This is a genomic window from Arthrobacter sp. 'calajunan' (assembly GCF_046940185.1).
GTDB classification, from domain to species: domain Bacteria; phylum Actinomycetota; class Actinomycetes; order Actinomycetales; family Micrococcaceae; genus Glutamicibacter; species Glutamicibacter soli.
In genome coordinates, this window is record NZ_JBKZDY010000005.1 from 227321 (window position 1) to 283877 (window position 56557).

The 56557-nt window shown below is 64.2% G+C and carries 55 protein-coding genes and 5 tRNA genes (1 of these 60 only partly in view); 29 read left to right on the forward strand and 31 right to left on the reverse strand.

The window, feature by feature from the left end; all coding sequences use genetic code 11:
• From nusG to RF641_RS10225, 3 genes are all read right to left on the reverse strand, one after another.
• On the reverse strand, positions 1-725 hold the 5' portion of the coding sequence (gene nusG / locus RF641_RS10215) for a transcription termination/antitermination protein NusG (RefSeq protein WP_424573107.1). It extends 112 nt beyond the left edge of the window; 725 of the gene's 837 nt are visible here — the first part of the coding sequence; it begins with the start codon at positions 723-725; its stop codon lies off the left edge, out of view.
• A 73-nt stretch (positions 726-798) separates the two neighbouring features.
• Positions 799-1047, reverse strand: coding sequence for a preprotein translocase subunit SecE (secE, locus tag RF641_RS10220; protein WP_047119693.1), 249 nt, complete (start codon positions 1045-1047; stop codon positions 799-801).
• 115 nt (positions 1048-1162) lie between these two features.
• A tRNA-Trp gene (locus tag RF641_RS10225) sits at positions 1163-1235 on the reverse strand.
• 264 nt (positions 1236-1499) lie between these two features.
• Here RF641_RS10225 and RF641_RS10230 point away from each other — a divergent pair.
• Positions 1500-2699 carry a pyridoxal phosphate-dependent aminotransferase gene (locus RF641_RS10230; protein WP_424573108.1) on the forward strand — a complete coding sequence of 400 codons (1200 nt, stop codon included), beginning with the start codon at positions 1500-1502 and terminating at the stop codon, positions 2697-2699.
• Positions 2700-2771: 72 nt separating this feature from the next.
• On the opposite strand, the gene RF641_RS10235 is transcribed toward RF641_RS10230, so the two are convergent.
• On the reverse strand, positions 2772-3437 hold the full coding sequence (locus tag RF641_RS10235; protein ID WP_113607441.1) for a LuxR C-terminal-related transcriptional regulator: 666 nt from the start codon (positions 3435-3437) through the stop codon (positions 2772-2774).
• Positions 3434-4705 (reverse strand): PspC domain-containing protein, encoded by a 1272-nt coding sequence (locus RF641_RS10240; RefSeq protein ID WP_424573109.1) that lies wholly within the window; start codon positions 4703-4705, stop codon positions 3434-3436. Before RF641_RS10240 ends, RF641_RS10235 begins: the two co-directional genes overlap by 4 nt.
• A gap of 126 nt (positions 4706-4831) precedes the next feature.
• Here RF641_RS10240 and RF641_RS10245 point away from each other — a divergent pair, with 126 nt between their 5' ends.
• The 4 genes from RF641_RS10245 to RF641_RS10260 all read left to right on the forward strand — a co-directional run bounded on the left by RF641_RS10245 (position 4832) and on the right by RF641_RS10260 (position 8055).
• The gene (locus tag RF641_RS10245) at positions 4832-6253 is read left to right on the forward strand and encodes a PspC domain-containing protein (protein ID WP_053798536.1); all 1422 of its coding nucleotides are present in this window, start codon (positions 4832-4834) and stop codon (positions 6251-6253) included.
• A gap of 11 nt (positions 6254-6264) precedes the next feature.
• The gene (locus tag RF641_RS10250; protein WP_047119698.1) at positions 6265-6513 is read left to right on the forward strand and encodes a hypothetical protein; all 249 of its coding nucleotides are present in this window, start codon (positions 6265-6267) and stop codon (positions 6511-6513) included.
• A gap of 30 nt (positions 6514-6543) precedes the next feature.
• Positions 6544-6786, forward strand: coding sequence for a PspC domain-containing protein (locus RF641_RS10255; RefSeq protein ID WP_047119699.1), 243 nt, complete (start codon positions 6544-6546; stop codon positions 6784-6786).
• A gap of 240 nt (positions 6787-7026) precedes the next feature.
• Positions 7027-8055 (forward strand): 6-phosphofructokinase, encoded by a 1029-nt coding sequence (locus RF641_RS10260; protein WP_053798537.1) that lies wholly within the window; start codon positions 7027-7029, stop codon positions 8053-8055.
• Between the two features lie 84 nt (positions 8056-8139).
• On the opposite strand, the gene ygfZ is transcribed toward RF641_RS10260, so the two are convergent.
• The 3 genes from ygfZ to RF641_RS10275 all read right to left on the reverse strand — a co-directional run bounded on the left by ygfZ (position 8140) and on the right by RF641_RS10275 (position 10849).
• On the reverse strand, positions 8140-9222 hold the full coding sequence (gene ygfZ, locus RF641_RS10265; RefSeq protein WP_183043079.1) for a CAF17-like 4Fe-4S cluster assembly/insertion protein YgfZ: 1083 nt from the start codon (positions 9220-9222) through the stop codon (positions 8140-8142).
• A 2-nt stretch (positions 9223-9224) separates the two neighbouring features.
• Positions 9225-9839: an FABP family protein gene (locus tag RF641_RS10270; RefSeq protein ID WP_047119701.1), complete on the reverse strand. Its 615-nt coding sequence runs from the start codon at positions 9837-9839 to the stop codon at positions 9225-9227.
• Positions 9840-10108: 269 nt separating this feature from the next.
• Complete coding sequence (locus RF641_RS10275; RefSeq protein WP_147407166.1) at positions 10109-10849, reverse strand: hypothetical protein; 741 nt, start codon at positions 10847-10849, stop codon at positions 10109-10111.
• Between the two features lie 127 nt (positions 10850-10976).
• Between RF641_RS10275 and RF641_RS10280 the strand changes: the two genes are divergently transcribed.
• From RF641_RS10280 to asd, 9 genes are all read left to right on the forward strand, one after another.
• A complete protein-coding gene (locus tag RF641_RS10280) occupies positions 10977-11645 on the forward strand; it encodes a response regulator transcription factor (RefSeq protein ID WP_053798539.1) in 669 nt (222 codons plus the stop codon).
• Positions 11646-11695: 50 nt separating this feature from the next.
• Positions 11696-12652: a mycothiol synthase gene (mshD, locus tag RF641_RS10285; protein ID WP_424573110.1), complete on the forward strand. Its 957-nt coding sequence runs from the start codon at positions 11696-11698 to the stop codon at positions 12650-12652.
• An 85-nt stretch (positions 12653-12737) separates the two neighbouring features.
• Positions 12738-14954, forward strand: a complete 2217-nt coding sequence (locus RF641_RS10290) for an RNA degradosome polyphosphate kinase (protein WP_047119705.1) — start codon at positions 12738-12740, stop codon at positions 14952-14954.
• Positions 14954-15961 carry an NUDIX hydrolase gene (locus RF641_RS10295; protein WP_286163405.1) on the forward strand — a complete coding sequence of 336 codons (1008 nt, stop codon included), beginning with the start codon at positions 14954-14956 and terminating at the stop codon, positions 15959-15961. Before RF641_RS10290 ends, RF641_RS10295 begins: the two co-directional genes overlap by 1 nt.
• Positions 15962-16117: 156 nt before the next feature.
• The gene (locus tag RF641_RS10300) at positions 16118-16447 is read left to right on the forward strand and encodes a GNAT family N-acetyltransferase (protein WP_047119706.1); all 330 of its coding nucleotides are present in this window, start codon (positions 16118-16120) and stop codon (positions 16445-16447) included.
• 76 nt (positions 16448-16523) lie between these two features.
• Positions 16524-17327, forward strand: a complete 804-nt coding sequence (locus tag RF641_RS10305; RefSeq protein ID WP_424573111.1) for a thymidylate synthase — start codon at positions 16524-16526, stop codon at positions 17325-17327.
• The gene (locus tag RF641_RS10310) at positions 17324-17899 is read left to right on the forward strand and encodes a dihydrofolate reductase (RefSeq protein ID WP_424573112.1); all 576 of its coding nucleotides are present in this window, start codon (positions 17324-17326) and stop codon (positions 17897-17899) included. The genes RF641_RS10305 and RF641_RS10310 overlap by 4 nt, the downstream gene beginning before the upstream one ends.
• A gap of 10 nt (positions 17900-17909) precedes the next feature.
• Positions 17910-18137, forward strand: coding sequence for an NF038396 family protein (locus RF641_RS10315; RefSeq protein WP_047119709.1), 228 nt, complete (start codon positions 17910-17912; stop codon positions 18135-18137).
• Positions 18138-18249: 112 nt separating this feature from the next.
• Positions 18250-19368 carry an aspartate-semialdehyde dehydrogenase gene (asd, locus tag RF641_RS10320; protein WP_161449304.1) on the forward strand — a complete coding sequence of 373 codons (1119 nt, stop codon included), beginning with the start codon at positions 18250-18252 and terminating at the stop codon, positions 19366-19368.
• An 85-nt stretch (positions 19369-19453) separates the two neighbouring features.
• Here asd and RF641_RS10325 read toward each other — a convergent pair whose 3' ends face one another.
• The 6 genes from RF641_RS10325 to RF641_RS10350 all read right to left on the reverse strand — a co-directional run bounded on the left by RF641_RS10325 (position 19454) and on the right by RF641_RS10350 (position 23471).
• Entirely contained in the window at positions 19454-20548 is a 1095-nt protein-coding gene (locus tag RF641_RS10325) for a UDP-N-acetylmuramate dehydrogenase (protein ID WP_424573141.1), read from the reverse strand.
• Positions 20549-20566: 18 nt separating this feature from the next.
• Positions 20567-21799, reverse strand: coding sequence for an MFS transporter (locus RF641_RS10330; protein WP_424573113.1), 1233 nt, complete (start codon positions 21797-21799; stop codon positions 20567-20569).
• Positions 21775-22215: a MaoC family dehydratase gene (locus RF641_RS10335; protein WP_047119712.1), complete on the reverse strand. Its 441-nt coding sequence runs from the start codon at positions 22213-22215 to the stop codon at positions 21775-21777. Before RF641_RS10335 ends, RF641_RS10330 begins: the two co-directional genes overlap by 25 nt.
• A 2-nt stretch (positions 22216-22217) precedes the next feature.
• Complete coding sequence (locus tag RF641_RS10340) at positions 22218-22664, reverse strand: FAS1-like dehydratase domain-containing protein (RefSeq protein WP_047119713.1); 447 nt, start codon at positions 22662-22664, stop codon at positions 22218-22220.
• 102 nt (positions 22665-22766) lie between these two features.
• Entirely contained in the window at positions 22767-23042 is a 276-nt protein-coding gene (locus tag RF641_RS10345) for a hypothetical protein (RefSeq protein WP_053798548.1), read from the reverse strand.
• Between the two features lie 144 nt (positions 23043-23186).
• Complete coding sequence (locus RF641_RS10350) at positions 23187-23471, reverse strand: DUF4190 domain-containing protein (RefSeq protein ID WP_424573114.1); 285 nt, start codon at positions 23469-23471, stop codon at positions 23187-23189.
• Positions 23472-23716: 245 nt separating this feature from the next.
• Here RF641_RS10350 and RF641_RS10355 point away from each other — a divergent pair, with 245 nt between their 5' ends.
• Complete coding sequence (locus tag RF641_RS10355; RefSeq protein WP_424573115.1) at positions 23717-24247, forward strand: hypothetical protein; 531 nt, start codon at positions 23717-23719, stop codon at positions 24245-24247.
• Positions 24248-24257: 10 nt separating this feature from the next.
• On the opposite strand, the gene RF641_RS10360 is transcribed toward RF641_RS10355, so the two are convergent.
• Positions 24258-25064, reverse strand: a complete 807-nt coding sequence (locus RF641_RS10360; RefSeq protein ID WP_424573116.1) for a DUF2797 domain-containing protein — start codon at positions 25062-25064, stop codon at positions 24258-24260.
• Positions 25065-25533: 469 nt separating this feature from the next.
• Between RF641_RS10360 and RF641_RS10365 the strand changes: the two genes are divergently transcribed.
• A complete protein-coding gene (locus RF641_RS10365) occupies positions 25534-26292 on the forward strand; it encodes a GTP pyrophosphokinase (RefSeq protein WP_047119717.1) in 759 nt (252 codons plus the stop codon).
• Between the two features lie 196 nt (positions 26293-26488).
• Here RF641_RS10365 and RF641_RS10370 read toward each other — a convergent pair.
• Positions 26489-26562 (reverse strand) — tRNA-Met (locus tag RF641_RS10370).
• Positions 26563-26609: 47 nt separating this feature from the next.
• A tRNA-Thr gene (locus tag RF641_RS10375) sits at positions 26610-26681 on the reverse strand.
• A 518-nt stretch (positions 26682-27199) separates the two neighbouring features.
• On the opposite strand from RF641_RS10375, the gene RF641_RS10380 reads away from it, so the two are divergent.
• Positions 27200-27271, forward strand: a tRNA-Thr gene (locus tag RF641_RS10380).
• 602 nt (positions 27272-27873) lie between these two features.
• Here RF641_RS10380 and RF641_RS10385 read toward each other — a convergent pair.
• The gene (locus RF641_RS10385; protein ID WP_113607452.1) at positions 27874-29763 is read right to left on the reverse strand and encodes a DEAD/DEAH box helicase; all 1890 of its coding nucleotides are present in this window, start codon (positions 29761-29763) and stop codon (positions 27874-27876) included.
• A 305-nt stretch (positions 29764-30068) separates the two neighbouring features.
• Here RF641_RS10385 and RF641_RS10390 point away from each other — a divergent pair, with 305 nt between their 5' ends.
• On the forward strand, positions 30069-30497 hold the full coding sequence (locus tag RF641_RS10390; RefSeq protein ID WP_047119762.1) for a hypothetical protein: 429 nt from the start codon (positions 30069-30071) through the stop codon (positions 30495-30497).
• A gap of 142 nt (positions 30498-30639) precedes the next feature.
• Here the strand turns inward: RF641_RS10390 and RF641_RS10395 are convergent, their stop codons facing one another.
• Positions 30640-31797 (reverse strand): cystathionine gamma-synthase, encoded by a 1158-nt coding sequence (locus tag RF641_RS10395; RefSeq protein WP_053798553.1) that lies wholly within the window; start codon positions 31795-31797, stop codon positions 30640-30642.
• Between the two features lie 25 nt (positions 31798-31822).
• Positions 31823-33187, reverse strand: coding sequence for a cystathionine beta-synthase (locus RF641_RS10400; protein WP_113607453.1), 1365 nt, complete (start codon positions 33185-33187; stop codon positions 31823-31825).
• 139 nt (positions 33188-33326) lie between these two features.
• Here RF641_RS10400 and RF641_RS10405 point away from each other — a divergent pair, with 139 nt between their 5' ends.
• Positions 33327-34298: a DNA-3-methyladenine glycosylase family protein gene (locus RF641_RS10405; RefSeq protein ID WP_053798555.1), complete on the forward strand. Its 972-nt coding sequence runs from the start codon at positions 33327-33329 to the stop codon at positions 34296-34298.
• Positions 34299-34316: 18 nt separating this feature from the next.
• Here the strand turns inward: RF641_RS10405 and trxA are convergent, their stop codons facing one another.
• Together trxA and RF641_RS10415 are read right to left on the reverse strand one after the other, a co-directional pair.
• On the reverse strand, positions 34317-34691 hold the full coding sequence (gene trxA, locus RF641_RS10410) for a thioredoxin (RefSeq protein WP_047119766.1): 375 nt from the start codon (positions 34689-34691) through the stop codon (positions 34317-34319).
• 127 nt (positions 34692-34818) lie between these two features.
• Positions 34819-34900: transfer RNA gene (locus RF641_RS10415), tRNA-Tyr, on the reverse strand.
• A gap of 181 nt (positions 34901-35081) precedes the next feature.
• Between RF641_RS10415 and RF641_RS10420 the strand changes: the two genes are divergently transcribed.
• Positions 35082-35570 (forward strand): YajQ family cyclic di-GMP-binding protein, encoded by a 489-nt coding sequence (locus RF641_RS10420; protein WP_047119767.1) that lies wholly within the window; start codon positions 35082-35084, stop codon positions 35568-35570.
• An 86-nt stretch (positions 35571-35656) separates the two neighbouring features.
• On the opposite strand, the gene htpX is transcribed toward RF641_RS10420, so the two are convergent.
• Entirely contained in the window at positions 35657-36535 is an 879-nt protein-coding gene (gene htpX, locus RF641_RS10425) for a zinc metalloprotease HtpX (RefSeq protein WP_424573117.1), read from the reverse strand.
• Positions 36536-36791: 256 nt separating this feature from the next.
• On the opposite strand from htpX, the gene rarD reads away from it, so the two are divergent.
• Positions 36792-37730, forward strand: a complete 939-nt coding sequence (gene rarD / locus RF641_RS10430; RefSeq protein ID WP_113607454.1) for an EamA family transporter RarD — start codon at positions 36792-36794, stop codon at positions 37728-37730.
• Between the two features lie 300 nt (positions 37731-38030).
• Here the strand turns inward: rarD and gabT are convergent, their stop codons facing one another.
• The 3 genes from gabT to RF641_RS10445 all read right to left on the reverse strand — a co-directional run bounded on the left by gabT (position 38031) and on the right by RF641_RS10445 (position 41319).
• Entirely contained in the window at positions 38031-39374 is a 1344-nt protein-coding gene (gene gabT, locus RF641_RS10435; protein WP_053798557.1) for a 4-aminobutyrate--2-oxoglutarate transaminase, read from the reverse strand.
• Positions 39375-39571: 197 nt separating this feature from the next.
• Positions 39572-39709, reverse strand: a complete 138-nt coding sequence (locus tag RF641_RS10440) for a methionine/alanine import family NSS transporter small subunit (RefSeq protein ID WP_113607455.1) — start codon at positions 39707-39709, stop codon at positions 39572-39574.
• A gap of 2 nt (positions 39710-39711) precedes the next feature.
• Complete coding sequence (locus RF641_RS10445; RefSeq protein ID WP_047119771.1) at positions 39712-41319, reverse strand: sodium-dependent transporter; 1608 nt, start codon at positions 41317-41319, stop codon at positions 39712-39714.
• Between the two features lie 116 nt (positions 41320-41435).
• Here RF641_RS10445 and RF641_RS10450 point away from each other — a divergent pair, with 116 nt between their 5' ends.
• Genes RF641_RS10450 through RF641_RS10460 form a run of 3 tightly spaced genes read left to right on the forward strand, consistent with a single transcriptional unit; the run spans position 41436 to position 43805 of the window.
• A complete protein-coding gene (locus RF641_RS10450; RefSeq protein ID WP_047119772.1) occupies positions 41436-42839 on the forward strand; it encodes a PucR family transcriptional regulator in 1404 nt (467 codons plus the stop codon).
• A 19-nt stretch (positions 42840-42858) separates the two neighbouring features.
• Positions 42859-43293, forward strand: a complete 435-nt coding sequence (locus tag RF641_RS10455; RefSeq protein ID WP_053798558.1) for a hypothetical protein — start codon at positions 42859-42861, stop codon at positions 43291-43293.
• Positions 43293-43805: an HIT family protein gene (locus RF641_RS10460; RefSeq protein WP_047119774.1), complete on the forward strand. Its 513-nt coding sequence runs from the start codon at positions 43293-43295 to the stop codon at positions 43803-43805. The genes RF641_RS10455 and RF641_RS10460 overlap by 1 nt, the downstream gene beginning before the upstream one ends.
• An 81-nt stretch (positions 43806-43886) precedes the next feature.
• Here the strand turns inward: RF641_RS10460 and RF641_RS10465 are convergent, their stop codons facing one another.
• The gene (locus RF641_RS10465) at positions 43887-44984 is read right to left on the reverse strand and encodes a polyprenyl synthetase family protein (protein ID WP_053798560.1); all 1098 of its coding nucleotides are present in this window, start codon (positions 44982-44984) and stop codon (positions 43887-43889) included.
• 305 nt (positions 44985-45289) lie between these two features.
• Between RF641_RS10465 and RF641_RS10470 the strand changes: the two genes are divergently transcribed.
• From RF641_RS10470 to RF641_RS10485, 4 genes are all read left to right on the forward strand, one after another.
• A complete protein-coding gene (locus RF641_RS10470; RefSeq protein ID WP_424573118.1) occupies positions 45290-46627 on the forward strand; it encodes an isochorismate synthase in 1338 nt (445 codons plus the stop codon).
• Between the two features lie 171 nt (positions 46628-46798).
• The gene (locus RF641_RS10475) at positions 46799-47596 is read left to right on the forward strand and encodes an ABC transporter substrate-binding protein (protein WP_120989118.1); all 798 of its coding nucleotides are present in this window, start codon (positions 46799-46801) and stop codon (positions 47594-47596) included.
• Between the two features lie 96 nt (positions 47597-47692).
• Positions 47693-48484: an amino acid ABC transporter permease gene (locus RF641_RS10480; RefSeq protein WP_047119777.1), complete on the forward strand. Its 792-nt coding sequence runs from the start codon at positions 47693-47695 to the stop codon at positions 48482-48484.
• A 12-nt stretch (positions 48485-48496) separates the two neighbouring features.
• Positions 48497-49279 carry an amino acid ABC transporter ATP-binding protein gene (locus RF641_RS10485; RefSeq protein WP_053798563.1) on the forward strand — a complete coding sequence of 261 codons (783 nt, stop codon included), beginning with the start codon at positions 48497-48499 and terminating at the stop codon, positions 49277-49279.
• A 105-nt stretch (positions 49280-49384) separates the two neighbouring features.
• On the opposite strand, the gene menD is transcribed toward RF641_RS10485, so the two are convergent.
• The 3 genes from menD to RF641_RS10500 form a co-directional block, all read right to left on the reverse strand.
• Positions 49385-51085, reverse strand: a complete 1701-nt coding sequence (menD, locus tag RF641_RS10490) for a 2-succinyl-5-enolpyruvyl-6-hydroxy-3-cyclohexene-1-carboxylic-acid synthase (protein WP_424573119.1) — start codon at positions 51083-51085, stop codon at positions 49385-49387.
• Positions 51086-51235: 150 nt separating this feature from the next.
• Positions 51236-53359, reverse strand: a complete 2124-nt coding sequence (locus RF641_RS10495; protein ID WP_424573120.1) for a PhoX family protein — start codon at positions 53357-53359, stop codon at positions 51236-51238.
• 123 nt (positions 53360-53482) lie between these two features.
• Entirely contained in the window at positions 53483-54478 is a 996-nt protein-coding gene (locus tag RF641_RS10500) for an o-succinylbenzoate synthase (RefSeq protein WP_424573121.1), read from the reverse strand.
• Positions 54479-54558: 80 nt separating this feature from the next.
• Between RF641_RS10500 and RF641_RS10505 the strand changes: the two genes are divergently transcribed.
• Complete coding sequence (locus tag RF641_RS10505; RefSeq protein ID WP_424573122.1) at positions 54559-55413, forward strand: phosphatase PAP2 family protein; 855 nt, start codon at positions 54559-54561, stop codon at positions 55411-55413.
• Between the two features lie 16 nt (positions 55414-55429).
• Here the strand turns inward: RF641_RS10505 and RF641_RS10510 are convergent, their stop codons facing one another.
• Positions 55430-56551, reverse strand: a complete 1122-nt coding sequence (locus RF641_RS10510; protein ID WP_424573123.1) for a DUF3093 family protein — start codon at positions 56549-56551, stop codon at positions 55430-55432.
• Between the last annotated feature and the right edge of the window lie 6 nt (positions 56552-56557).

Here is a 56557-nt window from a genome sequence, read left to right on the forward strand (position 1 = left end):
GCCGGCATGGTCTCGAACGGACCATCGTTGACGATGACCGATTCGCCGACCTCGAAGTCCACGGTGACCTCGGTAATCGGGGCGCGGCCTGGCTTCGCGGCGTTTGGCTGCTCGGCCGGGTCGAGCACGGTGTGCTCCAGCATGGAGAACACTTCATCGAGGTTCAGCGGGTTCGGATCGTGGGCGTTGCCCACGAAGCCGGTGACGCCTGGGGTGTGTCGAACAACACCCCACGAAGCGTCGGTCAGTTCCATGCGCACCAGGACGTAGCCCGGAATGCGCACACGGCGCACGATCTTGCGCTGGGTGTTCTTGACCTCGACGACCTCTTCCATCGGAACCTGGATTTCGTAGATGAAATCTTCCATGTCCTGAGTCTGGATACGGGTTTCGAGGTTGACCTTCACGCGGTTTTCGTAACCTGCGTAGGTGTGGATTACGAACCAGTCGCCCGGAAGACGGCGCAGCTTCGTGCGGAATTCTTCCTTGAGCTTGGCTACCTTGTCGGCAGCGTCCTCTTCTGCTGGAGCTTCTTCCTCGGCGTCCGCGTCATCGGCATCCACGTCCGCAACGAGGGCCTCGAAGGATTCGTCAACCGCTGCGGTTGCCTCTTCGGTTTCGTCGATTGCAGCTTCTTCAGCTGCCTCCACCTGATCGCCGGTGGCTTCAACGAACTCGTTTTCGACCTCGTCATTAATCTGCGGTTCGAGTTCCTTGTCGGACACTGCGGATCCTGCTTTCTTTGACTGGATGACACTAAAATTGCCTCGGAGCGATTATACCGCCGAGGCAATCAAATTACTGTTCTACTTGCCGGGTGAACAGGAGGATCGATCCCTGCCCGAAGACGAAGTCTAACGCTGTGACGATCGCGATGACCACCACGACGAAGCCAAGAACAACGAAGAAGTAGTTCACGAGTTCGCTGCGCGTTGGTGTGACGACTTTTTTCAGTTCGCCGATTACCTGGCGGAAGAACAGCATGATGCGGGCGAAGATGCCCTTTTTCTGCTTGCCTTTGCCCGAGTTCACTACAGCCTCTGTCACGTTGTTCCTCGTTTCAATTTTTTGGCCAGTTGAAACAATCACGGTGTGCCGCAGCCGTTCTGACCACAACACACCGTGACGTGAGATTCTCGCTGAGCGATAGATCGCTACTGCGCAGGGCAGACAGGACTCGAACCTGCAACCTGCGGTTTTGGAGACCGCTGCGCTACCAATTGCGCCACTACCCTTTAGAGCTGAATGCTCCGTTGCATAATCTTGTCGGATTCAGCGTTATGCCTTGTCCGTTGCGATGTCTTTGCAACGAGAAATAACTTTACGCAACGAAATCCAAAATGTCGAACTGGACAGATGCAGTGTGGCGCATAACGCATTTTCGTCACCACTGGACTGGTCGTGAGAGGTCATTTTTCCAGTTCGGCGCGGGAAGCGCGCCCGCGGGATCTAGACTAGAAGCATCACCAACCATCGTTGACTTCAGGACGAAATCTTCCATGTCTAGAATCTCTCGCCGCATCGGCGCAATTTCCGAATCCGCAACCCTCGCCGTTGACGCCAAGGCCAAGGCCCTGAAGGCCGCAGGACGCCCGGTCATCGGATTCGGCGCTGGTGAGCCTGACTTCCCAACCCCGGATTACATCGTCGAGGCAGCCGTGCAGGCAGCCCGCGATCCGAAGAACCACCGCTACTCTCCTGCCGGCGGACTTCCCGAGCTACGTGAAGCCGTAGCAGCGAAGACCCTGCGAGATTCTGGCTACGAGGTCGCCCCTTCCCAGGTCCTGATCACCAACGGCGGCAAGCAGGCCGTGTACAACACCTTCGCCGCGCTACTGGATCCCGAAGACGAGGTCATCGTCCCGGCTCCGTACTGGACCACCTACCCTGAAGCCATCCAGCTGGCCGGCGGCAAGCCGGTGGAGATCTTTGCCGGCCCGGAGCAGGGCTACAAGGTCACCGTGGAGCAGCTGGAATCCGTGCGCACCGAGCGCACCAAGATCCTGCTCTTCGTTTCCCCGTCCAACCCGACCGGCGCCGTCTACACCCCGGAGCAGGTCCGGGAGATCGGCCTGTGGGCCGCGGAGCACGGCCTGTGGGTTGTCACCGATGAGATCTACGAGCACCTGACCTACGGCGATGCGCAGTTCAGCTCCATCACCACCCTGGTGCCGGAGCTCGAAGACCGCGTGGTCGTGCTCAATGGCGTAGCCAAGACCTATGCGATGACCGGGTGGCGCGTGGGATGGATGATCGGCCCGAACGACGTCATCAAGGCCGCCACCAACCTGCAGTCGCACGCGACCTCGAATGTCGCCAACGTGTCGCAGCGCGCCGCGCTGGCCGCCGTGGCAGGTCCGCTGGATGCCGTGAACGAGATGAAGACCGCCTTTAACCGCCGCCGCTTGGCCATCGTCGAGGGCCTGAACACCATCGACGGCCTGCACTGCCCGACCCCGGACGGCGCCTTCTACGCCTACTCGGATGTCCGCGGCCTGCTGGGCCGCGAGATCCGCGGCGTCGTGAACAACACCAGCGCCGAGCTGGCCGCCTTCATCCTGGAGCAGGCCGAGGTCGCCGTGGTTCCGGGCGAGGCATTCGGCCCGTCGGGCTACATCCGGATGTCGTATGCACTGGGCGACGCTGATCTGGCCGAAGGTGTCGACCGCATGATCAAGCTGCTGGGCGAAGCCAAGTAGGTTTCCAACACCACACAAGCCGAGGCGCCAACCTGGAAAGGTTGGCGCCTCGGCTTGTCTGGTTTCCGGCATCTAGAGGATCTTGCGCTCCACGGCCCAGCGGGTCAGCTCGTGGCGGTTGGACAGCTGCAGCTTGCGCAGCACGTTGGAGACGTGCGATTCGACGGTCTTGATCGAAATGAACAGCTCCTTGGCCACTTCCTTATAGCTGTAGCCCCGGGCGATCAGCCGCATGACCTGCAGCTCGCGGTCCGTGAGCAGGTCCAGCTGCTCGTCGATCTGCCCCGACGCCACCGAGGAGCCGAAGGCGTCGAGCACGAAGCCTGCAAGGCGCGGGGAGAACACCGCGTCTCCCCCGGCCACCCGGCGTACCGCATCCGAGATCTCCTGGCCCGAAACGCTTTTGGTGACGTACCCGCGCGCACCGGAGCGGATTACCAGCACCACGTCCTGCGCCGAGTCCGAAACGCTCAGCGCCAGGAACTTGGTCTGGGAGAAAAGGTGCGCGCAGGAGGCAAGCACCTCCGCGCCCCCGCCGCCCCGGCCGCCAGGCAGGTGGACATCCAGCAGCACCACGTCCGGGCGCTCGCGCTCGATCACCTCGATGGCCTGCTCCACGCTGCCGGCTTCGCCCACGATCTGCAGGTCCGCGGCAAGATCCGCGCGCAGCCCGGAACGGAAGATGGCGTGGTCGTCAACCAGCACCACCCGGTAGGTCTGTTCGGTGGTTTCACTCATGATGCCCTCTGTTCTTCCTGCTCAGTGCCACGCGGCATGCTCAACTGTACTTCGGTGCCGTCCTGGCCGCTGCGGATGCGCGCGGCCCCGCCGGCGCGTTCCATGCGCCCGAGGATGGATTCGCGCACCCCGTGCCGGTCCTCGGGGATCGAGCCGAGGTCGAACCCGGCGCCGCGGTCGCGGATGAACACCTCGACCTGCGCCGGCGAGCATTCGACATATACCGAGATCTTGCCCTCGGCGTGCTTCGCGGCGTTCATCATGGCTTCCCGGCTGGCGGCCACCAGCGCCTGCTGCCCGGCGAACCCCTGCCCGTTGCCCACGGCCACCACGTCGATGTCGCGCAGCATCAGCTGCTCGATGCTCTCCGCCTCGTTCTGGATCTCGACCACCACGTCTTCGGCGTCCAGGTGCTGTTCGCCGTAGAGCCACTGGCGCAGCTCGCGCTCCTGCACCCTGGCCAGGGTCCGCACCGCGGCCGGCTCCTCGCTGCGCTTCTGGATCACCGCGAGGGTCTGCAGCACCGAGTCGTGCAGGTGCGCGGCGAATTCCGCGCGCTGCGCGGTGGCCTGCCGGTTGCTGCGCTCGGCCAGGTAGTCGCGCCAAAGCTTCGCGCCCCAGGGCAGCAGCACCACCACGGCGCCGGCGATGATCGCCAGGGCCGCCCAGAACCCGCCCAGCAGGTCAGCCACCGCCACGGTGCCGCTGAGGATGGCCAGCAGCCCGCCGACCACCAGCACCAGGCCCAGGGCCAGCCGGATGACCAGGGTGGCGTTGATCTTGCGGTCCGGCTGCACCGCGCTGCGGTCGATCTGCATCCAGGCCAGCAGGATGCCGCCGAGGATGCCGATCACCGGCCAGATCAGGTCCCAGCGGAAGTCCCAGCCTGCCCATTGGCCCAGGGCGAGGACCGCCAGCGCGAGCAGGCCCGCACCGATCAGCGCGTCCCGCCAACGGCTCAGCGACACCGCGTTCTCCCGGCCGTTGAACAGGCCCTGTTGCACGCGGGCCATCTCCTCGGCCAGGGTGCGGTTCTTGGCGCCCCAGGAACGCAGCTCGTCGGCCTGGGTTTCGTCCGCGCTGGGGGTGAAGACCCAGAGCCACCCGTACAGCAGCAAGCCCACGCCGCCCAGGGCGCTGAGCGCCAGGAATGCCAGGCGCACATAGCTGACCGGTATGTTCAGATGCTCGGCCAGTCCCCCGCAGACGCCGGCAATGAACCGGTTCTCGCTGCGCACGATGAATTTTCGCTGTTCAGGGGTTGCCATGCTTCTAAGTCAAGCATGGAATCGCCGGGTTCAGCCGCGTTCTGAGCACAACCGGGGGCACCCCTAGGGACAAATCAGGGTAGCCCCTCATAGCGGGTACGGCTCCCTCTGCACCAGAATTGAAGCATGAGGAACCAGAGCCCGGGCCATGAAGACAAATTCTTCGCCCAGATGCGCAAGCTGAAGATCGTCCGCCAGGAATCCAAATGGATCGGTGGCGTCGCCGCGGGCATCGCCGAGCGCTTCGGCATCGACGTGGTGCTGGTGCGCGGCGTGCTGGTGGCCCTGAGCATCCTCGGCGGCCTGGGACTGGTGCTCTACGGCATCGCTTGGGCGCTGTTGCCGGACACCGAGGACCGCATCCATCTGGAACGCGCCATCAACAAGGAATGGACCAGCGGCATGACCGGCGCGCTCATCACCGTGGTGCTCGGCATCTTCCCCGCTCCCTGGTTCCTGGACTCGCTGGCCCCGATCCTGTGGCCCATCGCCATCGTCGCGGCCATCGTCTTCCTGATCTTCAAGCGCCGCAACACCAAATACGACGGCTCGCGGCCCGGCGCTACCTACCGGCCGGCCCCGGAGGATTCATCACCTGCCGGGACCACGCAGCACACGGCCCAGGGCTCAGGGGAAACCCTGACCGGCACCGTGGTTGAAAAAACCTGGCGTTCGGAAAACACGTCTTTCAGCGCGCAGGCAAGTGTTCCGGGGCATGAACCTGCCGGCGCCGATCAATTCGACTTCACGCAGACATCCACTTCGGCTTCTGAGGAGCACACCATGGAATCTGAGAAACCGGGTCCCTCCGGACCGCAGGAGGGCTCGGCCTCCACCTCGCGGCCGGACGCGGACTACACCACCCCGTTCGAGCACCAGGCCTACCCGCCGCGGCCCAACCCGTCGAAGCAGGCCAAGGAAGCCCGCCGGGCGCGGCTGGCCCCTCCGGTACCGGGTTGGATCGCCACCACCATCGTGGGCCTGACTGTCCTGGTGATCGCCGCGGTGCTCAGCATCGACTACCTGAACGTCGTGGAGCTGCCCGGCAACGGCTGGTCCGTCGCCCTGGCCTGCGGGCTGCTTCTGGTGGGTCTGAGCCTGATCCTCATCTCCGCCACCAAGCGCACCAGCGGGGGCCTGCTGGGGCTGGCCATTCCGCTGCTGGTGCTGACCGTCATCTTCGGCGGAAGCAACCTCGCGTCGGGCCACCAGTCGATGGTGCACACCGATGGTTCGGACCATTCGTACAGCGCCGTCTTCAGCAACTCAACCCTGGACCTGACCGACAAGCAGGACATCACCTCGGATACCACCGTTGACGTCTCCTCGGTCTTCTCCAAGCTGGAACTGAAACTCCCTGACAATGTTCCGGTCAAGATCAAGAGCGACGGGGTCTTCATCTCGGACCTCGAGGGCCAGCTGCCCCAGGACTTGCGCCAGCTGCCGGCCGACGCACCGACCCTCACCGTGGACATCGACGGAGTGTTCTCCAGCTTCGAGTCAACGGTATCCACCGGCCCCGGCAACGCCACCAATCCGCAGTTCTAAGGAATGGACACATGAATTCCAAACCAACCCGGGAGACCAAGTTCCCCACCGGAACCCTGGTCTTCGGACTCATTCTCGTTGTGGTCGCCGTGGTCTCGCTGAGCAACACGATCTTCGACTGGACGCTGGACACCCCGCTGTTCTTCATCTCGCTGATCGCCCTGGCAGGTATCGTGATGATCGTTTCCGGCATCGCTTCAGCCATGAAGCGCGGCAACCGCGATGACGAGCTTCCACCCCCTGCCAACCCCAACTACTAGTCTTCCAACCCGAAAACCAGGAGCCCGAACATGGACAAGTTCTTCAACTCGATCCGATCAATCCCGCTGCGCCGCGGCCCGGCCCGCATGGCCGGCGGCGTAGCCGGCGGACTGGCCGACAAGTTCGGCTGGGATGTCACCATCGTGCGCATCATCATGCTGGTCTCGTTCCTGCTGCCGGTGCTCGGCATCGGCGCCTACATCGTGGCCTGGCTGCTCATCCCGGCCCAGGACGACAGCATCATCCTGCAGAAATGGCTCAGGAAGTTCTAGCCGGCACCGCCTGAGGCGGCGCAGCAACCCGGGGCGGGTTTGCGGATCTCCCATGGTCCGCAAACTCGCCCTTGTGGGCTTAAGCACGTAGACTATTTTTCAAACTCGATGCTCAATGGCGCGCGGATATCGAATGACATCCAGATGGATTGCCTGCAGCGCTGCCCCACGGGGCAAGCGATTTTCCCGTCCCCCACGCACCGCCGCAGGTTCGGTCCCATCATGACCAAGTGAGGGTAAATGCGCATTGGAATCATGACCTCGGGCGGCGACTGCCCGGGCCTGAACGCAGTGATCCGCGGTGCTGTGCTCAACGGCATCAAGAGCTACGACCATGAATTCGTCGGCTTCCGCGACGGCTGGCGCGGAGTGAAGGAAGGCGACTTCTTCGAGCTGCCGCGCACCGCGGTGCGCGGCATCTCCAAGCAGGGCGGCACCATCCTGGGCACTTCCCGCACCAACGCCTTCGAAGGCGAAAACGGCGGACCGCAGAACATCGCCGCGGTGCTCAAGGACAACGGCGTGGACGCGCTGATCGCCATCGGCGGCGAGGGCACCCTCGCCGGCGCGCAGCGATTGTGCGAGGCCGGGCTGCCGATCGTGGGCGTGCCCAAGACCATCGACAATGACTTGGACGCCACCGACTACACCTTCGGCTTCGACACCGCGAACCAGATCGCCGTGGAGGCCATCGACCGGCTGCGCACCACCGGCGACTCGCATCACCGCTGCATGGTCGCCGAGGTGATGGGCCGGCACGTGGGCTGGATCGCGCTGCATGCGGGCATGGCCTCCGGCGCCCACGCCATCCTGATCCCCGAGGTCTCCACCACCATGGAGCAGATCTGCCAGTGGGTCAACGAGGCCCACGACCGCGGCCGCGCGCCGCTGATCGTCGTCGCCGAGGGCTTCGTGCCCGAAGGCATGGAAGAGGCCTTCTCCGTGCGCGGCCTTGATACCTTCGGCCGCGCCAGGCTGGGCGGCATCGGCGAGATGCTCGCCCCGCTGATCGAGGAGCGCACCGGCATCGAGACCCGCGCCACCGTGCTGGGCCACATCCAGCGCGGCGGGGTGCCCACCGCCTTCGACCGGGTGCTGGCCACCCGGCTGGGCATGGCCTCGGTGGATTCGGTCGTCGACGGGGCGTGGGGCACCATGGTGGCGCTGCACGGAACCAAGATCAACCGCGTGCCGATGCGCGCGGCCCTGAACAACCTCAAGCGGGTGCCGATGGAGCGCTACAACGAGGCGAAGATCCTCTTCGGCTGACCCGTCGCGCCTGCAACGTCTTAAACGACGCACGAGCCGTGGAGTCCCTGAAGACTTCACGGCTCGTGCTGTTTCGCCGGCCTCCTATTTGGCGGGCGGCGTGCGCAGGAATCCGGTGAACCGCCCGGCCACCTGTCCGGCGTCCGGGGTCACGATGACTTCTTGGCTGGCGGGGTAGACGCTGTCTCCATCCACCACGCTGAGCACTTCGCCGGGGTCCACGTTGCGCTTGATGACGCCCAGCGCAATCGGCCCTGCTTCGTAGTGCAGCGCCGCGGAGGTCACCTTGCCGACAACCCGGTCGCCGAGCTTGATCTCGGCCCCCGAAGCCGGCAGCGTGTGCATGGAGCCGTCCAGATCCAGGAACACGATGCGGCGCGGCGGGTGCCCGATGTTGTGCACGCGGGCTACTGTTTCCTGGCCCTTGTAGCAGCCCTTGTTCAGGTGCACCGAGGTGCGCAGCCAGTCCAGCTCATGCGGGATCGTCTTGTCGTCGATCTCCGCCCCGAAGCGCGGCTCCCAGGCGGCGATGCGCAGGGCCTCCACCGACATCATGCCGGCCAGCTGCTCCTCGCCCACCGCCTCGCCGAGCTTCTCCAGCTCGATGACGTGCAGCAGCCACGGGCGCTCGGCGCCCGGGTGCTCGTCCCGCGAGTAGGCCCAGCCGCCCTCGGCGACTCCAGGCCACGGATCGGTCCAGACCAGCTCGCCTGCGGTGGGAATGCGGCGGGTGGCCGCAAGCACCCCGTGGGTGGCGGACAGGTCGTTGACCTCGACGCGGAGCATGAAGCGCATGGAGTTCAAGAACTCCGCCAGCGCCGGTCCACTGCCGGGCTCGACGATCAGCAGCAGGCGCTCCTGGTCGACCAGCACCTTCATCTCATGCTCGATGCGTCCCTGGATGGAGAGCAGCAGCGCCTGGCTGCTGTCTCCCGGCTTGAGCGCGGTGGTCTGCTGGGTGCTCAGGGTGTTCAGCCAGCTCTGACGATCGACTCCGGTGATTTCCAAGACGTCGAAATGCGACAGGTCGGCGATGGCTTCGCCCTCGAACAATCGTCGGGCTTCGCGGGTCGGCGCGCCGTAGTGCGCGGCAACCCCTGCGTCCACTCCCCCGGCTTCCACGGCGCCATCGCGCTGTAGCAGCTGGGAACGATAAGTTTCAGTCATGGCTACTTCGTTGATTCGTCCGCGGCAACACGCTTCAGCGCGGCTGACGCATGGGCTTTGAGTTCCAGATTCCCCATGGACACGTCCCAGCGCCAGAACAGTTCGCCGTTGACCAGCCCGTAGATGCGGGTTGAAGAGGCGTACTGCTTGGCGTTCTTGCTGCGCAACAGCCCTTCGGTGGCCAGCTGGACGCGCGGACCGTCGATCAGGCCGTAGTACAGTTCCGAGATGCCGCCGGGCTGCACGATATGCGCCTGGATCTTGAATCCGTCCTTGGTGTGCAGTTGCTGCACGTCATCCGCCGAACGCAGCACCGGGAACACGTCGCCTGGAATCATGCCGGGACCGGCATCGGCTTCGAGCTGCTCACGATCCAGGGACCAGAAACCGGTCTCCACGGTAAGCAGACGCAATTTGTTGCCCTCGGCGTCGGTGAGCCAGGATTCGCTGCGGTATTCGAGGTAGGGGCCGCCGACGTCGCTGAAGGTGGCCTGCTGCCAGAAATATTCGTCCTCGGCTTCGCCTTCTCCAAGGCGCCCCATGCCTTCCCAGGTTCCAATGAGCCAGGCGAAAGGCACGAGTTCCGGGGTGAGGTCAGTCGGTAGGGCAAATGCCATGGACCACTCGCTCCTTAGTCGTTGGTGAAACAAAAACAGCGCACACGCTATTGTGTGCGCTGTTTGCTACTTCTGGCCCTGGAAAAGACGCTTGACGACCAGTCCGGCGAAGCCCGCCATTCCCAGTCCGGCGATGACCACGAGAGCCTGGAAGAAAATTTCGAGTGCAAGGAAGTTATCATTCATGGCTTCATCTTAGCGCGAGCTTTGCATGAACCGCGACCTGCGTGACGCAGCCCGGGCTTCGGTGCTGCAAGCGGTGCGATCCGCTAGCTGAAAACCATCAAATCCAGGGCGTACCAGCTGGCGGCACCGCTGAGCAGGACGATCCCGCTGGACAGGCCCAGCACGCCGGTCAGGTTCCGCACGCTGCGCGTGGACAGCGCCAGGGCGCGCAGGGCGCTGACCAGGATTCCCACCAGCAGGCCCAGCACCACGCCTTCAACAATGTGCATCCCCAGCGGCAGCGCGGTGGCGATGGCGCCGAGCACCAGCGATACCAGCGGCGCCAGGAACATGGTGATGCGGTTGGGCAACCGCGTCATCGCTACGAGGCCGGCCCCGGCCAGCCCGATGACGGTGACCAGGGTCAGCGCGAACCCGAAGTTCACGGTTCCGGCGGCGGCCCAGGCCGAACCGAGAACCGCCATGACCACGCCGGTGATGCCGCTGACCGTGCCGGCCATGCGGCCCTCGGCTTCGGCCCCGCGCAGCACCTGGCTGATGAACACCAGCAGCACGCCCACCGCAATGACTTCGACGCCATGGGACATCGGCGACACGCCCGGCATGAACAGCACCGCCGCGGTCGAGGCGAGCGAGCACACGGCCAGGATGACCGTCAGCGGCCATGGCGCTTCAGCGCGGATTAGCCGGGGCCAGGTGTAGGCGAACGCGAGCTGCAATATGACCGCGACAGCGCCCATCGCCCATTCGACGGAGTGAAGGCTGGCCGCTCCCAGGAGCAGGGCCGAAGCCAGCAGACCGCTTATTAATACCTTGATCCTCAAACCAGAATTCCTGACGGTAATTTATGCGCACTTGTGACTTCACATGCGAGCTTAGACTCTTCCATTCTCTATACTTTGACACGTAAAAACGATTTTCTCGCATCTATCTGGCAGGAGGAAGACCGCTGTGGCGAACCTGCTGCTCCTGACGAACAACGGACAGTCCGAAGCTGAAGTGCTTCCGGCGCTCGAACTACTACTGCATCAGATCCAGTGCCTCCCGGCGCAAACGCAGTCCCTGAGCCAGGTTTCCGAATGCGACGCGGTCATCCTCGATGCCCGCACCGAACTGGTGGCGGCCCGCTCGCTGGCGCAGGTCATCCATGCAACGCTGAAGCTTCCGCTGCTGCTGGTGGCCAGCGAGGGCGCGCTGAGCATCCTGAACTCCGAATGGCATGCCGCGGACTTCATCCTGCCCACGGCGGTCCCCGCCGAGCTGGAGGCCCGCATCCGGTTGCTCCTCTCCGCCGTGCCGGAGCCCGCCGCCCCGGCGGAAGCGCCGCAGAACCGCTCCGGGCTGCGCATCGACGAGCTGAGCTACACCGCGAAGATCGACCAGCGGATCTTGGACCTCACCTATAAGGAATTCGAGCTGCTCAAGTACCTCTCGCAGTTCCCGGGCCGGGTATTCACCCGCGAGCAGCTGCTGCACGAGGTATGGGGATACGACTACTACGGGGGCACCCGCACCGTGGACGTGCACGTGCGGCGGCTGCGCGCGAAACTGGGCACCGACCACGAACAATTGATCGGCACCGTGCGAAATGTCGGCTACCGGTTCCACAACGAGGCCTAACATGACAGGGCCTCTGGCGGGTCAGGTCATCCAGCGGATAACCTGAGAGCATGAACGAGCTGCCCCAGAAAACTGTGTCCATTCAGAAGGTCCTCGGCGAGCTGGAACAGAGTTCGCTGGCCGAGGTCCGAGACCTGGCCGCCGCCGCGCTGCAGGAGGACGGCAATCCGCCCTTGAGCGACCAGACGCTGGTCGCACTGGGCTCGGAAACCTCCGGCAAGAACGTCATCACGCTGCTGGCCTCGTCGGGCGAGGGAACCGAAGCCCAGCTCAGCGGCGTCATCGTCGCGATCGACGACCCGATATCCCGGCGCTGGATCGTCGAACTGGTGGTCCACCCCCAGTTCCGCAACCACGGCATCGGCCGCCAGCTGCTGCAGAGGCTGGGCGAACAACTGGATCTGAGCCAGATCCTGACCTGGGCGCACGGCGACCACGCAGCGGCCCGCAAGCTGGCCGATTCGATCGGCCTGTCGCGCAACCGCGAGCTGTACCGGATGCGCCGCGAAGGCACCGACTCTCTGGAAGAGACGCCGCTGCAGCGCGGGCTGACGCTGCGCAGCTTCCGCGTCGGCGAGGACGAGTCGGCCTGGCTTGAAGCCAATGCCAAGTCCTTCGCGCACCATCCGGAACAGGGTTCGCTGACCCTGTCCGATCTCGATGCGCGCATGAACGAGAGCTGGTTCGACCCGCAGGGCTTCTTCCTGGCCTTCGACCCGGAAGACCAGCTCATCGCCTACCACTGGACCAAGATCCATCCGGCGGGCGCCGACGACATCCGCCCGATGGGCGAGGTCTACGTGGTCGGCGTGGTTCCCGAGGCGCAGGGCCTGGGCTTGGGCCGCGCGCTGACTACTGTGGGCATCAACTACCTTCTGGAGCAGGGGGTCGGGTCGGTGCTGCTGTACGTGGACGCCGAGAACGAGGCGGCAGTCAAGCTCTACCGGTCGCTCGGCTTCACGCTATGGTCCGCAGACATCATGTACGGCCCCGAACAGATAGACTGATAGCGCATGGCAGTCCGGGATTTTCCCGGACTGCCAGCCGACGGTGAAGATGGCCTCCACCTGCAGGAAGAAGTGAGTTCAGCAGATGACAACCACCCCCAAGCAGCCCCCGGCACAACTGAGGGATGTCCCTTCATCCAAGGTCAATGAAGACCGGATCGAACCGGCAGGACTCCTGCCCGACCTCCATCCGGACGGGGGTTTCGAGAACGAGCGGTTCCTCGACCGGGAACTGAGCTGGCTGCATTTCAACGCGCGGGTGCTGGAACTGGCCGAGGACGTCGACCTGCCGCTGCTTGAACGCGTCAATTTCCTCTCGATCTTCGCCTCCAACCTGGACGAGTTCTTCATGGTGCGCGTCGCCGGCCTGAAGCGCCGCATCGTGACCGGCCTGGCCGTCCCGGCGGCCAACGGGATGAACCCGGTGGACCAGCTCGAATTGCTGCTGAACTCGGCGCACGAGCTGCAGACCCGCCATGCAAGGGTCTACTCGGAGTCGGTCTCCCCCGACCTCGCCACGCACGGCATCCGCATCACCGGCTGGGACGAGCTCTCGGCCTCCGAGCAGAGCTTGCTCTCCGAGTGGTTCATGGCCCAGGTCTTCCCGATCCTCACCCCGCTGGCGGTGGATCCGGCCCACCCCTTCCCTTATATCTCCGGCCTGTCGCTGAACCTGGCCGTGGTGGTGCGCAACCCGCTGACCGGCAAGGAGCTGTTCGCCCGCCTGAAGGTGCCTGACACCATCGACCGCCTGGTCAGCATAGACGGCCCGCGCGCCGCCCACTCCTCGCACCGCGCCGCACGCTTCATCGCGCTGGAGGACCTGATCGCCGTGCACCTGGAGCAGCTGTTCCCGGGCATGGAAATCGTGGAGCACCACTTCTTCCGCGTCACCCGCAACGAGGACCTGGAAGTCGAGGAAGACGACGCCGAGAACCTGCTGCAGGCCCTGGAAAAGGAGCTGCTACGCCGCCGCTTCGGCCCTCCGGTGCGCCTGGAGGTGGTTGACGACATCAACCCGCAGATCATGGACCTGCTCTCCCGGGAGCTGGGTATCGACGAGGACGAGGTCTTCAAGCTGCCCGCCCCGCTGGACCTGCGCGGCCTGGGCGTCATCGCCTCGCTGGACCGCACCGAGCTGCACTACCCCAAGCACATGGGGCACACCTCACGGTTCCTGAACGAGTCGGAAACCGCCAAGGCAGCCAACGTGTTCGGCGCCGTACGCCGCCGCGACATCCTGCTGCACCACCCCTACGATTCCTTCTCCACCTCGGTCCAGGCCTTCCTGGAGCAGGCCGCGGCGGATCCGAAGGTTATGGCCATCAAGCAGACCCTGTACCGCACCTCCGGCGACTCGCCGATCGTCGATGCGCTGATCGACGCGGCCGAGGCAGGCAAGCAGGTGCTGGCGCTGGTGGAGATCAAGGCCCGCTTCGACGAGCAGGCGAACATCTCCTGGGCGCGCAAGCTGGAACAGGCGGGCGTGCACGTGGTGTACGGCATCGTGGGCCTGAAGACCCACTCCAAGCTCTCCCTGGTGGTGCGCCGCGAAGGCGACAAGCTGCGCCGCTACTGCCACATCGGTACCGGAAACTACCACCCGCGCACCGCGCGCTACTACGAGGACTTCGGGCTGCTGACCTGCGACGAGGAGGTCGGCGAGGACGTCTCGAAGCTGTTCAACCAGCTCTCGGGCTACGCCCCGCGCTCCACCTACAAGCGTCTGCTGGTCGCCCCGCGTTCGGTGCGCACCGGGCTGCTGGCGCACATCGAGCAGGAAGTGCGCAACGCCCAGGCCGGGGTCGACGCCAAGGTGGTCATCAAGGTCAATTCGATTGTCGACGAGGCGATCATCGACGCGCTGTACCGCGCCAGCCAGGCCGGGGTGAAGGTCGACGTGATCGTGCGCGGCATCTGCGCCCTGCGCCCGGGCGTCCCGGGGCTGAGCGAGAACATCCGGGTCCGCTCGATCCTCGGCCGCTTCCTGGAGCACAGCCGCGTGTTCACCTTCGCCAACGCAGGGAACCCGATCGTGTACATCGGCTCGGCCGACATGATGCACCGCAACCTCGACCGCCGCGTGGAAGCCCTGGTCTCCCTGGGGCAGCCGGAGGACATCGAGGAAATGATCAGCCTGCTGGAACGCTACATGGACGACGGGACCTCCTCCTGGCATCTGCACTCGGACGGCAAGTGGGACCGGCACTACAAGGACGAGGACGGCAACCCGCTCTCCGATGTCCAGTTCTGGCTCATCCAGGACCACGCCCAGCGGCGAAATAGCGGGCGAAACAGCTAGTGGCCGATTCGAATGTCCAACGCGCCCTTGACCGGGTGCTGGAACTGCATCGTTCATCCGATGCCGAGGAAATCCGCCTGGGCCACTTCGACATCATCGCCGCGGGGGCCATCCCGTGGCGGCTGGAGCACGGCAAGCTGCGGGTGCTGGTCATCCACCGCCCCAAGTACGACGATTGGTCCTGGCCCAAGGGCAAGCTGGACGACGGCGAAGCCATCGCCGAATGCGCGGTGCGCGAAGTCCACGAGGAGATCGGGCTGCAGATCACGCTCGGCCTGCCGCTGGCGGCCACCGCGTACTCGGTGAAGCAGCGCGCCAAGGTCGTCTACTACTGGGCGGCCGCCACGCACCACGAAGCCGAGGTCATCCCGGACGGATCCGAATGCGACGAGGTCCGCTGGGTCTCCCCCAAGCAGGCCATCGGCATGCTGACCAACCCCTCGGACGCCGCGCCGCTGCAGGACCTGCTCGCCGCCCACAAGGCCGGCCATCTGGAGGCCAAGCCGTTCATCCTGGTCCGCCACGCAAAGGCCAAGCCGCGCAGCAAGTGGACCCGTGCCGAAGGCGACCGCCCGCTGGCGGCCACCGGGCGCCGCCAGGCCCAGGCGGTCTCGCGACTGCTGGAAGCCTGGGCCCCGGGGCATGTCGCGTCTTCGCCGTGGATGCGCTGCGTGCAGACCGTCGCGCCCTACGTCACGGCGAACCAGCTGAAGCTCAGCTCCGTGCGGGCGGTCACCGAGCATGCGGCCACCCGGCACCCGAAGCGGGCTGCGAAGGCGGTGCAGAAACTCCTGGACAAGAACCGCTCCCAGGTGCTGTGCACGCACCGGCCGGTGCTTCCCACAGTGCTGAAGGTCCTCAAGGGCAGCACCTCGGCGACAATCGCCGAGGTGCTCCCCGCCAAGGATCCTTTCCTCGATCCCGGAGGGGTGATCGTGGCGCACCAGATACCCGGCGCGAATCCGCGGATCATCTCCCTGGAAGTCCATACCCCGTATCACGACTGACACCATCGCCGGCGCCGCTGCACCGCACCCGGCGGACGGGCATCCCCGGCTCCTCACGCCGCGAGGATGCCCGTCGTTGCATCTGCGCACAAATGCGACTATGACTGTTTAATAAGAATCCCGAGTGGCTCTTGTCACCCAGAGAAAGGCCAAGCCATGAGTGCAAATCAGCCCCAGCAACCGGTTGAGAAGATCGTGCACCAGGGTCTGCGCCTGGACCATGACGAAGACCGCGGGCGTTTCTCGCTGTGGCACGGATCCACCTATGTCGGCTTCATCGGCTACCACCGCGAAGACGACGTGGTCACCATCCAGCACACCATCGTCAACGAGGAATTCGGCCGCCGCGGCTACGCCCGGGCGCTGGTGACGCTGGTACTGGACCGGCTGGCCAACGAGGGCGTCAAGATCGTTCCCGAGTGCAGCTACGTGCAGGACTACCTGCGCCGCTACCCGGAGTACCAGGGCATGGTCGTCAAGGGCTGAAGCTTCGTTATCCGGGGCGTCGTGGGATACGCCACGGGACCTCCGGCGCCGTTCGCCGGTGGACTAAACTGGTGGGGTGAGCATTCCTACCCCATACGAAGACCTGCTTCGCGACGTTCTGGAGAACGGCGCCGCCAAGGAAGACCGCACCGGAACCGGCACGCTGTCGGTCTTCGGCCGCCAGATCCGCTTCGACCTGGCCGATTCCTTCCCGCTGATCACCACCAAGCGCGTGCATTTCCGCTCGGTCGCTGCAGAACTGCTGTGGTTCCTGCGCGGGGAGTCCAACGTGAAGTGGCTCCAGGACCAGGGCGTGCGCATCTGGAACGAATGGGCTGATGAGGACGGCGAACTGGGGCCGGTCTACGGCGTCCAGTGGCGCTCATGGCCCACCCCCGGAGGCGGGCAGATCGACCAGATCTCCCAGCTGGTCGACTCGCTGCGCAGCAACCCCGATTCCCGCCGCCACATCGTCTCGGCCTGGAATGTCGCCGAAATCGAGAACATGGCATTGCCGCCCTGCCATGTCTTCTTCCAGTTCTACGTGGCCGACGGCAAGCTGTCCTGCCAGCTGTACCAGCGCAGCGCCGACATGTTCCTCGGCGTGCCGTTCAACATCGCTTCCTACGCGCTGCTGACCCGCATGCTCGCCCATCAGCTGGACCTGGAACCGGGTGAGTTCATCTGGACCGGCGGCGACGTGCACATCTATACCAACCACTTGGAGCAGGTGCGCGAACAGCTCTCCCGCGAGCCGTACCCGTACCCGACGCTCGACTTCGCGTCCAAGCCGGAGTCAGTCTTCGACTACACTCTGGAAGACTTCGTGGTCAACGACTACAAGCACCACCCAACCATCAAGGGGACCGTCGCCGTATGACGCCTGAACCGCGCCACACCGCCAACCTCACGCCGCTGGTTGGCGCCATCTGGGCCCAGGCGGACAACGGAATCATCGGCAACCAGGGAACCATGCCCTGGCATGTCCCGGAAGACCTAGCCCATTTCAAGAGGATCACCGCCGGCCATCCGGTCATCATGGGCCGCGCCACTTGGGAGTCGTTTCCGCCAAAGTTCCGGCCGCTGCCCGGACGCAGCAACATCGTGCTGACCACCCGCGCCGAGTCGCACCAGGCGTTGCGCGATGCCGGTGCGCTGCCGGTCGCGGACCTCGGCGAAGCCCTGGCCCTGGCCAAGACCTGTGAGGGCAGCCGGGAAATCTGGATGATCGGCGGAGGCAAGGTCTACGCCCAATCGCTTCAGCTGCTGGACCTGGCAGTGATCACCAAGCTCGATCTGGAGGTCCAGGGAGATACCAGCGCGCCGCAGCTCCCCGAGGACTTTGCCCTGGGGCTCAGCGACCCGGGACTGGATGGACCGGAGAACCAATGGCACAAGTCCGGTACCGGCACCCGCTACCGTTTTGAAACCTGGATCCGCGAAAAGGACTAGTTAACATCCCATGAAAAAATACCTCGCTGATCTCAAACAGCACTCAGATGCCCTGTTCGTCCTCGGCTACATGCTTTTCCCGCTGCTCGCGCTGGTTGTCGCGGTGCTCGGGTTTTTCATGGTGCTCGGCGGCCACAAGATCTTCGGCGTGATCCTGCTGTTCGTCCCGACCCAGGTGTTCCTCTACGCAGCGTTCTGGGCCATCAAGAACCGCAAGCTGTTGCTTGAGGAAAAGTAGAACTTTTGCTGCTGCAGAATCACACCCGGCCCTTCTGGGGCTTGGGTGTGATTCTGCTTTAAGCGCTGTAACGAACCGGGATAATAACGTAATTCAGCCCTACCATTGAGGTATGACTTCATCTGTTGGTTTTGTAGGTTACCGTGGCATGGTCGGTTCCGTGCTCATGCAGCGCATGCTCGACGAGGGCGACTTTGCGCAGATCGACCCGGTCTTCTTCTCGACGTCGAATGCCGGCGGCCAGGCCCCCGCATTCGCCGAGGGCGCCGGCCCGCTACAGGATGCTTTCGACATCCAGACGCTGGCCAAGCTGCCGATAATCGTGACCGCCCAGGGCGGCGACTACACTACCAAGGTCCACGCCGAGCTGCGCAAGGCCGGCTGGGACGGACTGTGGATCGATGCCGCATCGAGCCTGCGCATGAACGACGACTCGGTGATCGTGCTGGACCCGATCAACCGCAACGTCATCGACCAGTCGCTGGTTGCCGGCGTCAAGGACTTCGTGGGCGGCAACTGCACCGTTTCCTGCATGCTCATGGGCCTGGGCGGGCTGTTCAAGAACAACTTGGTCGAGTGGGGCACTTCCATGACCTACCAGGCGGCCTCCGGCGGCGGCGCCCGCCACATGCGCGAGCTGCTGACCCAGTTCGGCGACATCAACGCCTCGGTCGCGGACGAGCTTGCAGACCCGGCCAGCGCCATCCTGGAGATCGACCGCAAGGTGCTTGAAACCCAGCGCGGCGGCCTGGACGCCGCACAGTTCGGCGTGCCGCTGGGCGGTTCGCTGATCCCGTGGATCGATTCGGATCTGGGCAACGGCCAGTCCCGCGAGGAGTGGAAGGCCGGCGCGGAGACCAACAAGATCCTGCAGACCTCCGGTAGCCGCCACATCGCCATGGACGGACTGTGCGTGCGCATCGGCGCCATGCGGTCGCACTCGCAGGCGCTGACCCTGAAGCTGAAGGAAGACCTGCCGGTCTCCGAGATCGAGTCGCTGTTGGCCGAGGACAACGAGTGGGCCAAGGTCGTGCCGAACGAGAAGGAAGCGACCATGGAGCAGCTGACTCCGGTGGCCGCCTCGGGCACCCTGGACATCCCGGTCGGCCGCATCCGCAAGCTGGAGATGGGCCCGGAGTACATCTCCGCCTTCACCGTGGGCGACCAGCTGCTCTGGGGCGCCGCGGAGCCGCTGCGCCGCATGCTGGCCATCGCACAGGGCCGCCTATAGGGACTACTTCCCCGCCGACAAATGCCCGGGGCGCACAGTTCACTGAACGGTGCGCCCCGGGCATTTTCACATATGCGGACGGATACTAGAGCTCCACTCCGATCAGCAGCGGCTCATTGACCAGCGTGATGCCGAAGCGCTCGGCAACCCCGGCGCGCACTGCGCGGGCGATGGCCAGGATGTCAGCCGCGCTGGCGGTGCCCCGGTTCGTAATGGCCAAGGTGTGCTTGGTGGACAGCGAGGCCCGTCCCCCGGCGATCTGGAACCCGTCGGTCCCCTCCAGCCCGTAGCCCTTGCCGAAACCTGCCTGGTCGATCAGCCAGGCGGCCGACAACTTGACCATTCCGGCCTGCTCGACCGGGTAGTTCGGAGCGTTGTGCGGCAGCTGCTCCAGCACCGACGCGTCGACAATCGGGTTGGTGAAGAAGGAGCCGGTTGAATGCGAGTCCGGGTCCTGCGGGTCATAGACCATGCCCTTGGACCGACGCAGTTCCAGAACCGTCTGCCGAACCAGCGCTGCATCCGCGCCCTGGCCGGCGTCGACGCCCAGGCGGCGGGCCAACTCAGCATAGCGGATCGGCGCCGACTCGTTGCCGCGCTTGAGCAGGAACGCGGCTTCCAGTACCACGTACCGGGGCGAACCGTGGGTGCTGGTGCGCTTGATCAGCGAATCACGGTAGGCGAACGCCAGGTCCTCGTTCGACAGCTGCAGGATCTCCTGCGCGGTGCGGTCCCAGACGCGGGCCCAGGCCAAGGTCTGGGAGACGTCCGCTCCGTAGGCGCCGACGTTCTGCACCGGGGTGGCACCGGCACAGCCGGGGATCCCGGAGAGGGCTTCGAGTCCGCTCAGGCCTTCGGCCAAAGAGTACTCGACCGTGGCGTCCCAGTTCTCGCCGGCCGCGGCGCGCAGCAGCGCCAGCCCGCCGTCCTGTTCCTCGACAACCAGGCCGCGCGTGGCGATGCGGATGACGGTGCCCGAGAAGCCCTCGTCCGAGATAACCAGGTTCGAGCCGCCGCCGATGAACAGGATGTCCTCGCCGGCGTTGTCCGCGGCGGTGATCGCCGCAATCAGCTCGGCTTCGGTGGACGCGGTCACGGTGCGCGCAGCGTCGCCGCCAACAGCCGTGGTGGTCATGTTCTTCAGCATTGAACTACTATCTTTCGATTTGTCTCTGGAAATACGTTGATTCGGGCGGATCTAGCTGGCGGACTCGGGCTGGCGCGGATAGCCTGCGGCGTTCTTCGACAGCAGGAACGCCACGACAACCAGGATCGAGATGCAGCCGAGTGCAGGCAGCAGGCCGATAGCCCCGGCCAGCAGGCCCAGCAGCGGCGGACCTCCCAGGAATGCCGCGTAGCCGATGGTAGAAACCACTGCCACGCGGGCTGCCGCGTGTTCCGGGTCATCCGATGCGGCGCTCATGGCCAGCGGGAAGGTCAGGGCAACACCCATGCCCCACACGGCCAGCGCCACGAAAGCCAATGGCAGGTTGTCTCCGAACGCGAAGATCAGCAGGCCCACTAGCGCGGCGATGGCGCTGGCCCGGATCATCCAAACCCGCCCCATACGCAGGATCAGGTCCCCGGCCAGCAATCGGGTCAGCGTCATGGCAGTCACGAAGGCCGCGTAGCCCAGCGCGCCGGTGGCTTCGGTGGTCCCGTAGCCATCGGCCAGGGCCAAGGCCACCCAGTCTCCGGCCGCGCCTTCGGCGAGCGCCATGCCCAGCACCAGCACGCCCAGCAGGACCGTTTGCGGCTCCTTCCAGGTGCTCAGCAGCGAATGCCCCTTGAACTTCGAATCCTTCGAGGCCCGGCTCCGGTCTTCCCCGTAGAAACGGGTCGAATACAGCACCGTGGCGATGATCAAGATGCCCATGACCCCGTAGTGCAGTTGCAGCGGCAGCGCGACCGCTGCGGCGCCGGCGCCGATTCCGGCGCCGAGAACTGTACCCACGGAGAAGAACCCGTGCAGGGCAGGCATGACGCTGCGTCCCAGTGCCCGTTCCATGGCCGCGCCCTGGATGTTCGAGGCGACGTTCCACGAGGCGGCTCCAAGCCCCTGGCAGAAGAGCACCGTCGCGGTCAGCATGCTTGAGTGCAGCAGTCCCGAGGTGGAGCCGACGCCCATGAGCGCGAGACCTGCAATCAGTGCGCCGTAGCGCATGACGTTGGTGGCGCCGAAACGCATCACCAGGTGACCAGCCAGGGATACGGAGAGGAAGGAGCCTGCGCTCATTCCGAGCAGCAGCAGGCCGACCTGCGAGTGGTCCAGCCCCAGCTCGTCGCGCAGTGCCGGAAGCCTGGAGACCAGGGTTGCCAGCAGCAGGCCGCTGGCCGTGTAGGCGGCCATCAACGAGTTGCGCCAGTGCTTTACCGCGACCGGCACGTCGGCTGCGGGTTGCTGGTTCAGAGCTGCACCACGGCCTGGCACTTGAGCAATACCTTGGTTCCGTTGGCGGAGACGGTCAGGTCCACGCGGGCGGTGCGGGCCTGGGAATCCAGGGCACCGATCTTGCCCTCGACCTCGATGGTGGTTCCTTCGAAGTCCGAGGGGTTGGTACCTTCGGGGTCCTCGACGACGACCGGCTTGGTGAAGCGGGTCTGGTAGTCGATGACTGCGCCCGGATTGCCCACCCAGGTGGAGACCAGGTCGATGACCGCGCCCATGGTGAACATGCCGTGGGCGATGACCGAGGGAAGCTCGACTTCCTTGGCGAAGCGCTCGTTCCAGTGGATGGGGTTGAAGTCCCCCGAAGCGCCGGCATAGCGCACCAGGTCGGCGCGGTTGACGTTGACAGTGTGGGTGCCGAGAACCTGTCCCTTTTCAAGGGTGTCGAAAGCGATCATGATTAGTCCTCAGCTCGAACCAGTAGCGATGAAACGGTGGTGGCGATCTTTTCCCCACCGACGGTGGTGATTTCGGCGCGGGTGGTGATCATGGCCCCGGCGCCCATTTCGCGGATCTGGTCCACGTACAGCTCGGCGAGCAGTTCATCGCCGGCCACGATGGGGCGGTGGTGGGTAAAGCGCTGGTCTGCATGCACCACGCGGGAGAAGTCGATGCCCGAGGCAGGGTCAGCGATCAGCTGGGCGTCGGCGCGCTGGGCCACGATGATGGCGAAGGTCGGCGGGGCGACCACGTCGTTGAAGCCGAGCTTGCGCGCGGATTCGACATCGTAGTGGGCCGGAGAGGTGGCCTTGGTGGCTGCTGCGAATTCTCGGATCTTCTCTCGTCCTACCTGGTAGGACTCGCCGGCAGGGTAGATGCGCCCCACCAGATCAGGGTTGATGCCCATTAGTTCTCCTGAACTTTGTGACTGTGTGTTGATTGCTGTCCACGCAGGGCTCAGCCGCTCGGGGCTCCCAGCTCTGCGGAACACGAAACCTTCGGGGTGCGGCTAGTTGCCGCCGTTGCCCTTGTTCTTCTTGGCTTTAGAGGTTGCCAGGCCGTTGGCGATCCGCCAGTTGCGGGCGTCCCGGGCGCGAATGACAAGTCCTGCAACGTGGCAGAGCATGCCGATGACCAGCAGTCCGATGGCTACGTAGAGCACCGGTCGAATGTGGTTGACTGAACCGATGATCGTCAGGATGATCCCTAGCCCGATGGTGCCCATCGCGGTAAAGACGATCTTCTTGTAGTGCTGGGAGGCCGCCTCCCAAGGCGTATTGGTCATACCCACAAGTCTAGTTCAGGGCAGGGAGCGACCGCGGACGTACAAGGGTATTTCTGCTGACATCCCGCAACCGCCAGTTCATGGAAGGACATCTGGCCTGACTCATCGGCAGGACGCATCGGCAAGGCGCGCCCGCCCAGACGACTAGGCGAAGATGTACGGCAGCGCTCGCAGGGTGCTGAAGACCCCGAACAGCGCCACCGCGTAGCCGAGCGCCAAGGCGAGGATGGCGGCTTTCGCGCCTTGCTCATTTCTCGTCTTGATCTGGTTCAGTGCCACGTGGCCTGTACCTACCGCGAAAACCGCCGGGCCAGTGCCGCCCAGGAAGATCAGGGCCGGGATTTCGGCAATGGCCAGGCAGAGGGCGATGATCGACAATCGGTTGACCCGCAAGCTTGCGGAGGCCTGGGTGCCGTTGCGCTTGTCCATGTCTCCTCCATCAATTCTGGAATCTGTGCAGGTGCCAACTGAGGTCTTGACCTCAGCCGGAGTGGGGATGCGCAGCATCTGGGGTCGGCATTCCGCCGACGACGTGGCATTCCCCCGTCACCCATTCACCGAGTCTAGGCGACGTCAGCGCCATGGGCGTCTATGCCATCGTCATCGGATCGCGGCCTCGCCCTGCAGTACTGCGTCCGTTGCCTTGATGTACCGACCCGCGCTAGGCTCCGGGTATGACAGCGCCTATGCAGGGCATGCCCTACTCACCGGCACCGGTAGAAGTGGTCGCATTCATCGGCCGCATCCTCGGCCACGAATGGCCCCGCAGCGAAGGTGAGCGCGTTCGCGTATTCGAAGCGTTGGGCATGCACAGCCCGCAGCGACCCACGGAAGATCCAGAGGAGAACATCGGAGGCATCTGGGTGCTGAAAGTTCCGTTGGGGGCCGAGGTGGATGCTCGTTGGAGTTCGTTCCGGGGTTCTCTCGTGCTGATCACCTTATTCCTGTACCCGCATCCATCGGAACAGCATGCGCAGGTTCTGGGAAAATTCGCCGAGCTCCGGACGGAACTGTCAACGTACTTTTCTCCTCCGACGGAAACCTGGGGAACCGAAGCCATGCCCGCGGCAAGGTGGACGGTCGGGACTTGCGGGGTTGAACTCTATTGCTTCAACAAACGCAACAGCGTGCTCATGCTCTGTATCGAAGATCTGCAGCTGGCACGCCTAGCCGAAGCCGCAGCCGTGGCGGATTCGGCCCCCTAGCCTCGATTACCTAGAACAGCGCAGACTGTTCTTCATGGAAGTCGCCATGTTCATCGGCAACTCCCAATTCGTGGGTTTTGAGTTCCGCCGCGTCGATGAGCCTCAGGGTTGTAGACGGGCCGCTGTCGACCATGATGGTTTGCCCCAGAACTCCGCGCACCCTGATGTTGAACTGGTTGTCTGCGATCTTCTGATCCCACGGATGCAGCGCATGCGCGTCCCAGGCGTCGACCACAAGTTGCGCATACTCCGGGTGCTCCCACAGCTCATCGCGAAGTTCGATGCCATAGGTCTCCAGCCCGCGTTGTGCAGACAGGAAGTCCCGGGCCTTGTCGGCCGCTGCACGGTTGATGTCATCGAGGCTGGCCAAAGTCAGTTCCCAGCTGGTCAGCCCCTTCACCTTGGATTTCTGCCGCACTTGCTGGCCCAGTCCCACGTGTTCGGTGATGAGATCTTCAAGCACGCGGATGGCCGCGCCGTCCCCCGCGCCAGCGATGTAGCGGGCGACGACCGCACCCTGCTGTGCTAGGCGGCTCCATTTGCTCTGGGTTGAGGTCGTGCCGACCTTCGTGGCTCCATGGGCGAAGCTTGCCACGTAGAGGAAATGCGGCTGTTCCAAATATTTTCGCATCCCCGCCGGCGCTTCGCCGGTCGTATGGAAGTGGTGCATGAATTTGGAGTGGTCAAGTCTCCGACACTGGTCGCACTGATTGCCTGTCCGTACAGCTTTGTTTTTCGGGCAGGGGAAATTGTTGCGACCGCCGTCAGGGTTCATGGTGATATAGCCCAGGCAGAACTTCAGGTCGCTGACTTGCAAGCGAAGGGCTCGATTCTTGGACAAGGACTCATGGATCCACTGTGAACCGCGACGGAGGCTCAGGCTTGGCGCCGGCTCGTAGTGGGAAAAGCTGATCCCGTGGCAGAGCTGTCGTGATTCACTGGGGAATTCCATGGAGGCCTTTCAAGAAAAGAGTCGCATTCAAGCCTAAGCCAGTACCACCTGATTCCTGGAACTCCGCTCACCGCTTCGTAGGCGCTCACATTGCAGAGCTCGTTGGGCAGTGTTCCAGTTGTGCCGGAACCGCGTCAACTCTGGTAGGCATCGGATGGTTTTCGGTCGGTATACCCGGGGTTCTGTCCATTTTCTTAGGACTGCGTTCTACTCTGGAGGTACATACAGACGCGTGCCCCGACTTCGCGACATTGAATATTCAGAGGTGATAGAGATTTCAACTCAAAGCTCAGACAGGCCGTCCCCTCCCCCTGTGGCACTGCGTACCGCAGCGATGAACAACCCTGAACTCCAGAACATGGCTCGCACTTTCCATCACCAGTTCCAGCGCTTCATGATGGAACACCAGTTTGCGGTCGATGAAATCCTGACCAAGGTGTCGATTCTGCGCGAGGAATTCTTGTACCTGCACAAGTACAACCCCATCGAGCATGTCACCTCCCGGGTCAAGTCGCCGGAAAGCATCATGCGGAAAGTCGCCCAGCGGCGCATCACTCCAACGTTCGAGGCAATCCGCGAAAATATCAGCGACATCGCCGGCGTTCGCATCACCTGCAGTTTTGTGAAAGACATCTACAAGGTGCTCAATACGCTGACATCGCAAAGCGATCTGGAAGTCATCCAGATCAAGGACTACATCAAGAATCCCAAGCCCAACGGGTACAAAAGCCTGCATGCCATCGTGAAGATCCCGGTTTTCCTGTCCGAGGGGCCGGTTGATATCACCGTGGAAATCCAGATCAGGACCATTGCGCAGGACTTCTGGGCGACGCTCGAACACAAGATCTTCTACAAGTACGAAGGCGCCGTGCCCGAGCATCTTGTCGAAGAGCTGGCCGAGGCGGCACGGGTCGCAGAAAGCCTGGACATGAAAATGCAAAGGCTGCACACGGAAGTCCACGGCCACGATGTCAACAGCACGGAGTCCGAGGACGATCGAGGTTTCGATGATTCCGTTTTGCAGGAATTATTGATGATCGCCCAGCAAGGTATTCCTGAGGAACCAACCGAGTCGCCAAGGAAACAAAACTAGGATGGATAGGCGCGGATCGGCACTGAGCCGATCCGCGTTTTCTCATTCATCGGGTGGCTTCACGGGAACTGCGTTTGGCTCCATTGAACCCACGGATCCCTTTCGGAGGCATTATCTGAGTACCCGGGCTTGTGAACGGGCCGATCGCGAACACAAAAACCCCGGAAACCGTTGGGTTTCCGGGGTTTTACTGCTGTAGCGGCGCCGGGACTCGATCCCGGGACCTCACGATTATGAGTCGTGCGCTCTAACCAGCTGAGCTACGCCGCCACAAGTGAGAAGCTTTCCAGTAGAAGCCAAGATCGCTTCTCACTCAGAGCCCCCTGCCGGAATCGATCCGGCGACCTCGTTCTTACCAAGAACGCGCTCTACCACTGAGCTAAGGGGGCAACGAGTAAATACTCTACACGGGTTTTCGTGGAAACAAAAATCGCCAACCACCCCCGGGATCACCACCCGGAATCATGGATAAACCCAAGTCAGGTAGAGAATACTGATCACCGCAAGGCGGCGCGGGACGAAGAATGGGACAAGAACACCGTAAGTGACGATGCTCACGGCCGTTTCGGGGTCGAAAAATTGGCAAATAATTGCCACCCGATAATAAAATCTCCAGCTCCTGCCCGCGGCGAACGGGCGACCCAATAAAGGTCACGGGCCGCATCCAATCATCGCTGGTCGCGATTCTTTCCAGCACCGCACCCACAGGGACCCACTCCTGGCAATCCGGCTCCACCACCTGAATGCCGGCGGAGCGACGTGGCACATCGCCATAATTTCCGCCACCTCACATCTCTTTGGTGCCAGCGTCGCTAATACCATCCTGAGTAGGAATGATGTGACCTCAACGACATATCCGCTCAGGATTTTGCAATCAACCGAAAGCTGTGTAAAGTTATTACTCGTTGCCCCCTTAGCTCAGTGGTAGAGCGCGTTCTTGGTAAGAACGAGGTCGCCGGATCGATTCCGGCAGGGGGCTCGAAATAAGAGAGACAATCTGAATTCAGATTGTCTCTCTTTTCGTTTCCCTGCGTTTTTCTTGTGGTATTCATTGCCGTTTTAGCGGGCTTCGCGTCCTGGCATTCACAGCGCTTTAGTCGGAGTCCAAATCACTGAACTACGCATGGCTCTGCAATCCTTCAAGACCTTTCCGGCCGCTTGCAAGGTTCTCGCGCTGTTGCCAGTCATCACCCCTCGGATCAAGCACTGCATCCCCGGTTGGACTGATCAGGCTTTGGCCAGCGAACCCACGCTCGGGCGTTGCTTACCCTGAGCCTTTTGGATTTGAGCGTAGAATGGCTGCGTTTGCCACTCATTCCCCGCCGCCGATGAATCACCTCTTCGCACGCCAGAGCGGATTTGACGGCCTTTCAGGAGTTCGTGCGGCTCCCGTGGGGCCACGTCCGGCATTCAGGTGTCCCTGAGGCCCCTCAAGACGCCGGAGACCAGGCATTCCCACATCATGGCGAGTTCTTGGCTACGGCGGCGCCAAGCAAGCCCCGGGATGCGAAGAACCCCTGGGTATGACCTTGCGGTCTTTCCCAGGGGTTCTCAGTTCACGCTGGCTAAGCCACTGGCGGCTTAGTAGTCGCGGCGACGAGCCGAATCGCTGAAGCGATCCTTGCCTCGTCCGCCGAAGCGCTTGTCGCCGCCGCCACGGCGGTCATCGCCGCGGAAGCCGCCCGAGCGCTTGCGGTCGTTGAAGCTGCCGCCACGTCCGCCGCGGTAACCGCCGCGATCCGAGTCGTCATCGCGGCGCGGCTTGCGGCCGGAGTCCAGCTCCAGGTTGATCGGCTCGCCGCCGATGCGGGTGTTGGACAGTGCACGCCACTGGTCCTTGCTCAACTCGGCTGGCAGCTCGACCAAGGTGTGGTCCGAACGGATCTCGATGCCGCCGATTTCCGAGGAGTTGAAGCCGCCCTCGTTGGCCAGTGCGCCAACAATGGAGCCCGGCTGCACGCGGTTGCGGCGGCCAACTGCCAGACGGTACATGGCGTTGCCCTCGGCGGCCGTCTTGCCACGGCGTGGGCCGCGCTCTCCGCGATCGCCACGGTCTGCGCGGTCGCGCTCCAGGCGGGCCTTCTTGGATGGTGGCATGACCGGCTCGGTCATCAGCAGCGGGCGGCCGCCCTGGGCCATGAGGGCCAGGGCCGCAGCGATTTCAAGGTGGTCCAGGTCCTCGTGCTGGGCGGCGAACTGCTCCACGATTTCGCGGAAGGTGCCCAGGTCCTGGCCGGTGATGGTTGCATCGATGCGGTCGGTGAACTTCTGGATGCGGCGGTTGTTCACCGAATCCAGGGAAGGCAGCTGCATCTGGGTCACCGACTGGCGGGTAGCCTTCTCGATGGCGCGCAGCAGGTACTTCTCACGCGGGGTCATGAAGAGGATCGCGTCGCCCTTGCGGCCTGCGCGGCCGGTACGGCCGATGCGGTGCACGTAGGACTCGGTGTCGTGCGGGATATCGAAGTTCACGACGTGCGAGATGCGCTCGACGTCCAGGCCGCGGGCGGCAACGTCGGTGGCGACCAGGATGTCGATCTTGCCCGAACGCAGGTTCTCGACCGTGCGCTCGCGCTGCTGCTGCGGGATGTCGCCGTTGATGGCTGCAGCGGTGAAGCCGCGGGCCTTCAGCTTGTCGGCGAGGTCCTCGGTGGCCATCTTGGTGCGCACGAAGGCGATGACGCCGTCGAATTCCTCGGACTCGAGGATGCGGGTCATGGCGTCCAGCTTGTGGGCGCCCATGACCTGCAGGTAACGCTGGGTGATGTTGGCGCCGGTGGTCTGCTTGGACTTGACGGCGACTTCCTGCGGGTTGCGCAGGTACTCTGAAGCAATGCGGCGGATGGTGCGTGGCATGGTGGCCGAGAACAGGGCAACCTGCTTCTCTTCCGGGGTGGCTTCCAGGATCTTGTCGACCTCTTCGGCGAAGCCCATGCGCAACATTTCGTCGGCCTCGTCCAGCACCATGTACTGCAGGTTGGACAGGTCAAGGGAACCCTTGTTGATGTGGTCGATCACGCGACCCGGGGTGCCGACGACAACCTGTGCGCCGCGGCGCAGGCCGGCCAGCTGCGGGCCGTATGGCGAGCCGCCGTAGACAGGCAGCACGGTGAAGTCAGGAAGGTACTTGGCGTAGGAGGTGAAAGCCTCGGCAACCTGCAGCGCGAGCTCGCGGGTCGGTGCCAGAACCAGGATCTGCGGGGTGGTGGCCGGACCGTTCAGGTCGGCCAGCTCTGCCATGCGGGAGAGCGCAGGCAATGCGAAAGCGGCAGTCTTGCCGGTACCGGTCTGGGCCAGACCGACAACGTCGCGGCCGTCGAGCAGCAGCGGAATGGTGGCGGCCTGGATCGGCGACGGCTTTTCGTAGCCCAGGTCGGCCAGTGCAGCAAGCACGCGGGCATCAAGACCAAGTTCGCTGAAGGTAACCGTTGGTTCCTCGGTGGTCTGGGTGTCGGCAGTGTTTACGGGCATGTCAGAAGACACGAAGAATTACCTCATTCGTTAGGGGAATAGGCCTAGCCGTCCCCAAAGAAACGACACAAGGCTACACAGTCAGAAAACAAGTCACGCTCATCAAGCGCTCCCCTATGACATAAAGACCCGCACACACTTTGCGGAGATACAACACGAGAAGGCTCTAACCTCAAAAATTGGGCCAGATGCAAGGGATACCCTGATGTTCGCGAACACTTAATGCTAACGAACCCTGCCCCTGTTTGTCAGCGCCAGGGGTGTGTGAGATCGGGCACCGCTACTCACCCAGTAGGCTTGAAATCGTGAATATTCGTGATTTTCCAAGGCGTCCGGACGAGCCGGTCCCCGGCGGGCTGCTCATCTCGCAGCTGCTCTGGGTACTGGCCGGAGTGCTCTTTCTCGGCTTCGGGGCATTCCTGGTTTACGAGCAGACCCAGCGCGGTTCGTTGGACCTTGCGGCCATGTCGCTGGTTGCGCTGCTGTTGGCGGCCGGCGTCGCTTTCGGCGTTCTGGCCTACCGCTTGTTTCTCGGCCAGCGCTCGGCGCGGGCCCAGCTGACCTGGGTCGGGCTGATCGCGGCGCTGCCCATGGTGCTGCGCATGGGACGCTATTCGATCCTGGCGGCCATTGTGCTGTTCAGTGTCGCGCTGATGTGGGTGCCGGCCAGCAACCGCTACTTCAAGGTGGTCTCCCCCAAGCCACGCAAACGCGGCCCGGTGCCTCCGCGCTGACGGGCACTCCGCCTCGCAGCACCCGGGCCTCCGGGCACCAGAGAAAAGACCGAAAATGCGCGCTGAACCCGGGGACGGGTTCAGCGCGCATTTTCAGTTCTCGGCCGGATGGCTTTCCTCCGGCGCGGGGCTCCTGCCTCGGCTACAGCGCGGAGAAGGCCCGCTCCAAGTCGTCAATCAGGTCCGCGGCGTCCTCGATGCCCACCGAGAGGCGCAGCAGGTTCACCGGAACTGCCAGTTCGGTGCCCTTGACCGAGGCGTGGGTCATTTCCGAGGGGTAGTTCATCAGCGATTCGATGCCGCCCAGCGATTCGGCCAGGGTGAACAGGCGAGTGCTTTCCGCGACCTTGCGGGCCGCGGCCTCGCCGCCGGCGAACTGCACGGAAACCATGCCGCCGAAGCCGCTCATCTGCGCTTTGGCGATGTCGTGGCCCGGATGGTTTTCCAGGCCCGGGTACAGCACGCGCTCGACTTCCTTGCGCTCCCCCAGCCAGGCTGCCACCTGCGCGGCGTTTTCCGAGTGGGTGCGCATACGCACGCCCAGGGTCTTCAGTCCGCGGGTGGTCAGGAATGCGTCCATCGGACCCGAGACCGCGCCGACGGCGAACTGGATGAAGCCGATCTTCTCGGCCAGCTCGGAGTCCTTGACGATCACCGCGCCGCCGACCACGTCGGAGTGGCCGCCGATGTACTTGGTGGTCGAGTGCACCACGATGTCCGCGCCCAGGGTCAGCGGCTGCTGCAGGAACGGGCTGGCGAAGGTGTTGTCCACGACCAGCAGCGCGCCGGCCGCGTGGGCGATCTGCGCGGCCTTGGCGATGTCGGTGATCTTCATCATCGGGTTGGACGGGGTCTCGACCCACACCAGCTTCGCCTTGTTCTTCTCGATGGCCGCGGCCAGCGCCGCATCGTCGCCCATGTCCACCGGGGTGTTGCCGATGCCCCAGGCACCCAGCACGCGGTCGATCAGGCGGAAGGTTCCTCCATAGGCGTCGTTGCCCAGCACGATGTGGTCACCGGGGCGCAGGATGGCGCGGATCAGCGAATCCTCGGCGGCCAGTCCAGAACCGAAGGAGAAGGCGTGCGTGCCGTGCTCGGCGGCGGCCAGCTGGGCCTGCAGCGCGTCGCGGGTCGGGTTGCCACCGCGGCCGTACTCGTAGCCACCGCGCAGGTTGCCGATGCCGTCCTGGGCGTAGGTCGAGGAAAAGTGCAGCGGCGGCACCACGGCGCCGGTGACCGGTTCGAAGGCCTGGCCGGCGTGGACGAAACGGGTGTTGGATCCCTGGGGATTTTCAGTCATTGAAAGTGTGTCCTTTGCGAAATCTCTAGCGGGTGACATAGGCCAGCAGGTCGGATGAAGTCAGTGCGGCGACAACCTCGCCGTCTTCGGTCAGCAGCGCGGCGGGGCAATGCTCCAGCAACTGGCGTGCGCGGTCCAGGCTCTCCCCCACTCCCAGCAGTGGGACCGGCAGCGATTCCAGGTCCGCCAAGGTGCTGTCCGGAGCGGCCCCGGCAAGCAGCGCCTCGGTGAGCTGGCCAGCGCCGACGACCCCGCGGACCTCGCCGATGCGGGCCGGAAGCTGCGCCGTGGCGACGACCAGCGCGTCGGCTCCGGATTCGCGCAGCAACGCGGCAGCCCGGGCCAGCGTGGCGTCCGGGCCAATTGTCATGACCGGTTCGGTCGCCAACGCCGTGGCCACGCGACGCAGCTCTGAGTTCTGCTCGCCGGTGAAGCCCTGGGTCAGCATCCATGATTCGTTGTAGATCTTGGCCAAATAGCCGCGGCCGCCGTCCGGGGCGATGACTACCACAACGTCGTTTTCGTCGAGGTCCTTGGCGATACGCAGGGCCGCAGCCACGGCCATGCCGGAGGAGCCGCCCAGCAGCAAGCCTTCTTCCTTAGCCAGCCGGCGCGTCATGGCGAAGGCTTCGGCATCGGTGACCGCCTGGACCTCGTCGGGCACGGCCGAGTCGTAGTTGCCGGGCCACATGTCCTCGCCGACGCCTTCGACGAAGTACGGGCGGCCGGTGCCGCCGGAATAGACCGAGCCATCCGGATCCGCGGCGATGACCCTGACCGGGCCGGAGGCGCGATCGGCGGAAATCTGCTTGAGGTAGCGCCCGGTGCCGGTGATGGTCCCGCCGGTGCCGGCGCTGATCACCACGTGGGTCAGCTTGCCGTCGGTGTCGGTCCAGATTTCAGGTCCGGTGGTTTCGAAGTGGCTGTCCGGGGCTCCGGGGTTGGAGAACTGGTCCGGCTTGTAGGCGCCGTCGATTTCGGTGACCAAGCGGTCGGAGACCCCGTAGTAGGATTCAGGAGAATCCGGAGCTACCGCCGTGGGGGTCACCACGACGTCGGCACCGTAGGCGCGAAGCACGTCGCGTTTTTCCTCCCCGACCTTGTCCGGGGTGACGAAGACGGTGTTGTAGCCCTTAAGCTGCCCCACCATGGCCAGGCCGACCCCGGTGTTGCCGCTGGTGGGCTCCACGATGGTGCCTCCGGGCTTCAGTTCGCCGCTTTGCTCGGCGCGCTCGATCATCTTCAGCGCGATGCGGTCCTTGATGGAGCCGCCCGGGTTCAGGTATTCGAGCTTCACGAGTACCGTGGCCTTGACGCCTTCGGTCACGCGGTTGAGCTTGACGAGCGGTGTGTTGCCGATCAGGTCCAAAACAGTAGGCGCATACTTCATGTCAAGAACTTTACCGGCGGGTGTCACACTTGTCGTTGCCGTTCGTAGCTTAACGTCACGCAGTCCCCGCACGCCCATCCACGGTGTTAACACGGGCCGCACGGCGGCGGGCCGGCATAAGGAAAGGAAGCAGCCGAGCATGCAATTGGACCAGGACGCAGTCACCGGAACCTACGCCCCGCAGGGACCGGTCTCTTTGGGCAGGTCGCTAGGTGTTCTGCGCCGCGGTCTGGGCGATCCGACCATCCGGCTGTCCGCTTCCGAGGCCTGGTTGGCGTTCACGACGCCGGCGGGCGACGCCTCCCTGCGAATTCTCAAGCCCACGCTTAACGCGCCTGCAACATTCCAGGGGTGGGGTCCCGGCGCCCACTGGGCCGTGGATTGCGCCCCGGATCTACTGGGCGCCAGCGATGACTGGAGCGGTTTCGACGCTCCGGAGTTCAGCGCCACGTTGCCGGAGATCGTGCAGCATACCCGCACCCTGCACCGGGACGTCGTCCTGCCGCGGACCAACCGGATCTTCGAGCATCTGCTGGGCGCAGTGCTGGAGCAGCGAGTCACGGGGATCGAGGCGAACTACGCATGGCGCTGGCTGATCCGCCATAAGGGACGGCCGGCGCCCGGACCGGTGCCCGATGGGCTGCGGATCGCCCCAGGTGCGGCCCAGATCGCTACGATGAATCGTTGGGATTGGCAGGCCGCGCGCGTGGACCAGAAGCGGGCAACTGCCCTGCGCCAGGTAGCGGCGGCGGCTGGAAGCCTCCAGTGGTGGGCCGGTCAGCCGATTGACGCGGCGAAGCCGGCGGCGAGAAAACCCGGGACTCTGGAGGTTGCGTTGCTCTCGCTGCCGGGTATTGGTCCGTGGACCGTGGCCGAGACGCTGCAGCGTTCGCACGGTTCGGCGGATTTCGTTTCGGTGGGAGATTTCCATCTGGCCGCGTTCGTGGGCCAGGTGCTCACCGGAAGGCGTGTGGATGACGCCGGAATGATGGAACTTCTTGCTCCGTTCGCTCCGCATCGGCAGCGAGTGGTTCGCCTGCTGCAGCTTTCGGGCGAACGGAAGCAAAGCTTCGGGCCCCGCTATGCGCCGCTGGATCACCGGGAGCGCTAGAACCCGAAGCGTAGGTGCTTAGGATTCCGCCTGGGCGGCTTCCTGGGCGATCTGCGCGTGGACCTCGCCCATGTCGATGCCCTTGACCGCGGTGACCAGGTCTTCGAGCTGGCTCGCGTTCAGTGCGCCTGCCTGCGAGAACACGAGGACCTTTTCACGGAAGGCCATGATGGTCGGGATGGAGGTGACGTTGGCGGCGCGGGCCAGGCCCTGCTCTGCTTCGGTGTCGACCTTCGCGAAGACGACATCGGTGAACTTCTCCGAGGTCTGCTCGTACACTGGGGCGAACTGGCGGCAGGGGCCGCACCACGCAGCCCAGAAATCCACGAGGACAATGTCGTTCTCTTCGATCAGCTGCGCGAAATCGTTTTCGCTCACATTTTTAGTTGCCATGCTTACACGGTAGCGGACGAGCGCGGTGAATACCCAGAAATGGGAGATTTAACAAACCTTTGCCATTTCGGGAATAGCTTCCGGTTAATCAAAAAACTCCCAGATCTTTCGATCTGGGAGTTATTTGTGGCAGATACTGGATTCGAACCAGTGAAGGCGTTGCCAGCTGATTTACAGTCAGCCCCCTTTGGCCACTCGGGTAATCTGCCGAGTCGCTCCGTTTGGGAACATTTGTTCTTGTCGGAACGAGAAATAACTCTACAGGAGATTTTCAGTGATGTGAAATCGAGAGGGGTCTTTTTGCTGTAACCCTGATCACAGCCGGTTTTCGGGGCCCAAACCCGGTAGTCTTGGACTCGAATCTGAACCGTTACATCTAGGAGTATTCACATGGCTAGCGATTCCAGTTTTGACGTTGTCAGCAAGGTGGACAGCCAGGAAGTAGCCAACGCGCTGCACCAGGCCCAAAAAGAGATCCAGCAGCGCTACGACTTCAAGGGCGTCGGGGCAGAGATCGATTTCAGCGGCGAGAAGATCCTCATGAAGGCCGCCTCGGAAGAGCGCGTCAAGGCAGTCCTCGACGTCTTCCAGTCCAAGCTGGTCAAGCGCAACATCTCGCTGAAGTCCCTGGACGCCGGCGAGCCGTTCGCCTCGGGCAAGGAATACCGCATCGAAGCCGCCATCAAGGAGGGCATCGCCCAGGATGTCGCCAAGAAGATCAACAAGCTGATCCGCGACGAGGGCCCGAAGGGTGTCAAGTCCATCATCCAGGGCGACGAGCTGCGCGTCTCTTCCAAGTCCCGCGACGACCTGCAGAGCATCATCGCGTTGCTGAAGGACTTCGAAGAAGCCGACCTCCAGTTCATCAACTACCGCTAAGCGTCCACCGCTGCGGTACGACCTAGGCGAGGAGCCCCAGCCGGGGCTCCTCGCCTATTTCCATCTAACCGGTGCGATACCGGAGTTTAGTACTGCTGGCCGCCGGCCATGGACTCCAGGCGCGCAATACGCTGGTCCATTGGCGGGTGGGTGGAGAACATCTGCTTCAGCTTCGAACCGAACGGGTTGGCGATCATCAGGTGCGAGCTGTTGACCAGCTTCTGATCCTGGGCGGGCAACGGGGCCGCGCTGATGCCGCTTTCAAGCCGGCGCAGCGCGCTGGCCAGGGCCAGCGGGTCGTTGGTCAGCTTGGCGCCGTCCTCGTCCGCGTCGAACTCGCGGGTGCGGCTCACGGCCATCTGGATGATCGACGCGGCAATCGGAGCCAGCAGGGACAGCGCGATCAGCGCGATCGGGTTGACGTTGCGGTTCTCGTTGTTGTTTCCGCCGCCGAAGAACAGCAGGAACTGCGCCAGCGAGGTGATCACGCCGGCGATGGCCGCCGCCACCGAGGAGGTGAGGATGTCGCGGTTGTAGACATGCATCAGCTCGTGGCCCAGCACCCCGCGCAGCTCGCGCTCGTTGAGCAGCTGCATGATGCCCTCGGTGCAGCACACCGCGGCGTTCTCCGGGTTGCGTCCGGTCGCGAACGCGTTCGGCGAGGCGGTCGGCGAAACGTACAGGCGCGGCATCGGCTGCTGGGCATTCATCGACAGCTCGCGCACGATCCGGTAGATTTCCGGCTGCTGCTCCTCGGTCACCGGGTAGGCATGCATCGAGCGCAGCGCGATCTTGTCGCTGTTCCAGTAGCCGTACGCGGTGGTGGCCACGCCGATCAGGGCGAAGATCCAGATGAAGCTGGCGTTGCCGGTGCCGTTGGCAATCAGGGAGCCAATTGCCAGGAGCAACGCAAACATGCCGCCAAGCAAAAGGGCCGTCTTGAATCCGTTGTTGTGTCCATGCACGATGGCGTACTCCCCTAATCATGAATTCGTACTTAGTCTTCCTAGTCTAGTCAACGTACGGAAACGCCGCACCGTTCCGCTGCGGGGAGAAAACCTGCGCCGCGGCAGGGTGATCTTGGCAACGCCGGCGGTTAATGAAGCGAAACGGGGAACGCCGCGCACGGCTCGATGTTATAGCGTGTGATTTGTATCCACTTCTTGATAAGAAGTTTCCGGGCTCACCGCAGTCCTCCCTGTTCGAAAGCCGATCCGCCGCATGACACCACGCACCGTGAACCCCATCCGCTCGCAGCACAGCTACGGCTTGATCCAGGGAAGCACCGCCTACCTCATCTGGGGCCTGCTCCCGGTCTATTTCCTCATGCTCCCGCAGATCTCGGCCTTCGAGTTCGTTGCGGTCCGAGTGGTCTTCTCCTTGGTTTTCTGCGTCCTGCTGCTGCTTGCGACCAAGCAGATGCGCCAGTTCGCGGCCATGTTCAAGGAAGGCAAGACCATGCGGCAGCTGGCGCTGGCCAGCTTCCTGATCGCGGCGAACTGGGTGCTCTACGCGGTGGCGGTGCTGACCGGACACGTGCTGGAGGCGTCGCTGGGCTACTTCATCAATCCGATCGTGGCGATCCTGCTGGGCGTGCTGGTGCTGAAGGAACGGTTGCGGACCCTGCAATGGGTGGCAGTGGGCTTCGCCTGCCTCGCGGTGATCGTGCTGACCATCGGCTTGGGCCGGGTTCCGTGGATCTCCCTGGGCTTGGCCTTCTCCTTCGGCTTCTACGGCCTGGTGAAGAACCAGGTGGGCCAGAGCGGCACTGCGCTGGGCACACTGACCATGGAGACCCTGTGGCTCGCTCCCCTGGCCGCCGTGTTCATCGGCTGGCTAGCCATGGCCGACGCCTCGGCCCTGTTTGCGGCCGATCCGGCCACGGTGCTCCTGTTGGCCGCCAGCGGCATCATTACCGCTGTGCCGCTGCTGCTCTTCGGCGGGGCTGCCCGGCGCTTGCCGCTGAGCACCGTCGGCTCCCTGCAGTTCCTGGCTCCGCTGATCCAGTTCATCCTCGGACTGCTGGTCTTCGGCGAGCAGATGCCGGTGGAACGCTGGATCGGCTTCGGGCTGGTCTGGATCGCCGTCATCATCGTACTGGTCGACATGCTGCGCGCGCCCAAGGCCGGCACCATGCCGGAGCCCAAGCAGCTCGTCTAAGGCTCCCTCCGCGCGCAGCGAGGCCCGCAGCTTCTTCCAGTTCTTCGGGAAAGCAGCTGCGGGCCTTGTTCATTAGCTGAACCGCATGCCCCGCTTCTTGAGGCCTTCTGGCCGCTCCAGCGCACCCGTCCCGTGCTGCTTCACTTCCCGGCCGACAGGTCGCCTGCAGCGCCCGGCCGGGTGCCTCCCCGCGCGGGTGCGACGCGGAAGGCCGGGAAGTCCCCGGTTAATGCACGGCATCCCGCACAGCGCGAGCTGTGCGGGATGCCGTTTGCGGTGGGTTTATCCGTTCGCTGCCAATTAGGCGGCGTGCTTGCGGATTGCTGCTTCCAGAACATCGAACGCGTCGGTGAGCAGCTCGTCGCCGATGACCAGTGGTGGCAACAGGCGGACAACGTTGCCGTAGGTGCCGCAGGTCAAGATGAGGACACCCTGGGCCAGGCACTCGTCGGCGATGGCCTTGGTTACGGCTGCGTCAGGCTGCTTGCCGCCGGCCTTGACGAATTCCAGCGCGATCATCGCACCGCGGCCACGGACGTCGCCCACTGCCGGGACGTCCTTCTGCAGCGCGGTGAAGCGGGTGAAGAACTGCTCCTGGATCTCGCGGGCGCGGCCCGAGAGGTCCTGCTCCTCCATGAACTTGATGGACTCCAGCGCAGCTGCCACGGCAACAGGGTTGCCGCCGTAGGTGCCGCCCAGGCCACCGCCGTGCACGGCGTCGATCAGTTCGGCGCGGCCCACGATGCCCGACAGCGGCATGCCACCGGCGATGCCCTTGGCCACGGTGATGATGTCCGGCTCGATTTCCTCGATGTCCGAGGCGAACCAGGAGCCCGAGCGGGCGAAGCCGGCCTGGACTTCGTCGGCGACGAAGACGATGCCGTTTTCCTTGGCCCATTCGGCAATGCGAGGCAGGAAGCCGGTGGCCGGGACGATGAAGCCGCCCTCGCCCTGGATCGGCTCGATGATGATCGCGGCGATCTGGTCGCCGCCGATCTGCTTCTCCATGGCCAGGATGGCGCGCTCAGCGGCTTCCTTGCCCGAGATGTTCGGGTTCTCTTCGCGGTATGGGTAGCTCATCGGCATGCGGTAGATCTCCGGCGCCAGCGGGCCGAAACCGCGCTTGTACGGAGCTGCCTTGGCGGTCAGGCCCATGGTCAGGTTGGTGCGGCCGTGGTAGGCGTGGTCGAAGGCAACCACTGCCTGGCGGCCGGTGGCCACGCGGGCCACCTTGATGGCGTTCTCCACTGCCTCGGAGCCCGAGTTGAAGAATGCGGCGCGCTTTTCGAAGCTGCCCGGGGTGATGGAGGCAAGCTTCTCTGCCAGCTCGATGTAGCCCTCGTACGGGGCGACCATGAAGCAGGTGTGGGTGAAGCGCTGGGCCTGCTCGGCGACGGCCTTGGCCACTGCCTGGTTCGAGGCGCCAACGGTGGTCACGGCGATGCCGGAGCCGAGGTCGATCAGCTGGTTGCCGTCCACGTCGACGATGATGCCGCCGTCAACGTCTGCAGCGTACACCGGGAGGGTCGAGGCGACGCCAGCTGCCACCGCGTTGGCGCGGCGAGCGGTCAGCTCCTGAGACTTGGGGCCTGGGAATGGGCCTTCGAGCTTGCGCTTCTGTTCAATGCGGTAGGTAACGTCCACCAGCTTTTCCTCTCACTATGGCTCTTGCATCCGCCGAGGAATGCAAAGTTCTAGTAGCAGAATATGTTGGCGCGAAACGTTGCACTACCGGATTCAGCACAAGGAGCTGCCGGCTTGGTAGTGCAAGTGCACAGACAAAGCGCGGCCCCCGTTCCGCGAAGGAACGGGAGCCGCGCTGGTGCTGCCGTGAATCGAGGCTACAGCGAGTGTGCCGGCTCGATCACGTCGTCATCGGTCTTCTCCGGGTGACGCGACAGGTGGATGAGGGCTAGGGCCAGGCCGCCCCAGATGGTGAGCATCGAAATGATCATGAAGACAATCGCCAGTGCGCTCATTGTCAGTATTCCTTTCCTGCGGGTTCCGGAATTTCCTCGGCTTCGACGTTCTTCTTGTGCTGGTGGAATTCCGGGTCATCAAGCTTGGACTTCTTGCTCCACGGAACCATGGACAAGATGATTGCGCCCACGATCAGCGCACCGGCCATGCCCCAGCCGAAGACACCGTTGAACCATGCCGGATAGCCGGAATACTGCTCGGCCATCTTGGTCTGGACTTCGTTGATGAGCATGTAGCCCAGCGCTGCCGGGCCGACGCCGCCAACCAGGACTTTCCAGCCGGTGCCCACCTTGATGGAGCTGTGGCGGTTAAGGTGCTTGGCCAGCTTCGGGAGCATGCCCAGGCCGGCGCCGAGGACGATCACGATGACCAGTGCGCAGGCAAGGATGCCGAACTGGTTCACGAACGCGTCCATGGTGTCCAGCAGGTACAGGCCCGTGGTGGTCGGGAACAGCGCCAGGGAAATCAGCGCGACCGGGATGGTCACGATCAGGGTCGCCGGTGCGCGGCGCCAGCCCAGCTTGTCCTGGAACGCCGCCACGATCACTTCGAGGATCGAGATCAGCGAGGTCAAGCCGGCGAAGACCAGCGAACCGAAGAACAGCACGCCGATGACCGAACCCAGCGGCGCCTGCGACACGATGGTCGGGAAAGCGATGAATGCCAGGCCGATGCCGCTGACCGCGACCTCGTCCACGCTGGAGTTCGCGTTGTAGGCCATGAAGCCAAGGGCGGCGAACACGCCGATGCCTGCCAGCAGCTCGAAGCTCGAGTTGGCGAAGGCCACCACGTAGCCGGAACCGGTCAGGTCGCTCTTGCGCTTCATGTAGGAGGAGTAGGTCACCATGATGCCGAAGGCCACGGAGAGCGAGAAGAAGATGTGTCCGAAGGCAGCAGCCCAGACGCTCGGGTTCTTCAGCGCTTCGAAGTTCGGCGTGAAGAAGGTGTTCAGGCCGTCGATGGCGCCGGGCAGGAAGACCGACTGGACCACGAGGACCAGGAACATGATGATCAGCAGCGGCATGAAGATGGCGTTGGCGCGGGAAATGCCCTTGTTCACGCCGGCCACCATGATCACGATGGCGATCAGCCAGACGGCGAACATCGGGATCAGCACCGGGCCGACGAAGTCGAAGCCAACGGTGACTTCTTCCTGGACCTTCAGGAAGTCGTTCATGAAGAATCCACCGGCGCCGTCAGGGTTCTTGTCCCAGGCCTTGGTGATGGAGAACCAGCAGTACATGGCGGCCCACGCAATGATGGCCGCGTAGTAGATGGCGATGATGAAGCAGATCAGGACCTGCCACCAGCCGAGCACTTCGGCCTTGCGATTCGCGCGGCGGTAGGACAGCGGGGCCGACCCGCGGTAGCGGTGGCCGACTGCGTAGTCCAGGAACAGCAGCGGAATACCGGCGCACAGGATGGCAACCAGATAAGGGATGAGGAATGCGCCGCCGCCGTTTTCGTAGGCGACGTAGGGGAAACGCCAAATATTTCCCAGACCAACGGCCGAACCGATCGCGGAGAGAATGAAGAGTTTGCGTGACGAGAAAGTCTCACGCTTGTCTGATGCGAGCGGAGCGCCCTGAGTAGATGATTGAGAGCTCATGTCACTAAGCTAGCGCAAAAATTTCGCAATGTGGTCACTTTTCGGCATCTTTCGCGCAAGTTTTTGAGCATTTTGCGCAAATCGTTGCAGCAGGAGACGCACCATAGAATGAACCTATGGCAATTAGTTTACGCGGACTGCTGGATCATGACGAGCTTGGTTTAAAGGCTTTGACTGATCCTACACACTCCTTGGAGACCGCGATCACATGGGGCGCGGTGACTGAGCTTCTGGACCCCTCCAAATTCCTCACCGGCCGCGAGATCGTGCTGACCACCGGAGTCCGCCAGAAGTCGGCCGCGGCGCAGATCGATTTCGTTCGCACGCTTGCGGCTAACGATGTGGTGGCGCTGGGGTTCGGTATCGGCTTGGAGCACGAAAGCGTACCGGGTCCGGTACTTGAAACCGCCCGGGAAGTAGGCCTGCCGGTCATCGAGGTGCCCTATAAAACTCCTTTCGCGGCGATTTCGCGCCTAATTGCCGAAGCGCTGAACGCCGACCACGTCAAGCGTGTTGAGAACCTGCTGCGCGCCCACCAGAAGCTGGCCCAATCCCTGCTGTCTTCGGATCTGGACCGCATGCTCACCGAGCTGTCCAAGATGCTGAGCACCGAAGTCGCCTTGAGCCTGCACGGCGAAGTGATCAGCGGCGACTTCGATCCGGGGCGGGCCTGGCACGAGCTGCCGGTGGCCACCGGGCTGCGCGACCGCTGCACCTTGCACATTGCCGAGCCCTACACCCGTGACCCCATCGTGGAATACGCCCAGTCGCTGATCGGACTGGAGCTGACCAACAAGTCCCGGCTGCGCGCCTCGCGGCGCTTGGCCAACGGGCAGGTACTGGCCGACCTTGCCTCCGGAGCGCTGTCCGGATCGGACGCGGCGGTCCGCCTGGGTGCGCTGGGCCTGGAATCCCAGCGAGAGCACTCGGTGGTGCTGGTGCAGGCCAGCGGCCAAGCCGACAGGCTGCAGACACTCCCCCTGCCCGCCGACCTCGCCTCGCAGGTCACCGCCATCGTCGAGGACCGGCTAGTGGTCATCGTGGCGTACAAGCAGGTGCAGCTGTCCATCGACCGGCTCGACACCTACCTGGCTACCGCAGGCATCCCCGCCAAGGTCGGCTACGGCGGACGCTACTCGAACACCACCGGCATCCGGTGGAGCTATTTCGAGGCCCTGGAATCGCTGCGCCATGGCGAACGCGTCAATGTCCCCACCAAGCTCTCGCTGACCTCCCTGCTGCTGGCCGCCCGCGACGTGCCCTTGCAGGACCTGGCCGCCGAGGCGCTGGGCCCCATCCAGGATTTCGATTCCTCCCACGACTCGGGGCTGATGCGCACCCTGCGCGAGTACCTGAACCGCGACGGCTCCGTGGGAGCGGTGGCCGAATCGATGGGGCTGCACCGCAACACCGTGCGCTACCGCATGCAGCAAATTGCCGAGCTCTCCGGCTACGACCCGAACGTCACCAGTGACCGGGTCCAACTATGGATTGCGCTCAGTGCACTTGAGCTGCGCTAGTTCTGGATAGGATTAACGCATGGCTGACATGTTTCTAGAGAAGTTCCGTTCACTCGTCCCGAAATACCTTGAGGACCAGTGGAACGAAGCCGATGGCCTGAGCGCCGGGGAATTGGCAGACGGCCTGGCCGAGGCCAAGGTCCAGATCCCCTTTGTCCTGGAGGAGTTTTACCTCGCCCTGGGCAACAACGACGATTTCATGGAGGCCTACCACTACTTCTTCGATCCCGAAGAGCTGGAAATCGAGGACGGCTACCTGTTGTTCCTCGAGGACGAGGAAGAGAAGTTCGTGTGGGGCTTCAAGCAGTCCCAGCTCGAGGTGCCGGATCCTATTGTCTACCGCCGCAACAACGCCAAGGGCAACTGGGTCAGCGAGGAGGGCACCTTCAGCGAATTCACCCTGGACATGTTCGCCTGGGTCTTCGAGGAATTAGCTGCCGAGCTGGAGGACTAGTGCTCTACCGTTCCCACGAACCGCACGGCTACCAGTGCCCGTTCTGCGAGCTGGTCAACAACCTGCCCTTCAGCGAGGACAACCTGTGCGCCCCGACGGACATGATCTACCAGACCGGCCAGGTCGCGGCGATCATGGCCTGCGACGGTTTCGGGAACTTCGGCGGGCACGTGATGATCATCCCGACAGCCCATCTTGAATCCCTGTACGACCTGGATGAGCAGATCGGCGCCGCGATCATGCGCGAGACCCGGCGTATCGCGCTGGCCATGAAGCTGGCGTGGAATCCGGACGGCACCAGCACCCGCCAGCACAACGAGCCTGCCGGGAACCAGCATGTCTGGCACTACCACCAGCATGTCTTTCCGCGGTACTGGGACGACGAGCTCTACCGCCAGCTGCGCCACCGGGTTCCTGTCGAGGACCGCGCCGCGAAGGCCGAGCAGCTGCGCGCGGCGCTCTTCAGCGACGAACACCCGCAGCGGCTCTACGAGTCCGACCTGCGGTGCTGAAAACCGCGGCTTAAACCAACGAAGTCCTGCACTTCCCTTCCGGGAGGTGCAGGACTTCGTTACTTGGACGGTTCGCCGGAGCTAGGCTTCGCGGGTCACCACGGCGTCCGCGAAGGAGATCAGCGCGCTCTTCACGGTGCCTTCAGGCAGCGGGGCCAGCACCTCGATAGCGTCGTCGGCCCAGCGGCGAGCCACGCTCCAGGCGTCTTGGATGGAGCGGTGGGCTGCGACGGCTTCCACGGCCTTGGCCAGAGCCTCGTCGCTGGTCAGGTCCGAATCCACCAGCTCGACGGCCGCCTGCGCGGCGGCGTCGCCGTTCTCGGCGGCCTGGCGCAGCAGCAGCACCGGCAGGGTCGGCACGCCTTCGCGCAGGTCGGTGCCCGGGGTCTTGCCCGAGTCGGCTTCCTTGGAGGCGATGTCGATGACGTCGTCCGCGACCTGGAAGGCCACACCGACCTTCTCACCGTACTCGCGCAGCACTTCGATGAATTCGGGGATGCCGCCGAAGCGGGCGCCGAAGGCGCCGGAGGTCGCCAGCAGGGAGGCGGTCTTGTCGCTGATCACCTGGATGTGGTGGGCGATGGCGTCATCGCCCTCACGCGGGCCGATGGATTCGTGCAGCTGGCCCAGGCACAGGCGCTCGAAGGTGCGCGACTGCCATAGCACCGCTTCGGGGCCCAGGTCGGCGCCGAAGACTGAAGCGCGGGCGAAGATCAGGTCTCCGGCCAGGATGGCCACGGAGTTGCCCCAGACCTCATGGGCGGTGGGAGCGCCGCGGCGCATCGGCGCGGAGTCCATGACGTCATCGTGGTACAGGGTTGCCAGATGGGTCAGCTCGACCACGGCGGCGGCCTTGATGACCTCGTCGGTCACGCCGCCGCCCAGCAGGGAAGTCAGCAGCACCAGCAGCGGGCGCACGCGCTTGCCGCCGGCTTCCACCAGGTGTCGACTTGAGGCATCAATCAACGGGTCGGAGTTGGCCAGCGCATCGCGCAGCAGCTTCTCCACCTTGGCCATGCCCATGGAGATGGCAGGTCCGAATTCGGGATCCTCGGCGATCAGTGCAAAGCCCGAGGGAAGATTGATGGCCGCAGCAAGCACTGCGGTTTCAGGATTCAGCTCAATCGAGTCGGACACCTCGTGTCCGGCTGCGGTCCAGTTGCTCTTGGAATCAGTCACTGTTTTACGGCTTACTATCTTTCATCGGCTTGGTCATCGCATTGAACGAGGACTGCTTGCCCGCGCTGGTGGCGCACAAACATCACTTCACTCTATCCGATGCGTTCCACTGAACGCTCGCAGACCGGCGCTTGCCGCGTTTTATGGCATGGCAATGGGCCGCGAAACTGGTCAACACCGAGTTTACCGGGTCGCGCGCGATGGCGCGGCGCAACCCGCTGAAAGTCACAGCTGCATCCGGCGTGGTGACAGCGGACACCTCCTCCAGTCGCCGGTGGTCATTGCGCGGTAGGCTTAGCCCTATCATGTCTGCAGATTCGTCCGTTCTCGGCGCCAGCGGCCTTCATGCCTCGGCACCAGCGTTAACCAGCATCACCTTCGAGTACGAAGGTGCCTCCGAGCATCTCATCTCCGATTCCCTGCGCCACGGCAGCATGGTCTGGACGCGGCGCGGACGCGGGCTGGTGGGATTCGGGACCGCCGCGCGGTTGACTACCCGCGGCGAACAGCGCTTCGTCGAGGCGCGCACCTGGTTCGCGCAGCTGCTCTCACAGGCGCAGATCACCGACCCGATCAACCGGCCCGGCAGCGGCCTGATCGCGTTCGGGTCCTTCGCCTTCTCCTTCACCAGCGCCTTCGACTCGCGCTTGGTGATCCCCCAGATCGTGCTGGGGCAGGATGACGAGAAGTCGTGGATCACGGTGACCGGCAGCGCCGAACAGCTGGCTGGCCTGACTCTCGACTCCGCGCTGGAACGCGCCCGGGCCGCTAAGGACGAAGCGGCACTGGCCCCGACGACCCAGGGCGAGATCGAATTGACCAGCGGACAGCTGACCGCCGGCGCCTACCTTGACGCGGTGCGCCAGGCGCTGGGCACGTTCAGCGAGTCAGGCATCTCCAAGCTGGTGCTCGCCCGGGACATCATGGCCCGCAGCACCACACCGATCGACCTGTCCCATGTCGTGAGCGCGTTGACCGAACGCTACGGCAACTGCTGGACCTACTCGGTGGACGGGTTGGTGGGCGCCACCCCCGAGATGCTGGTGCGTGTCACCAACGGACTGGCCGAGGCCCGCGTGCTGGCCGGCACCCTGGACCGGGCCACCGAAGGGGCTGACGCCCCGGACTTTGCCAAGCGCCGGCTCTTCGACGACCCCAAGCAGCGCCACGAGCACCAGCTGGCCATCGATTCGCTGACCGAAGCGCTGAACCCGATTTCCCACGGCATGAAGTCCCCGGACGAGCCGTTCATCCTGCAGCTGCCCAATGTCTGGCACCTGGCCAGCGACGTGCGCGCCGAACTGCGCCCGGACGAGCGCGGGGCGCTGCCCTCAGCATTGGACATCGCGGAGATCTTCCACCCGACCGCCGCGGTGTGCGGCACTCCCACGAAGCAGGCCGGAGCGGTGCTGCGCCAGCTGGAAGGCCTGGACCGCGGACCCTACGCCGGCCCGGTGGGCTGGGTGGACTCGCGCGGCGACGGCGAATTCGGGATCGCGCTGCGCGGAGGCATCCTGGAGGATGCAAACCACATGCGCCTCTACGCCGGGTGCGGCATCGTTCCCGGCTCGGTGCCCGAAGACGAGCTGGCCGAGTCATGGGCAAAAATGCGCCCGATGCGCCAGGCGCTGGGCGCCGAGTAGTGCCCTAGCCGGCTTCCTCGTGCTGGTCAGGTAGTGGTCGGGATTTGAGCACAAGTGTTACTTATGCTCCCCGACACGTGTGTGAGGTGAATCTCATCCTCGTTGTAGCGTGGTTATGATTGTGCGTACGCAATGATCCACTCGCATTACCCGAAAGTAGGTTTTGATCCTATGCGTCTGACCAAAAAACGTTTTGCCACCACCCTGGCAGCAACTTCCGTGGCACTTCTGGCCCTGACCGCCTGCGGCTCCGATAGCGGTTCGGCCGAGCCTTCGGCAGACGCCGCAGGTGGGCCGACCTTCCTCAACGCAGGCAAGCTCACCGTTTGCTCCGACATCCCCTACGAGCCATTCGAGTTCGTCAAGGACGGCAAGAACGTCGGCTTCGACATGGACATCGCCGCGGAAATCGCCAAGGATGCCAAGGTTGAGCTGAACGTCATCGACGCAAGCTTCGACTCCATCGAATCCGGCCTGTTCAAGTCCCAGTGCGACATTGCCATTTCCTCGCTGTCCATCACCGATGCGCGCGCCAAGAAGATGAACTTCTCGACCCCGTACATGGATGACGACCTGGTGCTGATTTCCAAGGACGGTTCGGGCATCACCGATCTGGCCACGGCCAAGGACAAGAAGGTGGGTGTGCAGCAGGCCACCACCGGCGAGAAGTACGCCAAGGAACAGGGCCTGAGCAACATCGTGGGCTACGAGGACGCGGGCTTGCAGACCCAGGCCCTGCTGGCCGGCCAGGTTGACGCGCTGCTGGGCAACCAGTCGGTGCTCGGCTACGCGATCAAGGACAAGCCGGGCTACGCGGTGGTCGCCGACTTCAAGACCGGCGAGCAGCTGGGCGTCGGAGTGCCGCTGGAGCAGGCCGCCACCCTCGAGTTGGTCAACGGCACCCTGAAGCGCCTGACCGACTCGGGTGAAATGAAAGAGCTGACCGTGAAGTGGTTCGGCGAGAAGTAAGTCCTCGTCGCTAACGGACTATTTAGACGCGGGGGCCTAGCGACGCCCTGATCCGGGCGTTGCGGCGGCCCCCGCGACCTTTATGAGAGGTACACCATGGCAATGACCACGAGTCAGCGCGCCCGCCTGAGCAAAACCATCCAGATCATCCTGTTTGTTGCGATCATCGCCGCAGTGGTCTTGTCCCTGGACTGGGAAAAGACCCGCTATGCCTTCTTCTCCTTCGAGAAGCTGGGCCCGATGTTCCCGGACATGATCATTGTCGGCTTGAAGAACACCATCTTCTACACCGTTATCTCCTTCGCCTTCGGCCTGGTTGTCGGCCTGCTGCTGGCGTTGATGAAAATGGCGTCCTTCGCCCCGTACCGCTGGTTCGCCACCGCTTTTGTTGAATTCTTCCGCGGCATCCCCGCCATCCTGGTGCTGTTGGCCTTCGGCTTCGGCCTCCCCCAGGCCTTCGGCACCACCTGGCCGCAGCCGGTGAACATCATGCTGGCATTGGGGCTGGTATCTTCGGCCTACATCGCCGAGACACTGCGCGCGGGCCTGCAGGCAGTGCCCAAGGGTCAGACCGAAGCGGCACGTTCGCTGGGCATGCCTGCCTGGCGCGCCATGGTCACCATCGTGATCCCGCAGGCGTTCAAGATCGTCCTGCCTCCGATGACCAACGAAATCATCCTGCTGACCAAGGACTCCTCGCTGGCCTTCATCCTGGGCGCGTCGATGGCCCAGTACGAAATGACTAAATTCGGCCGCGATGGCATCCAGTCGCTGGACGCCGGCATCACCCCGCTGGTCGCCGCCGGCCTGTTCTACCTGGTCATCACGATCCCGTTGAGCCTGGTAGCCCGGAAGTTTGAATCCCGCTCGGCTCGGACCAAGCGCTAGAAAGGACCGACAATGACCACGACCAACAACTCGATGGCAGAACGCGCCGCCGGCGTGGAGATCTCGGACCTGCGCAAATCCTACGGCAGCAACGAGGTGCTCAAGGGCATCAGCCTGAACGTCAAGCCCGGCGAGGTAGTCTGCCTGATCGGCCCTTCGGGCTCGGGCAAGTCCACCCTGCTGCGCTGCGTGAACCTGCTGGAGAAGCCGAACGGCGGCACCATCCACGTGGGCGGCTTCGAGGCCACCGACCCCGAGGTCAACCTGGACAAGATGCGCCAGAACGTCGGCATGGTGTTCCAGCAGTTCAACCTGTTCCCGCACCTGACCGTGCTGGAGAACTGCACCGTAGCCCAGATCAAGGTGCTCAAGCGCGACAAGGCCAAGGCGCAGGCCACCGCGAAGCTGAACCTGGAACGTGTGGGTCTGGGCGACTTCGGCGGGCGCTATCCGGACGAGCTCTCCGGCGGCCAGCAGCAGCGCGTGGCGATCGCCCGCGCGCTGTCCATGGAACCGACCCTGATGCTCTTCGACGAGCCGACCAGTGCGCTGGACCCGGAGACCGTGGGCGAAGTGCTGGCCATCATGAAGAAGCTGGCCCGCGAGGGCATGACCATGCTGGTGGTGACCCACGAGATGGCCTTCGCCAAGGAGGTCGCCGACCGCGTGGTTTTCATGGACGGCGGCGTCGTGGTGGAGGAGGGCGTTGCGGCCGAGGTCATCGGCAATCCGCAGCAGCCGCGAACGCAGGACTTCCTGCGCCGCGTGCTCGACCCTACCCACGTGGATATCTAGTCCTCCCCCGGAGATAGGAATCGCCGAAGCCCCGGCAGGCATCCTGGCCATCAGCCAGTTCGCCTGCCGGGGCTTCGCCGCGTCCGGGGCGGTTCCGGGTCCGGATCAGGCCGCAGGCCAGGGCAGTTCGCCCAGGCGCTTATTCAGTTCCAGATGGTGCGCGCGCAGTGCCTGGCGGCTCGCCGGGATCTCGATCAGCCGCAAGTCCCCGGGGGTGCCGCTAGACAGCAGCGAGCCGAGTTCTGCGCGGGTGAGCACCCGGTGGTAGCTCCAGCCGTAGCCTTCGGCGAGCGCCCTCAGGTCCATCTGCTGGGGCGTGGCGAACAGCCGCTCCACGCTATTGCCGTAGCGCCGGGATTCGTCCACCTGGCCGTGCTCCAGTGTGGAGAAAATCGCTCCTCCCCCGTCGTTGTAGACAACAACGTCCACCGTGGGCTTCTGCTCGCCCAGGGTCCAGAGCATCGAGCTTGCGTCGTGGGCAAAGGTGATGTCCCCCATGACGGCCACGGTGCGCTGCCCGCTGCCTGCCGCCAGGCCCAGGGCCGTGGAGATGGTCCCGTCGATGCCGGCCAATCCGCGGTTCGCATGGCAGGTGCTGGCTTCCGCCACACTGGGATCCGCAGCCAAATCGAAGTCACGCACGATGTTCGAGGACCCCAGCAGCAGCTGCGGAATGCGGGCGTTCCAGATTTCCTCCGCCACTGCGGCCCCGTTCAGGGTTCCGGGTTCCTGCAGTGCTGCGCGGATCGGCTGGGCCTGCGCATCCAGTTGCTGCCAGCCTTCCAGCCAGCCCCGGGGTGCGGTGCCGGCGAAGTCGACGAGCTGCTGGGGATCTGCCACGGGTGTTTCGCGCCGGCGCCCGGTCTCGTACCAGGGGGCAGGGGCCGGTTCCCAGATCACCGCGTCGATGTGCGCTGCGGCGAGCAGCCGGCCGACCGGGCGGCTGAGCGTGGGACGCCCGAACAGCACCACGCGTTCGATGCGCTCAAGCCCTACCGCGATCAGCGGGCGGTAGTTGCGGATGGCGTGGGCGGAGAAGCGCGCGTTGGAGGACGGCTCGGCGAAGAGCGGCAGCCCCAGGTGCTGGGCAAAAGCCTGCGCCTCGGGACCCGCAGCGTGTCCGGCGACAACCACTGTGCGCCGCACGGCGGCGTCGGTGGGCTGCGGCCAGGCGGTTCCGGACAGTTGGGTTCCTGCGCTTGCCCAGTCCCCCGGCTCAATGCCGGTCCAGGCTTGGGTCTCCACTCGGGAGTCGTCTTCAGGCGTCAGCGGGTCGCGGAACTGCAGGTTCAGCTGCACCGGGCCGGCAGGCATCTGCCCCCTGCCGCGCAGCGCGGCCAGGGCCATATCAAGCGCAGTTGCCGGACTATCCCCGGCGGGCACGTTCAGCGCCGCACGGACGTGCTCGCCGAACAACGTTTTCTGCCGGGTGCTCTGGCTGGCGCCGGTTCCGTGCAGCTCGTCCGGCCGGTCGGCCGAGAGCACCAGCAGCGGCGTGCCGGTGTGGTTGGCTTCCATGACGGCGGGCAGCATCTGGCCGATGGCCGAGCCGCTGGTGGCGGCGATGGCAGTGGGCGCGCCGGTGGCCTGGGTTAGTCCCAGCGCCATGAAAGAAGCCGAGCGTTCGTCGATGCGCACATGCACCCGAAGCTTCCCTGCGGCTTCGGCTTCGGCCGCGGCGTAGGCCAGCGGGGCGCTGCGGGAACCGGGAGAAATCACCAGGTCTCTGATTCCTGCGGCAATCAGTGCCGAGAGCACCTCGCGGGCCGTGGTGATGGCACGCTGTCCATCCTGCTGCGCACTCACGCGTTCAGTCACCTCTAGTCTTGGCCGGAAAGCATCTTTCCAAGTCTATCGAGTCGCCGGTTGCCCGGTACCCGGAGGTCCATCCCGGGACGCGGACCGCGGCGGGAAGCCTGTCGCTTCCCGCCGCTGCCTGCCTGTCACCGGAAATGGCTAGTGCTTGCCGTGCCCGTTGCCGTGGCCATGCCCGTGACCGTTTCCGTTGTTGCCCTGGCGCTCGGTGAAGACTTGGACCACGCTGGGCCGCGGGCCGTAGAACTGGCCCTTCTTCACCTTGCCCGGAGCGGCTACGAAATCGGGGAACAGCGACGCCGGCTGGGCGAAGCTGCCGCCCTCGCCCGGATGCTGCACCGCAACGAACACCGAACCGTCCTTGTCATGGATCACCGGGCCGCAGGTCTCGGCCCCGGTGGGCACCGCGAGGAACTGCTCCACGCGGCCCCGGTCCTTGCCGGTCAACGTCACCTTGTGCAGCGCGTCGGAGTAGCCGATGGTGCCCGGGGCGCCGTCGGTGGAGATCCATAGGTTGCCCGCCGAGTCGAAGGCCAGGTTGTCCGGGCAGGAAATCGGGGAGACCTTCTGCGCCGGATAGCCGGAGAAGTAGGTGGAGGAGTTGACCTTCGGGTCGCCCGCCACCAGCAGGATGTTCCAGGTGAACTTGGTGGCCGTCGCGTCGTTGCCAGCTTCGGTCAGCTCCAGGACGTGCCCGTCGCGGTTTGCCACGCGCGGGTTCTGCTCGGTGGCGCCTTCCTTGCCTGCCTTGCCGCGGTCGGAGTTGTTGGTCAGCGCGACGTACAGCTTGCCGGAGACCGGGCTCGGCTCCACGTCTTCGGGGCGGTCCATCTTGGTGGCGCCGATCTTGTCGGCGGCCAGACGGGTATACACCAGTACTTCTTCCACGCTCATGCCGTCCACCATCGACTTGCCGCCGCGCACCAGCGGAAGCCAGGTGCCGGTGCCGTCGAAGGCGCCGTCCGAGGGCAGCGCCCCGCTGCCGTCGATTTCAGCGGCCGGCGAGTTGCCGGCGAACTTCGCGACGTACAGGTCGCCATCCGACAGCAGGGTCATGTTGTGGCGGCGGTCGTTCTTGCGGTAGGTCCCCGAGGAGACGAACTTGTAGATGTATTCGAAGCGCGAGTCGTCGCCCGAGTAGGCGACGGCCTTGCCGTTCTTGGCGATGCGCACATTCGCGCCCTCGTGCTTGAAACGGCCCAGGTTCGTGTGCTTGACCGGGGTCGACTTCGGATTCTGCGGATCGATCTCGACAACCCAGCCGAAGCGGTTCGCCTCGTTCTCGAATCCTTCATGGTGCAGGCCGAAGCGCGGGTCGGTGTCTTCCCAGCCGCGCTCGGTGGCCTTGGCCGCGATGCCGTAGCGGGCTTCCTCGGCGGTTCCGCGGCCGCGGAAGTACTGGTCGATGTTCTCCTCGCCGGAGAGCACGGTGCCCCACGGGGTGGTGCCGCCGGCGCAGTTGTTCAAGGTGCCCAGGATCTTGGTGCCCGTGCGGTCCGCTGCGGTCTTGAGCAGGTCGCTGCCCGCAGCCGGCCCGTCCACGGTGAACTCAGTCTGCATGGTGATGCGGCGGTTGCGTTCGCCGCCTTGGACGTAGGTCCACTTCTTGTCGTTCTTCTTGCGAGAGACCTCGACAACGCTGAAGCCATGGGCGTTCATGGCGATGCGGCGGGCTTCGTCCTTGTTCGCCTCGAACCAGTCGGCGTCGAACATCATGTCTTCGTTGGTGTATTCGTGGTTGGCGACCAGCACGCCGGTGCGGCCGGAGTACTTGTCCACGATGATGTCCAGGTAGTCGCAGTTGTATCCGAACTGCTCGGCCTGCTTGCGTGCGGTCTGATTCTGCGCGTCGAATTCCGGCGAGCGCTTGAACAGCGGGTCGCCCCAGCGGATGATGCTGTGCCAGTCGTAGCCTTCGGGCACGGTCATGGTGTCCACCGAGCGCGAGACCGGGTCGATGGCCTGGAAACCGAGCTTCCCGCCGTGGGAGCCGTGCTTGCCGGCGACGGCCACTTCAACAGCGGATGCCGGCGGGGCGCCGAACAGCTGCGGGCCGACGACCAGTGCGGAGGCGCCGATGGCACCGAGCCCAAGCATCTGGCGGCGGGAGAGCGCGGAGTCGGCGATGTCGCGGAAGTACGCGTTGGATGAGTTGTTGCAGTCCGGCTTGACGCAGGCATCCCCGCATTTGAAGTGGCAGGTCGCTGCGGAACGTCCGCCGCGGGTATGGCCAAGCATCGGCAGCAGGGTACGGGTGGGATTCATTGATCCGTCACTTCCTCGGTGTGGCTCGCTCGTCAGGGGGTGAAGCGATTCGAGGTTTTCATCCGGAAGTGGTCAAAAGCCGTACTGGAGGTTAACACGAGGATAATTCTGGGTGCGGCTCCCCTAGTTCTCCAACAGCTGCGCGTAGCAGTCGCGCACCCGCTGGTGCCACCAGGCCTCGCGTTCCTGTCCCGGATGCAGCTTGGCCAGCTTGTGCGGCTGCGGCTTCACGCGGCGCACCGGCAAGTACCCGGCGGTAGCCAGCAGCGGCTCGTCGGTCACGTCGTCCGCGAAAAGGGTTCCGGTGGACAGCCCGCAGGCATAGGGAAGCTCGGGCAGGGCGCTGGCCAGCGCGGCGGCCTGTGCCAGGCCCACAGAGGTGTCCAAGGCGCTGGAGACCACGACATCGAGTTCGGCCTGCGCAGCGATGTCCAGCACGGCCTGGATGCCTCCCAGCGGCTGGGCCTTGATGATCATCAGGTCGGCGGCCCCAAGCCGGGAGACTTCCAGCGGATCGGTGTGCTTGCGCACTGCTTCGTCCGCGGCGATCTTCAGCTCGATCCGCGCGGAACGCAGGCGGGCGCGGACCTCGGCCAGTCCAGCGATGCCGGGCACCGGTTGCTCCGCGTATTGCAGATCGAAATCGCTGAGCCGGGTCAGCGCTGCCACCGCGGTGGGTATGTCCCATCCCATGTTCGCGTCCACGCGCAGCGCGGCCTGCGGGTACAAGCGCCGGGTTTCGGCCACCCGGGCAAGGTCCTCATCTACGCTCTGCCCCTGCTCGGCCACCTTGATCTTGATGGTGTGCGGCGCATCGTAGCGTTCAAGCACGCGGCCGACTTCGCCGACCGGAACGGCCGGCAGCGTGGCATTAACCGGGATGCTGGTGCGCAGCGGCTGCGGGAAGGGCTGGTAGGCGGCTTCGATGGCGGCGGCCAGCCAGCGGGATGCTTCCTGCGGACCGTATTCCAAGAAGGCGGAGAATTCTCCCCAGCCCGCCGGTCCTTCGATCAGCAGCGCTTCGCGCTGGGTCACCCCGCGGAATCTCACCTGCATGGGCAGCTGGACTACGTGGCTGTGGGCGAGGATTTCTTCCAGGGCAGGCAGGGGAAAGTTCATAGTCCCAGCCTAGCCATGGTGGCGATAGTTACATGCCCAAAGCGTGCCTTGAAGCACGTGAGTTATGACAGGCTAGAGATATGAGCCGCCATTCCGCCACCCTGAAGCCGCGCCACGTGCAGTGGTGGTCCGGCGGGTTGCTGTTGCTGGCGTTGTTCATTGTCGAGTACGTCTTTTTTGTCCAGATGCGCGCCGGCCAGTGGGCCGACCAGGTGGGCTTCACCGTGTGGTCCCAGTGGTGGCCGTCCACCAATTCGGGCAACCCGGTCCGCCAGTTCCTCGATTTCCTGCCGTTGATCTGCGGAGCCATTGCCACGGTGTTCCTGCTCTACCGCGTCATCCGCGACCGCAGATTCCTGCGGGCGGTGATTGCGGTGGCTGCGGCAGGTGCCGCCATGGCCACCACGCAGATCCTCAAGCACCTGATCCTGATCCGCCCAGATTTCAACTTCGGCACCTCGGGAAATTCATTCCCTTCGGGACACACCACGGCCGCCGCCGCGGCGATGGGACTGATGTACCTGGTCTCGCCGCCGAAGCTGCGGCCTGTGGTTCAGCTGGTCGCGTGGGTTTTCGCCACGGCGGCCGGAGTGGCCACGCTGGTGTGCGGCTGGCACCGTCCCAGCGATATCGCGGCCGGTTTCCTGGTCGCAGCGTTCTGGATGGTCCTTGCCAGCGCGGTGCTGCAGCGCATCCAGCCGTTGAGCGGCGAGGTCAGCAAGACCAGCTGGTCGCGAAGCCTGGGCGTCCTAAGCCTGGTCGTCTGGGTGCTGGTGCTGCTGCTGTCCTATCTGCTGCCCCACCCGCACATCCAGAAGGTCCCGCAGGAGCTGCTGCTGACCTATGCGGTACTGGGCATCGTGCATGTGGTGGCTGCGTCCCTGATCTCGGGGCTGGTGCTGCGCTCCGTTGTCATCGGCCCGGCCCGCATCTGATCCGCCGCAGTACCGGCTAGCGACCCTGGGCGATCAGGGCGTTCAGCTGGGCGGCGGCCTGTTCGGAACAAGGGATGGTGACCGCGAAGCGGCGTTTGTCCTTCAATTCAACGGCCAGCCCTTCATGGCGGCGCAGCACCACGGCGGATCCGCCGGGGAAGAAGCGCCATCCCCAGCCGCCCCATTCCATGGGCTGGATCTCCTCGGCGAGGACCGATTCCATGTCCTTGACCTCGATGGTGCGCAACGGGAACCCCAGAAGGGCGCTGGACACGCGTAGCCTTCCGCCGGCCACCGTCACGCGGATCCTCGCCAGCCCGAGGACCAGCGGGGTGAGCAGGACGATGAAGGCGATTCCCATGATGAAGCTGACGATGTCTCCACCTTCAGTGGTGCTCATGAAGATCATGAAAATACCCATGCCCGCCATGAAAAGTCCTAGCAGCCACAACCACCCGGGGGCGTTCATTGTCTCGCTGAATTCATCACCTGGTGCGATTTCAGCCGCCGGCGGGGCCTTCACTGTGGCTGCCTGCCGCTTCGCCTGTACCTTAGCCAAGCGGTCACGGCGCTTGTTCTGGCGATTGAGCTGGTACTGCTGGAATACCCCGCAGATCCAAACAGGAACGAGGCTGACCAAGGTCGCTGCGATGCTGGCGAAGATCCAGGGTCCCGCTACGGCTTGGGTCGGATCACCGGCGAGCGCCGTAGGCACAGAGCTGGAAACATAGACCCCTGCGGTGGTCCAAGCCATCAGGCTTCCCACAAAAAGAAGCCCGAGCAGCACCAGTGGCTTGCGGGTCAGGTACAACGATGCCCATGCGACCAAGCCTCCGAGGATCGCGAAGGTCATGGAGGCGGTGAAGAACACCGCGCTGTCGGCGAATCCGTCCGGCCGGGCGCTGTCGGACCAGTGGGTCGCTGTGATGCTGGGCAGCGACGCCCCCAGCAGCGTCCGGGTCAGCGCGATCACCGCAATGGGCAGGAAAAGCAGGATGATCAGCGGTGTACGGCTTCTGATCTCAACGCGTTCGCTGGAAATGATCTGCCCCTTTCGGCTTCGGCGCTCCGCCCCGTTCTCGGGCCGGTCGCCGGATAAGTCATCTTCAAGTCTAGGAAATGCGCCTTGACTTGCCAATTAATC

Coding starts and splice junctions, on each gene's coding strand:
- RF641_RS10500 (WP_424573121.1), bottom strand. CDS start 54,478: ATGAACTTTCCCCTGCCTGCCCTGGAAGAAATCCTCGCCCACAGCCAC.
- RF641_RS10480 (WP_047119777.1), top strand. CDS start 47,693: ATGGCAATGACCACGAGTCAGCGCGCCCGCCTGAGCAAAACCATCCAG.
- RF641_RS10315 (WP_047119709.1), top strand. CDS start 17,910: ATGAAAAAATACCTCGCTGATCTCAAACAGCACTCAGATGCCCTGTTC.
- RF641_RS10485 (WP_053798563.1), top strand. CDS start 48,497: ATGACCACGACCAACAACTCGATGGCAGAACGCGCCGCCGGCGTGGAG.
- trxA (WP_047119766.1), bottom strand. CDS start 34,691: ATGGCAACTAAAAATGTGAGCGAAAACGATTTCGCGCAGCTGATCGAA.
- mshD (WP_424573110.1), top strand. CDS start 11,696: ATGAACGAGCTGCCCCAGAAAACTGTGTCCATTCAGAAGGTCCTCGGC.
- RF641_RS10405 (WP_053798555.1), top strand. CDS start 33,327: ATGCAATTGGACCAGGACGCAGTCACCGGAACCTACGCCCCGCAGGGA.
- RF641_RS10340 (WP_047119713.1), bottom strand. CDS start 22,664: ATGGGCATCAACCCTGATCTGGTGGGGCGCATCTACCCTGCCGGCGAG.
- RF641_RS10400 (WP_113607453.1), bottom strand. CDS start 33,187: ATGAAGTATGCGCCTACTGTTTTGGACCTGATCGGCAACACACCGCTC.
- RF641_RS10260 (WP_053798537.1), top strand. CDS start 7,027: ATGCGCATTGGAATCATGACCTCGGGCGGCGACTGCCCGGGCCTGAAC.
- RF641_RS10235 (WP_113607441.1), bottom strand. CDS start 3,437: ATGAGTGAAACCACCGAACAGACCTACCGGGTGGTGCTGGTTGACGAC.
- RF641_RS10365 (WP_047119717.1), top strand. CDS start 25,534: ATGAACAACCCTGAACTCCAGAACATGGCTCGCACTTTCCATCACCAG.
- ygfZ (WP_183043079.1), bottom strand. CDS start 9,222: ATGACTGAAACTTATCGTTCCCAGCTGCTACAGCGCGATGGCGCCGTG.
- RF641_RS10240 (WP_424573109.1), bottom strand. CDS start 4,705: ATGGCAACCCCTGAACAGCGAAAATTCATCGTGCGCAGCGAGAACCGG.
- RF641_RS10495 (WP_424573120.1), bottom strand. CDS start 53,359: ATGAATCCCACCCGTACCCTGCTGCCGATGCTTGGCCATACCCGCGGC.
- RF641_RS10245 (WP_053798536.1), top strand. CDS start 4,832: ATGAGGAACCAGAGCCCGGGCCATGAAGACAAATTCTTCGCCCAGATG.
- RF641_RS10290 (WP_047119705.1), top strand. CDS start 12,738: ATGACAACCACCCCCAAGCAGCCCCCGGCACAACTGAGGGATGTCCCT.
- RF641_RS10270 (WP_047119701.1), bottom strand. CDS start 9,839: ATGGCATTTGCCCTACCGACTGACCTCACCCCGGAACTCGTGCCTTTC.
- RF641_RS10505 (WP_424573122.1), top strand. CDS start 54,559: ATGAGCCGCCATTCCGCCACCCTGAAGCCGCGCCACGTGCAGTGGTGG.
- RF641_RS10420 (WP_047119767.1), top strand. CDS start 35,082: ATGGCTAGCGATTCCAGTTTTGACGTTGTCAGCAAGGTGGACAGCCAG.
- RF641_RS10250 (WP_047119698.1), top strand. CDS start 6,265: ATGAATTCCAAACCAACCCGGGAGACCAAGTTCCCCACCGGAACCCTG.
- RF641_RS10450 (WP_047119772.1), top strand. CDS start 41,436: ATGGCAATTAGTTTACGCGGACTGCTGGATCATGACGAGCTTGGTTTA.
- RF641_RS10310 (WP_424573112.1), top strand. CDS start 17,324: ATGACGCCTGAACCGCGCCACACCGCCAACCTCACGCCGCTGGTTGGC.
- RF641_RS10300 (WP_047119706.1), top strand. CDS start 16,118: ATGAGTGCAAATCAGCCCCAGCAACCGGTTGAGAAGATCGTGCACCAG.
- RF641_RS10445 (WP_047119771.1), bottom strand. CDS start 41,319: ATGAGCTCTCAATCATCTACTCAGGGCGCTCCGCTCGCATCAGACAAG.
- RF641_RS10355 (WP_424573115.1), top strand. CDS start 23,717: ATGACAGCGCCTATGCAGGGCATGCCCTACTCACCGGCACCGGTAGAA.
- RF641_RS10455 (WP_053798558.1), top strand. CDS start 42,859: ATGGCTGACATGTTTCTAGAGAAGTTCCGTTCACTCGTCCCGAAATAC.
- RF641_RS10440 (WP_113607455.1), bottom strand. CDS start 39,709: ATGAGCGCACTGGCGATTGTCTTCATGATCATTTCGATGCTCACCATC.
- RF641_RS10395 (WP_053798553.1), bottom strand. CDS start 31,797: ATGACTGAAAATCCCCAGGGATCCAACACCCGTTTCGTCCACGCCGGC.
- rarD (WP_113607454.1), top strand. CDS start 36,792: ATGACACCACGCACCGTGAACCCCATCCGCTCGCAGCACAGCTACGGC.
- RF641_RS10255 (WP_047119699.1), top strand. CDS start 6,544: ATGGACAAGTTCTTCAACTCGATCCGATCAATCCCGCTGCGCCGCGGC.
- RF641_RS10335 (WP_047119712.1), bottom strand. CDS start 22,215: ATGATCGCTTTCGACACCCTTGAAAAGGGACAGGTTCTCGGCACCCAC.
- asd (WP_161449304.1), top strand. CDS start 18,250: ATGACTTCATCTGTTGGTTTTGTAGGTTACCGTGGCATGGTCGGTTCC.
- RF641_RS10475 (WP_120989118.1), top strand. CDS start 46,799: ATGCGTCTGACCAAAAAACGTTTTGCCACCACCCTGGCAGCAACTTCC.
- RF641_RS10230 (WP_424573108.1), top strand. CDS start 1,500: ATGTCTAGAATCTCTCGCCGCATCGGCGCAATTTCCGAATCCGCAACC.
- RF641_RS10350 (WP_424573114.1), bottom strand. CDS start 23,471: ATGGACAAGCGCAACGGCACCCAGGCCTCCGCAAGCTTGCGGGTCAAC.
- RF641_RS10470 (WP_424573118.1), top strand. CDS start 45,290: ATGTCTGCAGATTCGTCCGTTCTCGGCGCCAGCGGCCTTCATGCCTCG.
- RF641_RS10345 (WP_053798548.1), bottom strand. CDS start 23,042: ATGACCAATACGCCTTGGGAGGCGGCCTCCCAGCACTACAAGAAGATC.
- RF641_RS10385 (WP_113607452.1), bottom strand. CDS start 29,763: ATGCCCGTAAACACTGCCGACACCCAGACCACCGAGGAACCAACGGTT.